The sequence below is a fragment of the Paenibacillus sp. FSL F4-0100 genome (genome assembly GCF_037993005.1).
Classification (GTDB): Bacteria; Bacillota; Bacilli; order Paenibacillales; family Paenibacillaceae; genus Paenibacillus_AQ.
Genome location: NZ_CP150303.1, coordinates 2,183,187 through 2,240,857 on the forward strand (window position 1 = coordinate 2,183,187; position 57,671 = coordinate 2,240,857).

Below are 57,671 nucleotides of genomic sequence, written 5' to 3' on the forward strand. Positions count from 1 at the left end.
CGCTTCGCGACAAACAGCTTCATGCCCTGTCCCTTTCGCTGGCCGCCGAGCTTCAGGCAGGAGCGCCTTGTCCGGTTTGCGGGAGCGAACATCATCCTCGCCCTGCTGCCTCATCAGGGCAGCCTGAAGATAATCTTGATGAGGGCATGGATCGGCTGACGCAGATCACGCATCAGATCCAGGAGGCCAGATTAACCCTGCGAGGGCAGCTTAACGAAGCGGAAGCGCTGGCTACACAGACGCGCTCGCAGATTGAGTCGTACGCAGATGACGAGCTGCTTGCCGTCAAACGCGACGGGCAAGAGCAGGAACGCGGATGGATGGAGGCGGCAGTGTCAGCCATACCTACCGCTGATAAACTGTACGATGTGGAAAGGCTTGCTTCGGATACAGCATGGCTCCTAAAAGCAGCCGAAACTCAGGCTGCTGCCATCGGACCATGCCGTACGGAAGCCTCCAAGGTACAGCAGAGTCTCTCCACATGCCAGCAGGAGCTTATGAAACAGAGCGCCGCGCTTGAGAATGGTCAAATGACATGGAACCAGCTGCGGGATCAGCTTGCAGGACTGGAAGCAGAAGCTGAGGGCATTCTGAATTCCTGGCAGGAAGTCAAGCCGGATTTCTCTCTGGAAGAGGCGGCCGGCCGTTTTAAGCTCATGCAAGAGAAGGATGCGGAATCCGAGTCGATCAAGGAAGGGCTTGAGCGCAGCGTTCCATTTATCGAGGAGAAGAAGCAGGCCGTCCTTCACTTGGAGCAGCAGCTTCGTGAGCTGGAGAAGCTGCTGATTCAATGGGATGCGCAGCGTGAAGGTAAGATGGAGGGGCTGAAGGATAAAGAAGAGCGTCTTCAGGCATGGATCGGCGACCGGTCGGCTGAGGAGCTGCTGGGCGAATGCCGGACCAGAATGACGATGCTGAATGAATCCGCTGAACAAGCCAGAAGCGAGTGCAGGAAGGCAGAGGAGAAGGCTCAGCATGCAGCCAAGGAAGCGGCTCTTGCAGAACAGGCTGAGGGAGCCGCGCAGGAGCAGCATCAAGCTGCCAAGCTTGCCTGGGAGAACCAGCTGGCAGGCTCACCGTTCGCTACGGAGCATGCCGTCATGGAAGCCTGTTTAACCCCGGAAGAAATTGAACGATGTGCACAATTAGTGAAAGCCCATCGGGAAGGACAGCGGGAATGGACGCTGAGACTTCGCGACGTCGAACAGAAGCTAGGCGTAAGCCCTTTTCATGAAGAGGAGTGGGAACGGTGCTCAGGCGAGCTTCAGGCGGCCCGTACAGCCGATGAGGAGGCCCTTCAAGCGAGAGCTCGAGCTGAGCGGGACTTGGAAGACCTGAACAAACGTCACATCCGTTTTATGGAATTGGAAGAGCAGCGTCTTAGCCTTCAACGAGAGAGCGAGCGCTTGTCCAAATTGCAGTCCTGCTTGCGCGGAAACGCGTTTGTGGAATACATTGCGGAGGAGCAGCTGATGCAGGTGAGTCAGTCGGCTTCCCAGCGCCTTCGCTATTTGACCAAGCAGCGCTACTCACTTGAGGTGGACTCCGGGGGAGGATTCGTCATTCGGGACGATGCCAACGGCGGCGTCCGGCGTCCGGTATCCACACTATCTGGCGGCGAGACATTCCTGACCTCATTGGCCTTGGCTTTGGCACTCTCGGCACAAATTCAACTGCGCGGGCAATATCCACTGCAGTTCTTTTTCCTCGACGAAGGGTTCGGCACACTGGATCCGGAGCTGCTGGAGACGGTCATTACCGCGCTTGAGCGTCTCCATACGGATAAGCTGACCGTTGGCATTATCAGTCATGTGCCCGAGCTTCGGGCGCGTCTGCCGCGCAAGCTGGTCGTACGGCCGGCGGAGCAAGCGGGAGCTGGATCGCAGCTTGCGATCGAATCGATGTAATAGCGAAACATGGATGATGTGATCTAGATCACGGAAACAGCAACATGGCACTGTTATAGTACAGATAAGCCGACATATGTAAGAAGCACCGGGCAGGCGCTTGATCATGAGAGATTCCTATCTTTTTCCTTGCTCTCATGATCAAGCGCCTCCTTACTGGACAGCTGCGTTCCAGGGGTGCTTCTCTTTTTTTTGTGAGTATGCCTTAATTGTCATCTATTGGACGCACTGCCTAATTTCTTATATGATAAAAGTATGTAAACGTAGGAAAGGGGTAACCGTAATGGATTGTCTTTTTTGTAAAATCGTAGAGGGTGAGCTTCCTTCCACGAAGGTACTCGAGAATGATAAGGTGCTTGTTTTTCAAAACATTAACCCGGAGGCACCGGTTCATGTCCTGATCATTCCCAAGAAGCATATCGCATCCATGAATGATATTCAGGATGAAGATTTGCTGCTGATTGGCGAGATGCACAAAGCGGCTAAAGAAGCCGCGGCGAAGCTGGGCATTGCGGAGAGCGGTTATCGATTAATTAACAACTGCGGGCCCGATGGGGAGCAATCGGTGTTTCATGTGCACTATCATCTGATGGGCGGTCGCCGTTTGGGCGCTTTAACAGGCATTTCACCTGCTCATACATAACATCAGGCCAAGGAAGAAATAGATCAGCCTCGCAGCGGAAGCGTCGCAGCGGGGTTGTTCTAATTCTTGCCACTATCGTAAAATAGACGTCTAAGGTTGACACCCTATTTCCGTTTGCCCTATAATGAAGTTTGATGAACCGTGTTAATGCTCTTGGACGGTCTGGTCGGAGGGAGGGAAAACTGGTGTCTGAAACTAAAGTTCGCAAAAACGAGACAATTGATGCTGCACTTCGTCGCTTCAAGCGTTCCATTGCTAAAGATGGCGTATTGGCTGAAGTGAAGAAACGCAAGCATTATGAAAAGCCAAGCGTAAAGCGCAAGAAAAAGTCCGAGGCTGCTCGTAAGAGAAAGTTTTAGGAGGATCTGAACTAGCATGAATCTTAGCGAACGATTGAACGAAGATATGAAGCAAGCGATGAGGAGTAAGGACAAGTTCAAACTCTCAACGATTCGAATGGTTCGTTCGACGATAAAAAATCTTGAAATAGATTTGAAACGAAGTTTGGATGACAACGAAGTGCTTGATATTTTTAGTCGTGAAATCAAACAGCGCAAAGATGCCCTCCAAGAATTTGAAAAAGCGGGACGCGACGATCTTGCCGCCGATGCAAAAGCAGAAATTGAGCTCCTTAGCGCCTACCTCCCGGAACAGCTTACTGAAGAAGAAATTAAAGTCATTGTACAGCAGACCATCCAGGAAACCGGTGCTTCTTCAAAAGCCGAGATGGGTAAAGTAATGAGCGCTCTCATGCCGAAAGTTAAAGGGCGTGCAGATGGGAAGCTTGTCAATCAAGTTGTTCAACAATTTCTGTAACAACATAAGTGAAACACCCCTTGTTTTCTCAAGGGGTGTTTTTTCTTTTTTTGTGGGTAATGCTTTCGAGGACCGCCTCTTCGCGATGTTTTTTAAAGAATGGGTATACTTTTTGAAACGAAATCGTTTCTGATTCGTAATAACTACCATATGAGTGCAAGTAGATACATATGCTTATGCAAAAGGCAGGTCGTTGAACCCTATTTGTCGAAGTAAGGGTACAGATGGCTTAATACGTCGAAAAGGAGGGGAACAGATTGAACAAACCGTTTTGGATCCGCAAATTCCTGACATTCACGGCAGCCGCCGTTCTGATGCTGATATCAGTCGGAATGTATGTTGGGCCAGTGAAATCCGCAATGGCGGCTAACATCGGCTCGGTTTACGTCATTCCGGTCAAGCAGCAGATCGAGCGCGGCTTAACAAGTTTTATGGAGCGCGGATTTAAGGAAGCCGAGGAGATGTCGGCGGGTCTTATTGTTCTGGAGATCGATACACCCGGCGGTCTTGTGGATCAAGCCGGCAAAATTGCCACCTTGATGAAGGACAGCAAGATTCCGATCGTGGCTTACATTACGGGCGATGCCGCATCAGCCGGCAGCTATATCGCGCTTAATGCAGATAAGATTGCTATGTCGCCTGGCAGCATGATCGGCGCAGCTTATATGGTCGATGCCAGAGGCAACCGGATTGAAGATGCTAAGCTGGTGTCCTGGTGGAAGAGCAAGATGGCTGGCGCTGCTGAAGCGAGCGGTCGAAACAAACAAATCGCGATGGGTATGGCTGATGTCAACCTAAAGGTCGATATGCCTGAAATCGGTTTGACCAAGCAGCCCGGCGAGGTGATATCTTTAACGGCTGATGAGGCACTCAAGACGGGGTACGCGGATACGATTGCAAGCAGCACCGACGAGGTGATAGCTTGGATGGAGTATTCCACCCAGGACGTATTTCGGATGGAGCCCACGTTCTCGGAGAAGCTGGCAACCTTTCTTACGCATCCGGGTGTGATGACACTTCTGTTGTTCATTGGTATTGCAGGCGTTATTATCGAGGTTATTGTTCCAGGATTTGGTGTGCCGGGAATCTTGGGTGTAGCGGCATTCGTACTGTATTTCTTTGGTAACCAGGTGGCCGGATTTGCCGGTTGGGAGACCTGGCTGCTGTTTGTGATCGGTATCGTGATGCTGGCTATGGAGCTGTTTGTGCCAAGCTTTGGCATACTGGGCATCATCGGCTCGGTAAGTTTGATTGCCGGCGTTGTGATGGCGGCCTACAGCACTTCTCATGTTGCCCTGTCCCTGGGCATTGCGGCAGCATCGGCTTTGGTGGCCATTATCGTGGTTGCCCTCGTATTCAAGGAACGAGGAGTATGGCGCAAATTCATTCTCAGTGACAGCTTATCGAGGGAGGAGGGCTATATTCCGAACGAAGACCGGGATGTGCTTATCGGTCTGGTCGGAACTTCGATTACGCCGCTTCGCCCGGCTGGAACGATGGAACTTGAGGGACGCCGACTCGATGTGGTTACGCTTGGAGGATTCATCGATTCCGGTCGACCGGTACGCGTCATTAAGACGGACGGTACAAGAATTGTTGTAGAGGAAGAAAAAGGGTGAACCCTACCACGGAATTGTGTAATATTAAAGAGCTAGTGTTTAAATGTTCCAAGTGATGAAAGCAAATACTCAATAATGGAGGGTAAACGAATATGGATGGTTCATTGGTACCGATTCTTCTGATCGGGGTTGTCGCGATCATCGTACTTAGCGTGTTTTTCAGTTTCTTCCCGTTAATGCTCTGGATCTCGGCGATCGCCTCCGGCGTTCGCGTCGGAATAATTACATTGGTGGCTATGCGCCTGCGGCGCGTAACACCAAGCCGAATCGTGAATCCGCTGATTAAAGCGACAAAAGCAGGCCTTGGTTTAAACATAAACCAGTTGGAAAGTCACTATCTCGCAGGCGGTAACGTAGACCGGGTGGTCAACGCCTTGATTGCAGCCCAACGTGCGAATATTCCGCTTGAATTCGAAAGAGCAGCCGCGATTGACCTTGCGGGACGCGATGTTCTGCAAGCTGTTCAGATGAGCGTTAACCCGCGTGTCATTGAGACACCAACCGTTGCCGCTGTAGCAAAAGATGGTATTGAAGTGAAAGTTAAAGCACGTGTAACCGTACGTGCCAACATTGACCGTTTGGTCGGGGGTGCAGGGGAAGAAACGATCATCGCCCGCGTCGGTGAAGGTATCGTTACCACGGTCGGTTCGAGTAATTCTCATAAAGACGTATTGGAAAATCCGGATTCGATCTCCAGAACGGTTCTCTCCAAGGGATTGGATGCCGGTACTGCATTTGAAATCCTGTCCATCGATATCGCGGACGTGGATGTAGGCAAAAACATCGGCGCATACTTGCAGACCGAACAGGCGGAAGCCGACAAGCGTATTGCCCAAGCGAAGGCGGAAGAACGCCGCGCGATGGCGGTAGCCCAAGAGCAAGAGATGAAGGCTCGCGTCGTAGAGATGAGAGCACGCGTTGTGGAATCGGAATCCCAAGTTCCGCTGGCTATGGCTGAAGCGCTTCGCAGCGGCCAACTGGGCGTGATGGATTATATGAACCTAAAGAATATCGAAGCCGACACGCAAATGAGGGGTTCCTTCGGTAAGATGGGTGAGAATAATGACAATCCCGGTGACAACAAAACCAAGTAACGATGAGGTGAGCCTATAGTGAGCTGGTTATTCGATAATATTTACATTGTAGCTGTTATAGGCTTCTTCATTATCTCCGCCCTCGGAAGACGCGGCAAGAACCCTGAGGAGGGGAAAAACCCCCGTATGCCGTCCTTTGGTGGCGAAGGGGACCGTCCTGCAAGACCGGGGCAGCAGCGGCCACAGCGGCCTGAAGCAAGACGGGTACAGACGACTCCGCAAGTCTCCCGTCCGGCACCTGTTCAGGAAAGCACCCGGATCGAGCGGATGGATGAAGAAGAAGCGGGTACCGGAAACGGATATTCTCTTGAGCATCAAGAAATAGACCGAATGAAACGTGAGCTTGAAATGAATTCTAGCCATGACAGTATGGATTACCGAATCGAGATGATGCAGAGGGATCTGGACCGGATCCACTCTCATTTGAATCGGATGACCCTCGATATACCGGAAACCGTTGTCGAAATCCACGACGAAGAGCGAGAACAGAACAAGAATGATCGATCGTTTCTTGCAGAACAAGCTCGAAATGGCATTGTTTGGGCCGAGATTCTGGGAACTCCGCGTGCCAAGCGCCCCATGAATCCTCGGCGTTAAATTGGATGCAGTTAATAGATTCATAGAAGCGGGAGACCGCCTCGTCAGATTTTTTGACGGGGCGGTCTTTTTACTTTTCATCTCATAAAACAGCTTCTTGGGGCATAAGGTGTACAGTACAGGAAGGGGGAAAGTCTCCATATGTCCCGCATCAGCCGCAAGCTGCAGAAATGGACCCAAGAAATGCTTGATTTGCCACAGGACCTGTTATTTGATTTGCCGCGGTTGACCCTGATTGGCAATAAAGAGCTGCATATCGAAAATCATCGCGGAGTCCGGCATTTTTCTGAGGAGCGACTTGTGTTGTCTTTAACGCAGGGTTCTTTGGAGATTTCGGGGACCGGACTTGCGATTCAGGCTATTCAAAGTCATGAAGTGACCATCATTGGCACCATTCATCATATTCAATACATAGGAACGGGGGAGAAACCGTGAAGATTCCGACGATGATCCATCTTCGAGGATATTTGAAGCTCGCTGTTCGCGGTGAGCATGTGGAAACATTCATCAATTCATTGGCGGAGGCGGGGATTCCGGTTTGGGATGTAAAACCGACAGGGGCTCACTCAGCAGAGCTTAAGCTGCTGCTGAAGGATTTCAGAGGGCTCCGTCCGCTGTTAAAACGGACAGGCTGCCGTACGCGCATTAAGGGGCGCTACGGATCCCCCTTCAAAGCTCACCGCCTGCTGAAACGCAAAGCGTTTGTTATCGGCGTTGTTGCGTTTTTTATGATCCTGCTGACACTTTCCTCGATGGTGTGGAACGTGGAAGTAGAGGGGAATGAAACCATCGCTTCAGAAGATGTGCTAGATGCGGCCAAGTTGGAAGGGATCTACCCGTTTCAATGGATATTCAAGCTGCAATCGCTGGACAAGCTGTCCGGGAATATGACGGCCCGCCTCCCGGGAACTTCATGGGTAGGGGTGGAACGCAACGGGACGCGCATACGTATACAGATCGTAGAGGCGGCTGTACCGGAGAAACCGCCGCTTCAGAGCCCAAGGCATCTGATCAGTACGCAGGACGCTGTCATCACCCATATTTACACCGAGAAGGGGGTTCCTAAAGTAGGGATTAACAACCGGGTAAAGAAGGGCGACGTTCTGATCTCCGGTGTCCTTGGCGATGAAGAAAACTCGGAACGAATTGTAGCCAAAGGGGAAGTGAAAGGCCTTGTATGGCATGAATACGATATCGAGATTCCATTGGTGAAGACTCATAAAGTTTATACGGGGGAAGGGAAGAAGCGCTCCTATATCGTATTTGGCGATCGGGCCGTCCAGTTGTGGGGCTACGGGGATATTCCGTTTTCGAAGCAGGAGACCTTGACTTTCTATGATCCGCTTACTTGGAGGACGCGCGTGCTGCCGCTCGGCTGGATGACGGAAAAGATCATGGAGGTTACCGAGGTCCAGCGGACCATAAGCGAGGCTGAAGCCAAGAAAGAAGGAATCGAGGGGGCACGCCGGGATATTTTGGCGAAATATGGGGCGGATTCCAAATTCGTGAGCCAAAAAATTTTGCATGATAAGAAAGAGAATGGTAAAGTTTATATGAAAGTGCTTTTTGAGGTGGAAGAGACCATCGCGAAAGAACTTCCCATAGTATATGATCAAGGAGAATGAGGCTATTTGTCACAGCAAACGACCAGCATTCAAATTTTACTTCAAAGCGCGTCAGAAGGTCTGTCCTTATTCGGACCACAAGATACATTTCTTAAATTAATCGAAAAAGAAATTCCTGCGACGATTGATTCACGGGAAGCGGTCATCACCATTCGGGGACAACATCGAAATGTGGAGAGTCTTCAGCAGCTGTTTGAAGTGCTGCTCCAGCTTGTGCGCAACGGCTACATTTTGACCGAGCGTGATATTCTTTATGCAGTAGAACTTGCCAAGGATCTGAGAGCGGATCAATTGCTGGATCTGTACAAGGGCGAAATCACGACAACCTTCAAGGGTAAGCCTATTCGTGTGAAAACCATCGGTCAAAAGCACTATGTGACCACCATCAAGAAACGGGATATTGTATTCGGTATCGGTCCTGCCGGAACAGGGAAAACCTACTTGGCCGTTGTTCTGGCTGTTGCCGCACTGAAGGAAGGATCCGTCAAACGGATCATTCTGACAAGGCCGGCAGTCGAGGCTGGAGAGAGCTTGGGCTTCTTGCCGGGAGATCTGCAGGAGAAGGTTGACCCTTATCTCAGACCGTTGTACGATGCCCTATACGACGTCATGGGCCCGGATCAAACGGCCAAGGCACTAGAGCGTGGGTTGATTGAAATCGCGCCGCTTGCTTATATGCGCGGGCGGACGCTGGATGATTCATTTATTATTTTGGATGAAGCACAGAATACCACACCGGAACAGATGAAGATGTTTCTGACACGGCTTGGATTCGGCTCGAAGATGGTCATAACAGGGGACGTAACCCAGATTGACCTGCCGCGGGGCAAGAAATCAGGACTTATCGAAGCTAAAAGGATATTAAGCGAAATTGAGGAAGTCGGATTCGTCTATTTTGCCGAACAGGATGTCGTACGTCACTCTTTAGTACAAAAAATCATCGTCGCTTATGATAAAGCAGCAGAAAACCAAGATTAAAGGGGATTGTCGCAATGGCCTCCAAAGAACCATCGACGGACAAGTCCATATGGGGTAAAAACAGCGGATGGAAATATAGCGTGGCAACACGCTATATTCTGTTTTTGCTGCTTGCTTTACTCTTTTATATCAGTCTAGCATCCAAGCTTTTACCGGAACGGTATGACATACAGGTCAATACGAAAAGCGAAAAAAATATCGTGGCGCCCGTGCAAATTGAGGATAGCAAGGCAACGCTGAAGGCACAGGAGGCGGCGGCGGAGAACGTACAGCCGATTTACCCTCTCGTTCCTCTGCGGAATGACGTTCTCGTTACACAAATCCTTGATCGCATTGAACGTGTGAATCAGGACGTGGATATAAGCTCCGCGGAAAAGGTGGAAGTTTATCGCAGAGAAATTCCGAGGATGGCCCGAGAATTCGTGCAAAACTTCGTGTCGGCCAACAGCACGAATGAAGCTTATTCCAAAGAGCTGCTTCAGGAAATGCAGCGGGTTATCGAAGAACAAACCTATCGGATCCCTGAGGAAACGTTCATTAAGATACCGAGGTTGAATTCGGAAGATATTATTCAGATGAAGCCTGTAGCTCGCGAGATTGTATCCAGGCTGATGCTGAACGAAATCGTGGATGCCGATACGGCCCGTACCCGCGTGGCGGAGAGAGTGAACACAAGCTCGTTGAATGATCGGACCGCCAGGGAAGTCGTTCAGGAATTGGCGAGTTTAACGATTACGGCCAACAAGTTCTATGATGAGGTTGCCACGAAGAATGCGAAGGTTGAGGCCAGAGAGAATACCCCGCCCGTATTTATCAAACAAGGGGATATCCTCGTAGCGAAGGGCCAGATGATCACACCGGAGCTTTACGAGCTGCTTGGTAAAAATGGCCTGCTGAAGGACGATATTAATTACTGGCCGGAGCTGGGCGTTCTGCTTCTGTCCGTCTTGCTGTCTCTTGGCATACTCAATTTCATCCGGCAGTCGGAACCCGGTAAATTCAAATATAACAACTCGCAGCTGCTAATGCTGGTCCTGGTGTATGTGATCACGCTGATCCCCATGCATTTGACCGCATTTCTGCAAAGCGATTCCCAGATGTATGTTGGATATCTTGCACCTGTCGCGATTGGCGCGATTCTGATTACCCTGCTGTTGGAAACCTCGCTGGCCTATTTCAGCGTCATCATTTTCAGCATCATGGCAAGTGTTATATTGAACGTCCAAGGCGAATTGTTTGACTTCAAGTTCGGGTTATTCGCAGCCGTGACTTCTTGCGTGGCGATCTTCTCGATTCACCGCGCGAGCCAGCGGTCGACGATGCTGAAGGGCGGTATTATGGCTTCTCTCTTCGGCTCATTGATCGTGTTTATCATGCTGCTGCTCAATAACGATACATGGACTACGAGCGAAACGCTGTATTCGATCGGTTTTGCCATCGCGGGCGGCTTGTTAACGGCCATCCTGGTTATCGGGTTAATGCCGTTCTTCGAAGTAACCTTCGGTATTCTGTCGGCGCTGAAGCTGGTGGAATTATCGAACCCGAACCATCCGCTGCTCCGCAAATTGTTGACGGAGACGCCGGGCACTTATCATCACAGTGTCATGGTCGGAAATTTGTCCGAAGCTGCGGCGGAAGCGATTGGCGCCAACGGACTGCTGTGCCGCGTCGGTTCCTATTATCATGATATCGGAAAAACTAAGCGTCCGATCTATTTCATCGAGAACCAGAACAATATGGAGAACCCGCATGATTCCATTGAACCGAAGCTGAGCAAATCCATTATCGTTGCTCACGCAAGGGATGGCGTAGAAATGCTCAAGGAGTACAAGCTGCCTAAACCGATACGGGATATCGCAGAGCAGCACCATGGCACAACGTTTTTACACTATTTTTATCATAAAGCGGTTCGTCAGGCTGAAGAGCAGGGCATCGAACCGGATTTCACCGAAGATGATTTCCGTTATCCAGGACCGAAGGCTCAATCCAAGGAGTCTGCGATTGTCGGCATAGCCGACAGCGTGGAAGCGGCTGTCCGTTCATTGCGTAAACCGACGGTGGAACAGGTTGAATCGATGATCGAGAAGATTATCAAAGGTCGTCTGGATGACCATCAGTTTAATGATTGTGATTTAACGATGAAGGAACTGGATATTATCGCCAAGACATTAAAGGAAACGGTGATGGGGATTTTCCATTCCCGGATCGAATATCCGGAAGATGTGAAGCGTCCCAAGCCGTCCGCACCAAATGGCGATATCTCGACTGCTTCCGAGACATCCGCAACGAGTGAGGAACAGAGAAGGAGCGTATAAGAATGAGCCTGCAGCTGGCATGGAATAATGAACAAGAGGATTTTCAGATTAGCGAGGAATTGATCGCCCTGCTTGAAGTGATTCTTCAGAAGGCCGGAGAGGCTGAAGGCGTAACCGATGGAGAGGTGGATCTGACTTTTGTCGATGATGAGCAGATCCATGAATTGAATCGGGAGTATCGTGGAATCGATCGTCCGACCGACGTTCTCTCCTTTGCAATGAATGAGATTACGAACGATGAGCTCGAGATCATTTATGAGATCGAAGAGGGAGAAGATCTGGAGAGCGTGCCGGATGTTCTGGGTGATATCATTATCTCGGTCCCTCGGGCGAAGCTGCAAAGCGAAGAATATGGTCATTCCTTGGAACGGGAGCTTGGTTTTCTGTTCGTTCATGGATTTCTGCATTTGCTCGGATATGATCATCAGGATGAGGCGAGCGAAGCGGAAATGATGGGCAAGCAGGAGGCTGTACTTGCAGAAGTAGGATTGACAAGATAGTGAAGCCGCACAGACAATCGTTATACAGGGCATTTGGGTGCGCGATACGCGGCATCTTGACGGCTGTACAAACGGAACGCAATATGAAAATCCACATTGCTGCTGCCTTGATTGTATTCATCGCAGCAGCTTTGCTGCAATTGGATCGAATGAGCTGGTTGTTTTTGTTATTGGCGATTGCTCTCGTATTTATCGCGGAGCTGGTGAATACTGCAGTAGAGGCCATTATCGATCTGATCTCGCCAGAAGAACATGTTTTAGCTCGGGTGGCTAAGGATACAGCAGCCGGTGCAGCGTTAGTTGCAGCGGTGTTTGCCGTCGTAATCGGCATTCTGGTCTTCTATGAACCGCTATGGGAATGGATACAATCAATGACAAGTTGAACAATAGGAGGAACTGGATATGGATGCAGGATTATTAATGCAGGAAGCGATTAAAGCACGTACGCGGGCGTACATACCCTATTCGGCATTTGGGGTGGGGGCAGCCCTGCTCGATTCGCACGGAGAGGTACATCTTGGCTGTAATGTAGAGAATGCCGCATATGGCCCTACCAATTGCGCTGAGCGTACAGCATTGTTCCGTGCGATTGCCGATGGTCATGAAGCAGGAAGCTTCCAGGCCATTGCCATCGTTGCCGATACGGAAGGCCCGTGCACGCCTTGCGGGGTATGCCGGCAAGTGCTGGTGGAGCTGTGCAAGCCGGATATGAAGGTGATCATGGGAAATATGAAGGGTGACATCAAGGAGACGACCGTCAGTGAACTGCTGCCGGGAGCGTTTGGTCCTTGGGATTTAAACAAGCAGTAAGTTTGCAAATGAACAAGGTTTACCCAACATGTAGATATAGGAACAGTAGCGGAGGAATGGTATGCAAAAAAAACAATTTAAGTCCGGGTTTGTGGCTATAATCGGAAGACCAAACGTAGGGAAATCAACGCTGATGAACCAGGTGATCGGTCAGAAGATTGCCATCATGTCGGACAAACCGCAAACAACACGGAATAAAATTCATGGCGTTTATACGACCAACGATTCCCAAGTGGTGTTTCTGGATACGCCGGGAATTCATAAACGTCAATCCAAGCTCGGGGATTACATGAATCAGACCGCTTTGAGCACGCTGGGCGAAGTTGAAGCCGCCTTGTTTCTGGTAGACGCTTCCGAGGGAATCGGTGGGGGAGACCGTTATATCGCCGAGCAGCTGCAGAAGATCAAGACTCCGATCATCCTGGTCATGAACAAAATCGACAAGATTGAGCCGCCCGCTCTGCTGCCTCTGATTGAGCAATATCGGAAGCTGCATGATTTTGCAGAGATCGTCCCGATTTCCGCGAAGCTCGGCAACAATGTCGATACGCTGCTTGAACAGATACAGAAATATTTGCCTCCTGGCCCGCAGTATTATCCTGAAGACCAGGTGACGGATCATCCGGAGCAGTTCGTGTGCGCAGAGCTAATTCGCGAGAAAATTTTGCATATGACAAGAGAGGAAATTCCTCATTCCATTGCGGTTACCATCGAGGATATGCGGGTGGAGGAGAACGGAACCGTATATATTTCAGCCGTGATTTTTGTAGAACGCGACTCCCAAAAGGGCATCATTATTGGCAAGCAGGGTGCTCTGCTAAAAGAAGTTGGCAGACAAGCTCGTCAGGATATTCAAAGGCTGCTCGGGTCCAAGATTTTCTTGGAACTCTGGGTGAAGGTTAAAAAAGATTGGCGCAACCAAGAACGCGTTCTTCGCGATCTCGGATTTCACCGCGGGGAATAAAGCCGTAGTGCAAATCGGAGCCAAATCATACACGGCGCCGCCTGCCAACAATTGCATTTCATAAATCTGCTCTAGGCGCACATCCTAATTTTCGTAGATGCGAAACGTCATTTCCGAAGAGAGGATGAATACGAATGCGAGATTTTTCGTGGAAGTATTTTGCGATGACTGGAGATGTCGATGCGTATTTGCTGTATAAGCAAACCGAGGGTGAGTCGGTTCTTACAGCTGCATCCGTTGAAGATGAGGCGGCCCCGCATGAAGAAGACGAGTAATTATTGGTTGTTCCAGGAATGGTTGGGGGAAAGCGCATGCTATATCGGGCGGAAGGGATTGTCATCCGCAGCATGGACTACGGTGAAGGGAACAAAATCATTACACTTTGCACCAAAGAATCGGGCAAGGTAGGCGTGCTGGTCAGAGGAGCAAAAAAGGTGAAAAGCCGACATGCTGCTCTGACACAGCTATTTACCTATGGAGAGTATGTTTTCTTCCGAAATGGTACGGGGCTCGGCAACTTGAATGCCGGTGAGATCATGGAGTCTCATCACGGGCTCAGGGAGGATCTTGTGAAAGCCGCCTATGCTTCTTATGCTTGCGAGCTCTTGGATCGGGTGCTGCAGGATGAGGAGACGGGCGCTTTTTGGTTTCATCAGCTCAAAGCTTGTCTGGAGGCTCTTCAGGAGGATAAGGATCCTCAAATTATCATCAATCTGTACGAGATGAAAATTCTGCAGGCCGCAGGGTACGGGCCGGAGCTGGATGTGTGCATCTCGTGCAATCAGCCGAGAAAAGACGAGGATATGCTGGTGAGCCCCCGTCTTGGCGGCGTCCTGTGCCGTTACTGCAAACATCTGGATCCGCCGGCGATGGCGATTTCGCCCAGAACGTTGAAGCTGCTCCGCCTGTTTGGACGGCTGGATTTAAGACGGCTCGGCAATGTGGATGTAAAGGACGAAACGAAGGCCGAGCTCAAAAAAATCATGCGGGCCTTGATGGATATGCAGCTTGGGCTGCGTCTGAAATCACAAAACTTTTTGGATCAAATGGACAAGTACAATATTTGACGTAAGATATAGAATGAGGTATTATATTTATCAGTTTATTAGTTTTTTGAATACTGACATGCATTGAACGGGAAAGTAGTGAATGATCGATCCGCGAAATAGCGAGCCGGGGGCGGTGGAAGCCTGGTGGGAGATATTCATGAACAGGGCACCCGGGAGCATGATGAAACGATAAAGTGGGTTTTGTTGATCGCTGAAGACCAAGATTCTGTAGGCGACGCGGCAGGGCCAAGTAGGGTGGAACCGCGGGAAGCTACAGCTCTCGTCCCTATGTCTGTACAACAGGCGTAGGGCGAGAGCTTTTTGTTGTACAGAGAATGGATACGTATGACGGAATGAATTAGAAAAAGAATGTAAAGGAGCTAAAATCATGAATTTTCAGCAGATGATTTTGACGCTGCAGCAATTTTGGGCAGAACAGAATTGCATCATCGTGCAGCCGTACGACACGGAAAAGGGTGCCGGTACGATGAACCCGATGACATATTTGCGTTCGATCGGACCCGAGCCTTGGAATGTGGCTTATGTAGAGCCTTCCCGTCGCCCTGCTGACGGCCGCTATGGAGAGAACCCGAACCGTCTGTATCAGCATCACCAATTTCAGGTCATTTTGAAACCTTCGCCGGACAATATTCAAGAGCTGTATTTGGAGAGCTTGAAGCGTCTTGGCATCAACCCGCTTGATCATGACATCCGTTTTGTTGAGGACAATTGGGAAGCGCCGACGCTTGGTGCATGGGGCCTTGGCTGGGAAGTATGGCTGGATGGTATGGAAATTACGCAGTTTACGTACTTCCAGCAGGTTGGCGGCATTGACGCTAGCCCAGTCGCTGTAGAGATTACCTATGGTATGGAGCGTCTTGCCTCCTACATCCAGGATAAAGAGAACGTGTTTGATCTGGAATGGGTAGACGGCATCACCTATGGAGACGTATTCCATCAGCCGGAATTCGAGCATTCGAAGTACACTTTTGAAGTATCCGACGTGAAGATGCTGTTTACGCTGTTTAACATGTATGAAGAAGAAGCGAACAAAGCAATGAACCAAAATTTAGTATTCCCGGCGTACGATTATGTTCTAAAATGCTCCCACACGTTTAACCTGCTGGATGCCAGAGGGGCGATCAGTGTAACGGAGAGAACGGGATACATTATGCGCGTGCGAAACCTGGCTCGTCAGGTTGCAGCCACATATTTGGAGGAGCGCGAGAAGCTGGGCTTCCCGCTGATTAAGAAAGGGGGCGCAGACCATGTCTAAGGATTTATTGTTTGAAATCGGTCTGGAAGAAGTCCCGGCGAGATTTCTGCGCGCCGCGATGGAACAGCTTCAAGACAAATTGGTCAAATGGCTGGATGCTTCCAGAATCGGACATGGCGAAGTAACGGCATATGCTACGCCGCGGCGTTTGGCGGTATGGGTACAGAACGTTGCGGACAAACAAGAGGACGTCAGCGAAGAAGTGAAAGGGCCTTCCCGTAAGATCGCATTGGATGATAGCGGACAGTGGAGCAAGGCAGCGCTTGGCTTTGCAAAAAGCCAGGGCGTAGATCCCGCGAGTTTTACGTTTAAGGAGCTCGGCGGGGTAGAGTATATCTATGTGACGAAGAACAGCGTCGGCGTGGATACGAAGTCGATCCTGTCCGAAGGACTTCTTGGCATTTTGACTTCGATGACATTTCCGAAAAATATGCGCTGGGGGGCGCACGAATTTAAATTCGTTCGTCCGATTAAGTGGATGGTCGCTTTGCTCGGCAGTGAGACGATTGATCTGGAAATTACGGGCGTGAAGGCGGGCAACGTGACCCGTGGTCACCGTTTCCTTGGCGGAGAAGCCGTTATTCCTGAGGCATCCGCTTACCGCGATGTATTGCGCGAGCAGCATGTCATCGTAGACGTGAATGAACGCCAAGAGATGATTGTGTCGCAGATTCAGGCATTGGCCAAAGAGAAGGATTGGAATATCGCCATCAAGGATGATTTGCTCGAAGAGGTATTGTTCCTGGTTGAGACTCCAACTGTGCTGTATGGATCATTCGACTCCTCATTTCTCCATATTCCGCAGGAAGTATTAATTACTTCAATGCGTGAGCATCAGCGGTATTTCCCTGTACTGGATAAGCAGGGACAATTGCTTCCGTTCTTCGTAACGGTGCGCAGCGGAGACAGCCGTTCCCTTGACGTTATCGCAAGAGGGAATGAGAAGGTGCTGCGGGCTCGTTTGTCGGACGCCAAATTCTTCTATGAGGAAGATCAGAAGCTTCAGATCAAAGATGCCTTATCGAAGCTGGAGAGCATCGTTTTCCATGAGGAGCTGGGGACCATCGGTGATAAAGTCCGCAGAATCCGCCGGATTTCCGATCAGTTGTCCGCGAAGCTTAGCATTTCGGCTGACGAAGCCGATTCTGTGAGCCGTGCAGCTGATATTTGCAAATTCGATCTGGTGAGCCAGATGGTTTATGAATTCCCTGAACTGCAGGGGGTTATGGGAGAGGATTATGCAAGAAAAGCCGGTGAGAAGGAGCAGGTCGCCAAAGCGGTGTTTGAGCATTACCAGCCTCGCTTCGCCGGTGACGCAGTGCCTTCCACCTCGGTGGGATCCATCGTAAGTATCGCGGATAAAATCGATACGATTGTGGGATGCTTCTCCATCGGCATCATTCCGACAGGCTCCCAGGATCCTTACGCACTGCGCCGTCAGGCTGCGGGCATCGTTCAGATCATCTTGGAGCACAAATTCCCGGTGACGTTATCGGACGTCTTCGGCGTGGCCCTGGAGGTTCATGAGAACATTCGCGTATTGAAGCGCTCGACGGATGAAATCCGTAAGGACCTTAAAGAGTTCTTCGGGCTTCGCGTGAAGAAGCTGCTGTCCGAAGATCAGCGTTATGATGTGGTGGATGCCGTGATTACCGCTGGATTTGATCATGTGGTGTCGGTTGTATCCCGCGGTCACGCGCTGATGAATGCTGTGGATCATGTCCAGGACTTCAAGGCGACGGTGGAATCCTTCAATAGGGTCAGCAATTTGGCTGCCAAGGCCGGCAAGGCTGCGGTCAATCCTGAACTGTTTACGGAAACGGAAGAAGGCAAGCTTTATGAAGCTTGGAGCGCGATCCGCGAAGATTACCATGAAGCGCTGCAAGCTGCTGACGGTGAACGTTCATTGTCCTTGCTGGGTGGACTCAAAGAACCGATTACCGGGTTCTTCGACTCCGTTATGGTCATGGCTGAGGACGAAGCCGTTCGGGCCAATCGTCTCGCACTGCTCTCCGGTATTGATGGAGATTTGAAGCGTTATGCCGATTTCACAAAATTAGTGTGGTAGTAGTGACAGCATGATTTTACTAATGTTATAATGCATTGTTCAGTGAAAGCGACAGCCCGTGATTATGCACGGGATGGCGCTTTCGCTATGAACGGACGAATCAAGCAAGTGAGGGTCATTGTTTATTTGAAGAGATAAGAAAGTATAAGCTTCAGAGGCTTACCATCCTTATCTCGCAAGAAAAACTTCCGCTATACGCGGTCTGTCTTCTGTGAAAGTACGTCGATAGACGTTTTTCTTAGAAGCAGGATTTTAATCGGCCAAAGACGTATATAATAATATACAGCATAAAGATGAATCCCAAGATTAACGATAAAAGCCGGTGATGCGAATGAACGAAAGCAACTCCATTTCGATCGTGGTTGACGGTGATGCATGTCCAGTCAAGAAGGAAATCGCAGAGACTGCTCGTACATTTCGTGTGCCGGTACTGCTTGTTTCTTCCTATGATCATCTGCAGCAGGCAGAAGAAGGGGTTACGACGGTCCAGGTGGATCGGAGTGATCAAAGTGCGGATCTATACATCGCTAACCACATATCCAGGGGGGATATCGTGGTGACGCAGGATTATGGACTGGCTGCACTTGCGCTTGCCAAATCATGCCATGTGATATCTTTTCGTGGTCGTATTTTCCATAATGCGGATATCGATTTCATGCTGGATTCCCGTCACCATCAGGCGAAGGCGAGGAAGCAAGGAAAGTATGGCAAAGGGCCCAAAAAACTGCTTGACGAAGACCGGAGTTTTTTTCAACATAAACTGACAAAACTTTTGCATGAATTGCAGGAGAATGTCCAACCGTAGCGAATACTATTTACGTGCCAAAAGAGATGAAGGTGGTTTGGATGAGTACCGGACAAGGTAATATTCCGGATGATGTCATTGAGGAAGTACTGGCCAAAAGCGATATTGTGGACACGGTCAGCAAATACGTGCATCTTACCAAACAAGGGAAATACCTGAAGGGCTTGTGCCCGTTTCACTCAGAGAAGACTCCTTCCTTTACGGTTACACCGGAACGCCAAATCTTTTACTGCTATGGCTGCGGTAAGGGCGGAAACGCCATTAAATTTAGAATGGAAATCGAAGGATTTTCTTTCCCCGAAGCCGTAAAGACAATGGCAGAAGAGAATGATATCTCGTTGCCGGAAGGTCAAGGAGTTCCCGTAATTCCTCGTAATCCGGAAAAAGAACGTTTGATTGAAGCCTATGAGCTTAGCGCCAAGCTGTACCATTTCCTATTGAAGAATACGGAGCATGGTACAGAAGCCATGAAGTATTTACGATCCCGTGGAATGAGCGACAAAATGATTGACCAGTTCCAAATCGGTTATGCGCCAGATCGTTGGGACACGCTCGTTCAGTTCCTGACGAAGCGAGCCTTTGACTTGAAAGAGATGGAAAAGGGCGGTTTATTATCCGCAAGAAATGAACAAGAAGGCTATCTCGACCGTTTTCGCGGACGAATCATGTTTCCGATACATGACCGCAGCGGCAAGGTCATTGCTTTTGCTGGCAGAATACTGGGGGACGGTCAACCGAAGTATCTGAATTCCCCGGAGACACTTCTATTTAATAAGAGCCGCACATTGTACAACCTGCACCAGGCAAAGACATCCATACGCAAATTGCGTCAAATTCTGTTATTCGAAGGTTACGGTGATGTCATTTCGTCATGGGAAGCAGGACTTCACAATGGTGTGGCAACGATGGGGACCTCTCTAACGGAAAACCAAGTAGCAATCATGAAATCGGTGGCTGAAGAAGTTGTTGTTGTCTATGACGGTGATAAAGCCGGTATGGCTGCTGCGTTAAAAGTCATTCCAATGCTGGAAGGCGTTGGTCTCAGAGTACGAATCGCTTTGGTGAACGAAGGAATGGATCCCGATGATTACATCCGCAAATTCGGTGCCGAGCGTTTCAGGCATGTAGTAGAAACAGCTGTTTCAACAACAAAATTTAGACTTATATATCTGAAGAAAAACCATATACTGCTAGAAGAAGATGGTAAGATTGCGTACGCCAAAGAGGCATTGCCCATTATCGCAGTACTGAATTCCTCAACTGAACGAGAAGTTTACTTGAGGGAATTGTCCTCCGAGCTTCATCTTTCCTACGAAAGTCTTAAGCAGGATTGCAATCTGCTACGGCAATCGATGCAAAAAAAGATGGGCGATGGGGATAATAAGGAAAAAAGGTGGAATAATGGTAGGCATAAAAAAGGGCGCCAGCCCGCCCCGGTACTTCTGCCTGCTTACCATGCTGCAGAGCGGCGGCTGCTGTCGCTGATGCTGCAGGATGCGGAAGCCGCGCGATACGTTGGCGATCGCCTGGGAGAAGCGTTTAATATTGAAGATCATGCGGCAATTGCTGCTTATCTATATGCTTTTTACGCACAGGGTAAATCTCCGGATATCAGCCGTTTCATGTCATCGCTCCACGACGATCGTTTGGAAATGACGGTCAGCTCGATCATGATGATGGAAGCACCAGCCGAGTGGAATGTTCAAGTGCTCGATGATTGCATACGTGAGGTGCTGAAATTTCCGCAGCAGAGAGAGATCGACCAGAAAAAAGAAGAGATGATAAAAGCGGAGCGCTCAGGTGATTTTTTGCGAGCCGCACAAATTGCAAGTGAGATTATCGCCCTAGAAAGACAATGAAGCCCCGCACATTGCTGTTTCTAGGGAGGAGGGAGTCGAATGATGGCGAATGATCAGCATACTGAACTAGAAACGGAATTTACGCTGGATCAAGTCAAGGATCAGTTGATTGAACAGGGTAAAAAGAGATCCGTATTGAGCTATAAAGATATTATGGAGAAATTATCGCCATTTGATCAGGACACGGAGCAGATGGAAGAGTTCTATGAGCAGCTGGCCGACCTGGGTATCGATGTAGTAAATGAGAATGATGAAGAGGGTACTCACCGGCAATCGGGAGATTCTGAATCCCATGATAATGAGGATTTTGGGTTTGACGACGATCTTTCACTGCCTCCCGGGATTAAGATTAACGATCCGGTGCGGATGTACCTGAAGGAAATTGGACGGGTTCCGCTGTTGTCAGCTGATGATGAGATTGAACTTGCCAACCGGATTGAACAGGGGGATGAGGAAGCCAAGCGCCGTCTGGCTGAAGCCAACCTGCGTCTTGTTGTAAGTATCGCGAAGCGTTATGTCGGACGAGGAATGCTGTTCCTGGATTTGATTCAGGAGGGCAACATGGGTTTGATCAAAGCCGTGGAGAAGTTCGATTACAAAAAGGGTTTCAAATTCAGTACGTATGCAACCTGGTGGATTCGCCAAGCGATCACCCGTGCTATTGCTGACCAGGCCCGTACCATCCGAATTCCTGTGCATATGGTGGAGACCATCAACAAACTGATTCGTGTATCCAGACAGCTTCTGCAGGAGCTCGGACGCGAGCCTTCGCCGGAGGAAATTGCTGCAGAGATGGAACTCAGTGTTGAGAAAGTTCGGGAGATTATGAAGATTGCCCAGGAGCCGGTTTCGCTGGAAACGCCAATCGGTGAAGAAGACGATTCCCATCTTGGCGATTTCATCGAGGATCAGGAAGCGCTCGCTCCTGCGGATGCGGCTGCTTACGAGCTTCTAAAGGAACAGCTCGAAGATGTGCTGGATACGCTGACAGAGCGCGAGGAGAATGTCCTTCGTCTTCGTTTCGGACTCGATGATGGGCGCACGAGAACACTGGAAGAGGTCGGCAAAGTGTTCGGTGTTACACGCGAACGGATTCGGCAGATCGAAGCGAAAGCGCTCCGTAAGCTTCGTCACCCAAGCCGCAGCAAGCGGTTAAAGGATTTTCTCGAATAGCTTAATCCACGGACCTTCTGCAGTAACGGCAGCAGGTCCTTTTTTTCGAATTCATGCATCGCATGTATAAGTTTCTTGGTTATGGAATTTCTTCCTGCATTTGTTTTATTGGTCTTTATTTTAGCTCTTTTTCAGACCCATTGCAAATGACCTGGCACAACTTATTTTCACCGGCTTTGCCGGTTTGCAGTTTGGTATCGTCTCTGTTAGGGTAAGGAATAGATCGTGATTTGGACGAAAATATGGAATGGTAAGGTGTGTCAACCGTGAAATTATCAAGAAGATTAACGCAAATACTGGAAAAGATTCCACGCGGCAGCCGACTTGCAGATATCGGTTCCGATCATGCCCTGCTGCCTGTGGCTGCCGTAGAGAGCGGAGCTGCAATTCAAGCGATCGCCGGTGAAGTTAATCCCGGCCCTTATGATGCTGCTGTCAAGCAGGTCATCGAATCAGGGATGACGGATGTCATCAGCGTGCGAAGAGGAGACGGTTTGAACGTACTCTCTGCCGGTGAGGCCGACGTCATTACGATTGCCGGTATGGGCGGCAGCTTAATTGCAGCGATTTTGGACCGCGGCATCGATAAGCTGGATGGCGTCCGCAGGCTGGTTCTGCAGCCAAATGTAGGAGAAGATATCTTGCGCAAATGGCTGTACTCCCATGGCTGGGTGCTGATCGAGGAATTGATCCTAGAGGAAGATGGCAAAATTTACGAAGTGCTGATCGCCGAGCCTTCGCATACAGCAGACATGACGAATGAGCAGGTTTACACGGAAAGAACGTTTGGAGACGGTGTCCAGCTATCCACGGACTGGCTTTTCCGTATGGGACCTTGGCTGACGAAGTCCCCGAGTCCGGTGTTCTACGATAAATGGAAGTCGGAGATGGAGAAGCTAGGGTATATTCTTCAATCGCTTTCCCGTTCAGATCTCACCACGGCAGCCGATAAGGCGAGTGAGATGCGATCGGATATCGAGTTTATTCAGGAGGTGCTGGTATGCTTGCCAAAGGACAAACGGTAATTCAATACATGGAGCAATTGGCCCCGAAGCACGTGGCCGAACCCGATGACCGAATCGGACTCCAGCTTGGAACATTGCAAAAGGACATTCTCACGGTGCTGATTGCACTGGATGTCAATGATGAAGTAGTGGATGAAGCCATCGAGCTTGGAGCTGACCTGATTATCGCGCATCATGCAATTATATACCGTCCGCTGAAACAACTGCAGACGGATACGCCAATGGGCAAGGTATACGAGAAGCTGATCAAACACGACATTGCGGTATATATAAGTCATACCAATTTGGACGTAACCGAAGGCGGGATGAACGATTGGATGGCGGAAGCCTTGGCAATCGAGAATACGTCGCCTATTCATGATATGCATAATGAACAGTTGTCCAAGCTGGTGGTATTTGTGCCGAAGAGCCATCATCAAGAGGTGCTGGATGCTGTGCTCGGCGCTGGTGCAGGCTGGATCGGAAATTACAGCCACTGCAGCTTCAACATCGAGGGCTTTGGCACCTATGTTCCGCGAGAAGGCAGTAATCCTTTTCTAGGTAAGGAAGGTAAGATGGAACGTGCAAATGAGGTTCGGATCGAGACGATTGTTCCTCATGCCATCCGAAATAAAGTGATCCAGGCCATGCTGAAGGCGCATCCTTATGAAGAGGTTGCCTATGATCTGTATGCGATGGATCTTAAGGGTAGATCCCTTGGTCTTGGCCGGGTCGGTAAGCTAAAGGAGCCTAAGACGTTGGCTGAGCTGGTAGACGTGGTAAAAGAGAAACTGGAGGTTCCTCATGTTCGTGTCGTAGGTGACCTCGAGCGAACCATCCGCAAGGCGGCCGTCATAGGGGGCTCCGGAGGACGCTACATGATGAAAGCACTGTTCCGAGGAGCTGATGTGCTGGTCACGGGAGATGTGGATTATCATACGGCACAGGATGCCCTTGCAGCGGGACTTACGATTATTGATCCGGGTCATAATGCCGAGAAGATCATGAAGGTCAAAGTGGCCGAGTGGATGGAGCAGAAACTGCAGGAGCATAAGTACGAAACCCGGGTTGTCGCTTCCCGCATCAATACAGAGCCGTTCCAGTTCGTTTAAAGAACAGCATTGTAAGACTTGGAAAAGGGTTCTCTTTTTAACACGTGACCATGAACATTACGTCGTCCAAGCTGGGAAATTAATCAGTTGTTGTTAATGTTTAATGGGTTGTGTACCGCTTCAAATCACTGTATAATATATAATGTTGTCCGGAAAGTTTGACAGACAATCGCTGGCGGCGTCAAAGCCGCGAGAGGAAAGTCCGGGCTCCATAGGGCAGGGTGCTGGATAACGTCCAGTCAGCGCGAGTTGAAGGATAGTGCCACAGAAATGGACCGCCGATGGCCGCCTTAGGGTGGCACAGGCAAGGATGGAACCGAGGTGTAAGAGACCCCGAGGAACGCTGGTGACTTCGTTCCTGGTAAACCCCACCTGGAGCAAGACCTAATGGGACGCAGTTTCCTTCGAGGAGACAGCCTTAGCCCGAGGCGCGTCCGGGTTGGTCGCTTGAGTCGATTAGTAATGATCGGCCTAGATAGATGATTGTCGCTCATGGTGGCAGGGTAGTTCCCGCTATGACCACGAAGAGCACAGAACCCGGCTTACGGAAAGCTTTCCCAACTGAACAACATATTGTTTTACGGATATCGCAATGGTACAAACGCGCATTTTCTTTACATTCCTCATCAGGTGTGTAAAGGAAATACGCGTTTTTTCAAGATTATAGAATGTATAAGTTTTCAGCGAAGCTGAACCATTCGATAATCGCAAGAAAAATATCCTCTAAACGCGATCTGTCTTCTGTGAAACGACATCGATAGACGTTTTTCTTATGGGCCAATGAAAATATTGGGAGTTCATCCGCCCTTTAAGGATAATCGTCCATACCAAATAGCCCTTTGGGTAATAAGCTATAATCATCAACGGAAAGGAGATGCAAAAAACATGTCTTGTTATAACGAAAATCCATGTCCTCCTGTGTCACCGATAGTGTGCGAACCGATCGTTGTCGTTAGAGACCACTATGTACCGCAAATTGTACCCGTTATTCATCCGATTAAAGTGGTGGATAAGATTCACTGTGTACCTGTAGAAAAACATCTATATACGTACAGCGAAGAAGAAGTCGTATCCGAGAAGGCAGGCTATGGGGGAGTTACCGTATCCGGCAAGCGTTCGAAGAAAGCTGCAGCACGTGCTAGCCGTTCCCGCCACAAGAAATAAATGTAACGGCGCTTTGCCTCTGAGTATGAATAAAGCAGCTAACGCTAGCGAGGCGGAAGCTGCTTTATTTCGATTATTTTATTCCTTTGAGCTGTTTAATTTGCGAAGCTCCCGCTCCAGATTCCGAAGCGTTTGACCTGGCCACATTTGGAGTGGGACTTCGGGCGCGCCAACCGATTTCAAGGATTGGAAAATATCAATCTGACCATGACCGTAATATTTATCTTTTCCTTTATCGCCAAGATCGACCGCTTGGTTTATCATGGCGTCCATGACTTCCTGATTGGTCAGGTCAGGGTTAAGGGAACGAATGAGACCGGCCATGGCAGCTGCGTGGGGGCTAGCCATGGAGGTTCCGGATAGAGCCGCGTATTGATTCCCTGGAAAGGTGCTTGCAATATTGGTCCCTGGAGCAGCCACGTCGATATAATCGCCGTAGTTGGAATATTCCGCCCGCTTCTGATTGGAATCCGTTGCGGCGACGGCCAGCACTTCCGGATAGGCGGCAGGATAACCAGGGCGCTCCGTGTTGTCATTGCCTGAGGCGGCAACAAGGACAACGTCACGGTCATAAGCATATTTCACGGCATCATGCAGGAACTGGGAGTCCGCATAGTTGCCTAAACTCATATTGATCACCTTGGCTCCGTGATCTGTCGCCCAAATAATCCCTTCTGCGACGGCATAGGTTGTTCCTGATCCGGATCCGTCAAGCGCTTTGACCGGCATGATTTTGTTGTACCAGCTTACCCCGGCAACACCTTCACCGTTATTGACCAGGGCGCCGATGATCCCGGCCACATGCGTTCCATGACCAACATCATCCAAGGGCTGCTTGTCCTTATCTACGATGTTGTACCCTTCCACCAACTGCCCATTCAAATCGGAATGCTGAAGATCCACTCCCGTATCAACGACTGCAATGATCACATCTTCACTGCCCCTGGACAAATCCCAGCCCCGGTTCGTCTCAATGACGGGCAAATTCCACTGATACTCAGAAAACAGCAAATCATTCGGGATATTGACCTGCGCGTTCGCTCCATCCGGTAAGGAATCCGAGCTTACCCTGGATTGATGGATGCGGTCATTGGTTAAATAGATGTAGTGAGGCTCGGTATATTTGGGTTTCCACTTCTGCTCGAAATAGGAGCGGAGTTTAAGGTAGTCCATATCCTTGGAACGGAAAACATAAGCATAGCCAAGTTTCCTCGGAGTTTCACACGATATTTCCTTAGAGATATCGAGGAGCTGCTGCTGTGACGGCTCATTTTGAAAGGACACCACAATTTCATTTTCGTAAAAGTGACTGGCCTTTTCATTATCATGTCCGGTTTTGACGGTGATGTCGGAGAGGGTATCCGCATGAATGGATTCGACCTTGAATTTTCCTTCCTTTGGGTACGGAATTAATCGCAGATTCCGCTTCTGGTGATTGCTTACTTCATGCAGTATGCCTTGATTAACCAAAGCAGCGGCGCCATATTTGCCATCCTTGGACGGCTCGGCAACAACAAAATAAGGCTGTCCCGCGACATTGAACTTGGGTGAATCATAAGTTTCTCCCCGTTTAAGTTTCTGCTGCGCGATTTGGAAATGATTAGTAATCAGTTTTTTATCTTTTTTGCTCATTTTGGGAAGCAGACCCTGTATATCTGTCATTGTGTTTTGCTTAAGGTTATACCACCGTACTTGCTGAAAATGCTTGTGAAACTTTTGTTCTTTTTGCGTATAGGCTTTTATTTGACCTGGGCTGCGCAAAGCGTTATTGTTCAGCATCCTGCGCAGATGACCTTTTGCATCAATACGGTTTAGTTGATCCGTTGCCTGGATATCGCTTTGCATAGTAAAGTGCTTGGCCTTGTTCTCCTCTTGGGGCCTTAAAGGCTGTGCCGGTTCAGCTGTTGGAGCAGGCTGTTTCGAACCGGGGATGAACAGTAAGATCAGAAGCGCGCCAAGAACTGACGCTGCACCTAGGATGCTCCATAGGGTACGAGATTTCACAAGTTTTCCTCCTCGCCGCATTTCATGATTTAAGTAGTCTTAGCGTGGGAAGAGTGAATCCTTTTTATGCGTTCCATTTCGTGATAAAACGGATGTGAGTTCGCAAAATGAAATGTACTAAAAATAACCGTGTAAGTGTATTCATGATAGGGATTTCGTTATCCCAAAATTTGTGTTAGGATAGTACATATTATAACGACCGCCAGGTTATATGACCTGTAGGGTCACGACCATTTAAGGGGGATCTATCGTAATGCCAGCAGACAATCTTCAGAAATTATGCTCAGAGTCCAGAGAAAAGTTGAAATCTGCTATTTCGATTATGGAAACGTTTTTGAACGAACATGCTTTATCCCAATTGGTAACGGAACAGGACGAGGAAACCGTTCATTTTTACAAAGGATTTCTGTCGGATGTTCGCCATTTGCTTGTGTTTTCTGAAGTTTCCTATGAGAAGCTAGGTGTTGTACAGCGTCGCCCTAATTTTGATATCGATTTTGCCGAGAAGGCTTTGTATAATTTGTATCACCGTTGTGTCAACAGTTTCTTCTATCCCAAAAATGAAAGCTATTCCGAAGATGGTCGTTACGCCTATACCGGACAGGATGCGATTCGTTTCCGGAAGAAGCCGGTTCGTCCTGCCCGTGATGTCATTATGAACATTACCAAGATTTATGAAGAGCTACGTGATGATCTTGCTTATTACGAAAGCGATTATTTGACGGAGCGCCGTATGCAATCAGAGAAAAGTCACGCTTAACATATTAAGGAATACTCATGAGATGCCAACCATTGGCATCTCTTTTTGCGTTTTGCTGCTTAGGCACCAACTGACAATCGTTCTTGTGCATACTGGCAGTAAACTAAGGAAAAAATGTTGACGAGGTGATGCTAAAATGGCCAACGAAGCCAAACCATTAGTGAAGTGCAGTGTCAGCAATTGCCATTACTGGGGAGAACAAAACTTATGTCATGCCGAGATGATTATGATTGAAATTGACCGTCATGCGAATGTGAAACTCAATGAAGAGTATGGAGCAGAGCCTTACGTAGACGACCATCAGGATGTTGCTGACAAGTCTTCCGAGACCTGCTGTTTGACCTTTAAGCCGAAGGGCTGACAGGAAAAAAGCCGGATAAAGTCCGGGTGCTGGGCACTTTAGGATGATGGAAATGGAGGAAGCACGTTTATGGATAAAAAACATCGCAATCACAAAATGAAGGTTGTTGAAGGCAAGCGAAACAGGGTAGACTTCCCGCGCAAAGATCATCGTGAAGAATATGCAACTGAGGTTGCTCCCCCTATGGATGCCTCAACACGAAGAGCAGACGAGGATAAAGCAGACGTTTCTACCGGACGTACTGTCGGATATGTGGGCTTGGTATTGGGCATCGCCTCCTTGTTCATGTGGTCGGTTATCCTGGGGCCCATCGCAGCGGTTGTTGGATATTACGCGTACAGCAAAGGCAGCAGAACGACAGGCGCGTGGTCGATCGGACTCGGCATATTGGCAACGCTCAGTTATTTTATCTTGATTCCTTTCAGTAGGTAATTCATTTTGTAATGATGTGAATATGGGCGGGTCAACCAGTGAGTGGTTGATTCGCTTATTTTTTTGCCGAATAGGTCTAGCAGATTGTTCCAGTTCCATGATAAAATAAAGGACAAGTTTGAAATTTTGCTGCAGAAAGTGAGTTAAACGATGCAAATAGATCCGATATCATGGAAGCAAATGACGGATATACCACAGATGAATACGAATTCCACCGAGTCGGCAACCGGATTTGTCAATGTGCTAAGCAGCTTGCTTGCCGAAGATTCCACCTCCAAGCCGGTTGAACGTTCGATGACACAGCTTGCGCCGGGAGTAACCTTTAAGGATGGACTGTTGTGGCAGCAGCTAGGAGCTGTAGATGAATCCGCCTCGTCTATACCAATGGAGGGGGTCGTGCATGACACGGGGGCAACAAAGCCAACAACCTTTGAGGATTTAATTACAGCGGCAGGGGAACGGTATGGAGTGCCGGTATCGCTGATTAAAGCGGTCATCGATGCGGAATCCTCCTTTAATCCGAATGCGGTGTCCTCTGCGGGGGCCAAGGGCCTGATGCAGCTGATGGACGGCACAGCAAGGGGACTTGGGGTAAGAAACCCATTTGATCCGGCTCAGAACATCGAAGGTGGTACTAAATATCTCTCCAATCTGATTCAGCGGTTTGGCGGAGAAAAGGCTATGGTACTTGCAGCGTATAATGCAGGTCCAACCCGTATCGCCAATATGGGTGTATCCAGTGATGAAGAGCTGATGTCTGTTGCTCATGAATTACCTGAGGAAACACAGGCATACATTAGTAAAGTCATGAACGCTCAATCAAAATACACTTTATAAACCCGCTTGGGGATAAATAGTAACCTGATAGAGGATCAAACGATTAGCGCCACTTTGTCCGATCTAAGATGGAGTGCGGCTTTACCGTTTGGTCTTTTTGTGTAAATATAAAGGTCTGGAATAATAAGTTCTACAACGTGCAATGCGTATGATGGAAAGGGGAATTTACCTTGATATATTGGGATCACGCTGCAACGACCCCTCCTTATGATGAAGTAGTGGACACAATGGCTGAAATCATGAAAATGCATTATGCTAATCCGTCAGCGCTTCATCGTTCAGGCGAGGCTGCCGCTAAACTGCTGAAGAAGGCAAGAGAGGTGTGTGCAGCCGCGCTGGACGTTCAGCCTACGGAGATCGTATTCACATCCGGGGCAACCGAAGGCAATAACATGGCGATTAAAGGGGCTGCGATGCAGTACAGCAGCCGGGGTCGGCATATCATCACGACCGGAACAGAGCATCCTTCCGTATTTGAATGCTGCAAACAGCTGGAAACGCTGGGATGGGAAGTGACCTATCTCCCGGTGGATGCCGCCGGCGTGGTGGATCTGGCTGCTTTGACGGAAGCTGTGCGCAAAGATACGGTGCTCGTCAGCATCATGCATGTCAATAATGAGACGGGGGCCGTCCAGCCGCTGGCTGAAGTGGGGCGTATCGTCAAGGAACGAAATTCACGAACGCTGCTGCATATCGATGGCGTACAGGGATTTGGCAAGCTGCCGGTTACTCTTTCCCAGTGGCAGGCCGATTTATACAGCCTGTCTGCACATAAATTCAATGGCCCGAGAGGAATGGGCGTGCTGTACATTAAGCAAGGCGTGCAGTTGTTCCCGTTGGTATCGGGCGGATCACAAGAGAATGGGCACCGGGCAGGAACGGAGAATGTTGCTGGAGCCGCAGCGATGTCGAAGGCCATGCGGTTATCCAGAGAACGCCAGCCCGAGTGTTATGCAAGGATGACGGAATTAAGGGAGCTTCTGCTCCAGGGCATCGACAAAATTCCGGGATTGGTGTTAAACAGCAGTGAGCAGAGTGCGCCACATATCCTTCATTTTTCGTATCCGGGATTAAAACCCGAGGTGATGGTCCATGCTCTGGAAGAGATGGGCATGCTCGTATCAACCAAATCCGCTTGCTCCTCTAAATTAAGCGAACCCAGCCGGGTCCTGTTAGCGATGGGGAAGGACATGGACGTTGCTTCCTCCGGAATTCGTATCAGTCTTGGCAAAGAGCATCAGTTGGGCGATGCAGCGCGACTAGTCGAAGTCTTGGCAAAAGTTTGCGGGAACCTGCGTCCCATTATAGAAAGAGAGGGTAACCGAAGATGACTTACGATAAACTGCTGCTTCGCTTTGGCGAATTTACCCTAAAAGGCAAAAACCGCAACCGATTCGAGAGATCGGTATTGAATCATATTCGAAGCGTGCTCAAACCGTTTCCGGGAGCAAAAATCGTAAAGGAATACGGCCGCTTGTACGTCGAGCTTAACGGGGAGTCACCCGAGGCTCTGATCCAAGTTCTAAAAAAAGTGTTTGGTCTTGTTTCCATCAGTCCGGTTCGCGTATGTCCTTCCGAGCTTGACCGCATTATCGAAACAGCGATTGATTTTGTGGGACAGAAGGAACTGGCTGACCCGTCAACCTTCAAAGTCAATGCGAGAAGGGTGTGGAAACAATTCCCCCACTCCTCGCAAGAGATGAACCATTTCGTCGGATCGCCTTTGCTGCGAACATATCCCCAGCTTAAAGTAAAGGTAAAGCAGCCCGATATGGAGCTTCGCGTGGAAATTCGGGAGAACGAGACGTATTTGTATTATGAAGTAATCCCTGGCGCCGGCGGGTACCCGATTGGTACGAATGGGAAGGCCATGCTGCTCCTCTCGGGGGGGATTGATAGCCCTGTAGCGGGCTGGTCGGCCATGCGCAGAGGCCTTGAAATTGAATGTGTACACTTCTACAGCTTCCCTTACACGAGCCAACTGGCGAAGGAAAAGGTAATGGAGCTAACCAGGCTGTTATCGGGCTTCACCGGCAAAATCAAGCTGCACCTGGTTCCGTTTACCGATGTACAGACTTCATTTGTCGGTATCGGCCAGGATAATCTGATCATTACGTTTATGCGCAGAGCGATGTTACGGATTGCTTCCTCGCTTGCGGAGCGGGAAGGGGCATTGGCTATCGTGACGGGAGACAGTCTCGGACAAGTTGCCAGTCAGACGCTGCCGAGTATGAATGTGATCGGCAGAGCCACCGAGCTGCCGCTGCTGCGGCCGCTCGTTATGATGGATAAGAACGATATCATCAATATCGCGATGGACATCGGCACATTCAAGACATCGATTTTGCCGTATGAGGATTGCTGTACGTTGTTTGTGCCTAAATCACCCACCACCAATCCGAACTTGAAGATCATCGAGAAGGTGGAGGCTTCCATTACCGAGCTACCTGCACGGATCCAAGCAGCGATTGAAGGAACGGAGACTGTGATCATAACCCCGGATAGCAAAATCGGCGAGCTAGGCGAGAAGCATGCGGAGCCCGTGGTAAACGAAGACTGGTTCTAATCGAGGTTCAAGCGAAGGTCAACATAAACAACACCCCAAAGCTTCTTGGAAGCTTTGGGGTGTTGTTTTTATCGCGCGTATGGAGTTTCAATTATGACTGGGTAGATGACTTGCGGCGCCCGGCAGATCTCTTTCTCAGATGTCCTGCAGTCAGGACACCGATAATGATGGCAGCTATGAAGAGATATTTTATAAGCTGATGCGCTTCGAAATATCCCAGAAAATGCTTCTCTTCGGTAATCATGGAGGACGCCGTGTATGCAAGCACCGCAGAGCCTACATAGATAATCCATGGGAAACGGTTGATCAGTTTGATAAACAATGTGCTGCCCCATACCACGATGGGTACACTGATGAGCAGGCCTAGCGTTACAAGGATCACATTGTGTTTGGCTGCGCCTGCAACGGCAATGACATTGTCAAGACCCATAGCAGCGTCGGCTACAATGATGGTACGAATGGCAGCACCAAGGCTTTTGCCGGCTTTTATATTGTCGTGGTCATTATTGTCGTCGGTCATCAGCTTGTAGGCAATGCCAATCAGGAGTACACCTCCCACAAGCAGCAACCAAGGGATGTTAAGCAGCCAGACAACGAGGATGGTGGCAATGATACGAAGAATAACAGCTCCGGCAGTGCCGTAGATAATTGCTTTTTTCTGGGTTTCCTTCGGAAGATTACGTGCTGCAAGACCGATCACAATGGCATTGTCCCCGGCCAAGATAAGATCCAAAAAGACAATGTTGATTAATGCAAGAAAAAATTCAGCGGCTGTAGTTTCCATGAATGTCACTCCTCTTAGAATACGGTTCCACCATTAAACAAAGTGGATTAATTATAGGCCTATTTTTCCCGTTGTGCAAGCATAGCCTGGACCATTACCACATATGTGTAGAGTGGGGGTGTTGTTCTAGTGGAGACGATTTTTTTATTGGGACAGATATTGATGATCAACCTTGTACTCAGTGGCGACAATGCCCTGGTTATCGCGATGGCCAGCAAAGACCTTCCCGAAATACATCGCAGACGGGCGGTCTGGATCGGGACTGCAGGGGCTGTTCTCTTACGGTGTATTCTGACTTTTTTGGCGGTGTTGCTGCTGAAAATCCCATTTTTGCAGGCTGGCGGCGCATTGCTGTTGATCTGGATCGCAGTCAAACTCATGATGCAAAAGGAACATGACCATGCAAGCTTGGCCAGAGCTTCAACGATATGGGCCGCTGTCAATACAATTTTGGTTGCCGATTTCGTGATGAGCCTGGATAATGTCTTGGCCATTGCGGGGCTTGCAAAAGGCGATCTTTCCTTGATTGTCATCGGAATATTATTAAGCATTCCCATCGTTGTATGGGGAAGCGGGATGATCTCAAACCTGCTTCACAAGTTTCCTGTGCTGCTTTACATAGGTGCCGGCATTCTAGCTTTTACAGCAGGCGAAATGCTCATACAGGATTCTCGCGTAGGGCTGATTCTGGCTTACTGGATGCCTTATGCCCACAATCTGCTGCCAATTGTTGTTGCAGGTGCTGTCGTACTCATTGGCGGATTACAGACAGTAAGACGGCCAGGTATGTAACGGGATTTTACTTCAACAGCCTATTCGCGTAAACGGGAGTGTTCAATCCAAAAATGGACGACTGTCTTGTGCAGTCGTCCATTTTTTGTTAGCTTCATGCAGGTATATGAGGCGGGCCTAGGTTATTTCAAGTGGAACAAGCTCGGGATATGGTTTTTTTTGTCGGTTTGGGCTAAAATTAACGTAACTGCTTCTTTTAGAAACCGCTATTTTTGGTGATACATATATTGAAGAGAGGGTGATCAAATGTCCTCCAGAAAAGATTTGGCATTGGGTATATTCATCGTTGTTGCTGGAGTCGTTATTTTGCTCGGTAAGCTTGGTGTGTTTGGATTTCTGGGAAGAACGTTATGGCCGCTCGTCCTGCTGCTGCCGGGTATTTTTTTGCACATCATGTTTTTTGGTCGCCGTGCCTCTGCCGCAATTCTTATTCCAGGCGGTATTCTGACAGTATATGGCCTTCTGTTCTTCATATGTAATATCGGGGGATGGGGACTGATGGCTTCATTATGGCCTGTGTTAATTCTCGGTGTGGCTGTCGGCTTGTATGAATATTATCTGTACGAGAGCCCGCGACCTGGCGCAGCGCTGCCGGTTGCGCTTGGACTGACGGTGCTTTCCGTTTTGATTTTCATCTTCACCTGGCTTGAGACAGGGGCGTTCTACATTATTGCCCTGATCTTAATCGCAGCGGGCATTTGGATGATCTTTGGCCGCAATCGTTCCGGGCGCAATAATAAATGGAGCAGAGGTTGGTAATTAGTAAGAGGTAAAAGTTGCTGGAAGTTTTCTGAAAAGACTTGATTTTCCCGCTCGTTTACCTATATTATAGGATGTATGTTGAAGCGTCGGCATGTCGTCCGGCGCTTTCTTTGTGGCTCATTCGAACAGAAGGGATTTGAGATATATTTATGCAATCAAGAGATCAGATTCGCAACATTGCCATTATTGCTCACGTTGACCATGGCAAAACAACACTTGTAGACCAACTGCTGCAGCAGTCCGGTATTTTCCGGGAGCATGAGACGCTGCAGGAACGCGCGATGGACTCCAATGATTTGGAGCGCGAACGCGGAATTACCATCCTAGCCAAGAATACGGCTATTACGTATAAAGATTTCTTGATTAACATTGTGGATACACCTGGACACGCCGATTTCGGTGGTGAAGTTGAGCGTATTATGAAAATGGTTGACGGCGTTCTGCTCGTTGTTGACGCTTATGAAGGATGTATGCCTCAGACCAAGTTTGTGCTAGGTAAAGCTCTTGCACATAACTTGACTCCAATCGTCGTTGTGAACAAGATTGACCGTCCGGCCGCCCGCCCAGCAGAAGTGATCGATGAAGTGCTTGATCTGTTCATTGAGCTTGGTGCGAATGACGACCAACTGGACTTCCCCGTTGTATATGCATCAGCCCTAAACGGTACTTCAAGTCTGGATCCGGAGAAGCAAGATGATAACATGCTTGCTCTTTACGAGACCATTATTGACCATATCCCATCCCCTACTGAGAAAGTGGACGAGCCTCTTCAGTTCCTCGTTACCTTGATGGATTACAATGAATATCTGGGCCGTATTGCCGTCGGCCGTGTGAACCGCGGTATCATTAAGCAAGGCCAACCGGTTACCGTTATGCTTCGTGATGGTTCCACCAAGAGTGCCCGTATCGAGAAGCTGTTCGGCTTCCAAGGATTGAAGCGGATCGAGGTTGCTGAAGCAGGTGGTGGCGACATCGTGGCGATCGCAGGTATCAAAGACATTAACATTGGAGAGACCATTGCGGATCCACAGAATCCTGAGGCATTGCCTGTCCTTAAAATTGATGAACCAACCCTGCAAATGACGTTCCTCGTTAACAACAGTCCTTTTGCTGGACGCGAAGGCAAATGGGTAACATCCCGTAAGCTGCGTGACCGCCTCTTCAAAGAACTGGAAACGGACGTAAGTTTGAGAGTGGATGAGACGGAGAGCCCTGATGCCTATATCGTATCGGGACGCGGTGAGCTTCACCTCAGTATTTTGATTGAGAATATGCGTCGTGAAGGTTATGAGCTTCAAGTATCCAAACCAGAAGTTATCGTTAGGGAAATTGATGGCGTCAAAATGGAGCCGATCGAACGTCTTATGATCGATGTACCAGAAGAAAGCATGGGTTCTGTTATGGAAAGTCTCGGAACACGCAAGGCTGAAATGGTGAACATGGTGAATAACGGAAATGGTCAAGTGCGTTTGGAATTCCTGATTCCCGCTCGTGGACTTATCGGTTACCGTACCCATTTCCTGACCTTGACACGCGGTTATGGTATTATGAACCACGCATTCGACAGCTACGGTCCGCTTATTGGCGGTCAAGTGGGCGGACGTCACCAAGGCGTGCTGGTTTCCACGGAGAACGGATCTTCAACGTTCTATGGCATGATGTCAGTGGAAGACCGGGGTACCCTGTTCCTGGAACCGGGAACTGAGATTTATGAAGGTATGATTGTCGGGGAGCATACCCGCGATAACGATATCGTCGTAAATATTTGTAAAGAGAAGCAATTGACCAACGTTCGTTCGGCAACGAAGGACGACACGGTTAAATTGAAAACACCGATTATTTTCTCACTGGAACAAGCGCTTGAATACTTGAACGATGACGAGTATTGCGAGATTACGCCGAAGTCCGTTCGTCTTCGTAAGAAGATCTTGAACAAGAGTGAGCGCGAACGTGCAGAAAAGCATCGTAAAATGGCGCAAGCAAATCTATAATAGATAGAGATCTACTTGTCCAAAAGGAGTGAACCTATCATGCAAGAATGGTTTGCCTCGCACCCACTCATCTCTTATATCGTGATTTTTGTGCTGATCACCTACGTTTACAACAAGGTATTCCGGGTGAAGCAGAAGCTCCCTCTGTTGAAGGAGATTCTCCTGTATATCTTGATGGCCTTGGGTTCGGCGATACTGCTTGTGTTTCAGATTGATAAGCTGCCGATTATCCAGTGCTTGTTAGTAGCTGTGGCATTGATGCTGATGGTGCGTATTCGATATTTTGTTGAAGATCGTCAGAAGAAGAAGGCTCAAACCGAGCCGAAGTCATAAGCTTTGTAGAAATTTAGCAACTCAGGTAACAACCATACGGCAACTTTTTGTCAGTCCCCATCGTTTATAAGAGAGAGAAGTCAACCAAGGTCCGGTAAATGCTTCGAAATTTGAAGCGTTTATCGGACATTCATCTAATTTGAATGAAATAAGGTGTTATGATATGAAACCTACTCATACCAATCTCCCTCCGAGAGCCAAAAATGGGGGGAAGGGCAAGAAACAGCCAGTTCCAAAAAAGAAAAAAAGCGCATGGAAATCATTTTTTAAATTCATTCTTATCGTCTTGTTAATCGCAGTAATCTCTGCAGCAGGTTATGCCGGGTACTTGCTCTTGAAGGGTAATGAGATCATTGAGAAAAGCGGGATTGATAAACCTGTAGCTCCAGGACAATCTGCAAAAGAAAAACCGATTACGGTGCTTCTCTTGGGAACGGATCATCGCCCGGAGACGGGAACTTACTTGACGGATGTGGTCATGGTTGCCACCATGCATCCAGAAACTAATACGTCGACGCTGGTTTCCCTGCCGCGGGACACACTGATTGAACTCGAAGGATACAAAGCGAGTAAATTGAACGCTTATTACCCAAGGTTTAAAGCGGCCTACAATGCTGCGGAGAAAAAGGAACCGGGCAGCGGCATACCAGCTGAAGAAGAAATGAAAGTTATGATGAGCAAGTATCTTGGCGTTAATATCGACTATGTAACGGTTATCGATTTCCAGGGATTCCGTGATGTGGTGGACACATTTGGTGGCGTAGATGTTAACGTTCAATACAACATGTGTTACCGCGATACTGCCGACGGGACCGACATTAACCTCACTGTGGGTCCTCAGAAACTGGATGGCAAGAAGGCGCTGGATTATGTTCGTTACCGTAAATCGAGTAAAAGCTGTTCGCCGAAAACGAAGGAGTCAAGTGATTTTGAACGTAATGCTCGCCAAAGCGAAGTATTGCATTCCCTGCTCGATAAGATGAAGACGCTTGGAGGCGTTGCGAAGGTGGGCAATGCTCTAGATGCGGTCAGCGATAACATGACCACTGATTTCGAGCAGGAGCAGATTCGAAATTTGATTGCGACTTATTATGATATCGGAAAAGATGATGTGAAATTCATGCCGGTTACAGGCAATTGGAAGAGCCCTTATGTATATATAAGCAGCAGCGAGCTGGATGCAGCTAGACAAGCGCTGAAAGACGAGCTTGCTGGCAAGCATAACGCCGGCGAGCAGGGGACAGAAGCGGATTCTGCAACAACTCCGTGACAATTGAAGGCAAGTTTTATTGTATGCTATAATACAATGTATCAGATGGAGATCATTGTACAGGAGGCCGAAGGCATGTCCTACCTTATGATGCATACGACACACCCATTGATCTGTAATCGGCAGACGGATAAACCTGCCCATGCATTTGTTCGAGCAGATTCCATTTGGGGATGGGAGCCTTTCAGATGTCATCCTTCTGATTCCATGTCTTCTCAGGCGTGTTCATTCGACATGGGTGTCAATTTCACACCAAACAGGCTACAGAACTCCGAATATGATACGGGTCATGTCACTGGCGAAGCAGAAATGCTCGTTAGTCGCGTTGTTATGACCTTAAAAAAAAGCCCAGTGAGCTTCACTGGGCTTTTTTGTATGAAATTTGGGGTTAGGTGACGGGCAAACTCGGGTTATGACAGGATTTGTCTTATGCTGATTGGTGAGTTTACCTTCAAGAAGGTCTATTTATTATGGTGCGGGTTGGCTGGTGCATTCCCTCGGTTATTCGGTTTAACCGATGGAGTACCGTTTTGCTGTACATTCCCGTCTCGCGGCGTTACATCTTTAGGCAGCTGAGGAATGATGCGACCTACGATGTCAGCAAGTTCACTGGCAAGTCCTGAAACAGGATGCCCCTCCTGAATATGCCGACCAAGATCGGCAATCCGGTTTGTAACGTCCAAATCGGCCGTAACAAGTGCATTGGCACCTGCCGGATCGGCTTGAAGGGCTTCCGCGACTGTGTATTTTATGGTTCCGACTTCCGCACGATCTAAATTTCCATCTACATTAAGTCCAACAACAGCCGTTTTTCCCATGACAACACAGTTCGCGTTTTTAACGCCGGGCACCCTCTCGGCAAGTGATTTCAGGTGATTCGCGGTTGTAGCGTCGACTCGTCCGTTGTTATCATTTACGTTGCCAACTCGTCCCGTATTCGTGTTATTCGGAGTCCGGCCGTCTACATTGTTAGTGGTATAACCTCTGTTCCCGCTCATGTTGTGAACACTGTTAGCAGTAGTACCATTGGTTTTACCACGAGGAGAGGGTGATGCATTGTGATTGGCGGTCCCGCAGCCTGCGAGCAACAACACCGTTAGCATTATGGATAGAGCAGCTCTCATGGATTGATCTGTCCTTTCGTAGTAGAGTTCACTAAATGACTTCAGTCGCTACGCTTATTATGTCCGGGACAGAAAGGTTTATGTGTGTACCTGATGAAGAAGCAGTGGAGGGATAAGATGAAAAAAATATTTGTGCTGGATACGAACGTATTACTTCATGATCCTCAGTCGATTTATGCATTCGATGAGCATGAAGTCATCATTCCTGCGGTGGTTCTTGAAGAGATTGACTCGAAGAAACGAAATGCTGATGAAATCGGCCGCAACGCCCGAACGGTCTCCCGATTACTTGATGGTATAAGAGAACAAGGCCATCTTCATGACGGAGTTCTTCTGGAGAACGGCGGGACGTTGAAGGTCGAGCTGAATCATCGCAGCTTCGTCAAGGTACAGGAGTTATTTAGCGAAGCATCCAACGACAACCGGATTTTGGCTGTCGCGTTAAATTATAAATTGGAGGAGGAGCCGAAGGAGGGCGGAAGACCTGTCGTTCTGGTCAGCAAGGATGTGCTTGTTCGAATTAAGGCCGATGTGCTCGGATTAACGGCACAGGATTATCTATCGGACCGTACAGCCGATCCCAGTGAATTATATCCTGGATTCTCTACCTTAAAGGTTCACCCTTCGGTGATTGACGAATTCTACAGCTATCGTTATTTGCCGATTAAACCTCTTCAATTGTCTTATCCACTTTATCCCCATGAATTTGTTATCCTGAAGGATGAGATGGGGTCAGGAAAGTCTGCCCTCCTTCATGTAAATGAGGATGCAACTAGATTGGAGCCCCTTCATTTAAGCAATGAACCTGTTTGGGGCATCAGCGCCCGTAACGCCCAACAGCGTATGGCAATTGAGCTTCTTCTGAATGACGAGATTCCGCTAGTCACCATTACCGGGAAGGCCGGAACGGGAAAAACCTTGTTGGCTTTGGCAGCAGGCCTTTCCAAGGTGGAGGATGAGCATAAATACAAAAAACTGCTGATTGCGCGTCCGGTCGTTCCAATGGGGAAGGATATCGGTTATTTGCCTGGCGAAAAGGAAGAGAAATTACGACCATGGATGCAGCCGATATATGACAATCTGGAATATTTGTTCGACACCAAAAAATCGGGTGATATCGATAAAATATTGATGGGGCTTGGCAGCATCCAGGTGGAGGCTCTGACTTATATCCGGGGCCGCTCGATACCAGGTCAGTTCATCATTGTGGATGAGGCCCAGAACTTATCCCGTCATGAGGTCAAGACGATTGTTTCCCGGGCGGGAGAAGGGAGTAAGGTGATCCTGATGGGAGATCCGGAGCAGATTGATCATCCTTACCTGGATGCTGTGAGTAATGGGCTGACCTATGTGGTTGAACGCTTCAAGCAAGAAAATCTGAGCGGGCATATTACGTTGACAAAAGGGGAACGATCCAAGCTGGCTCAGTTGGCTGCCGACTTGTTGTAATATATATTTCCCGAGAAATGATAACGCAAAGTAAATTGTATGATAAAGACTGTTCAAGACTCATAGGACAGTCTTTTTTCCTTCCCATCGTTAATTAGTAAAATCTGGACTAGATAATTAACAAAAAAGATAGGACAAGAGCACTAGAAGTTTGGTAAAATAAGGGCGTGCGACTATTGAAGGAGTGAAGATGGGATATGAAGCGGAAGAAATATTGGTTCTTATTTGCCATTTTACTGTTGTCTTTATCCAGTTTATCTCCCAGCTTTGACTTCACTCACCATACTAGACGAGAGCCCCCGGGGGATGAACCGAAACCTCCGCAGCAAAGACCGGAGGTACCGGAGACTGATCTGGGCCCGATCAAGGTCGGTGTTCAGTTAAACCCGGATGAACTGAGACAACTTAAAGCTCTTAATGAGCGTTTTATGGAAGAGACCGGTGCTGAGATTGAAATCACGCCTCTGGAAACGAGTGAAACACAGAAAGAGTCGTTTCTGCTCGAGATGTCCCTTGGTGAAGGACCTGATATTGTATTAACGGATTCACACCTTATTAAAGCGCTTGCAATGAGTGGCTGCTTACTGCCTGTTGATGCTTCTCAAGGCACAATGCCAGGCGAAGATATCTTGAATGGTCTTCTGCCGCCGCTGCAGTGGAACGGGTATCAATGGGGAATGCCGTTTGATATAGACCCCTATATTATGACTTGGCAGACCAAGGGAAAGGGCGGCGAACCATTTAAAGTGCCAGAGAGCCGTCAGGCGTGGCAGGAATATTTGGAGCGGCATAAGGTAAGCCCTGTCCTCTCATTTGACTGGAATGATCCTTATGCGTTCGGTGCGGCGGTTCATTTGCTCGAAGGTGATCCCTCCAAGCCGGATCAAGAGGTGCTCGATATGCTGATTCGCAATCATGGAAGAGTGACAGAATCAGCGCAAGGATCGACAGAGGCAGACGTTAATGGCCAAGAGTCGACCATCTCCGGTAAGGTGGAAGCAGCCGTGGTCATTGGGCCGTATTCGAGCTTTTCAGATCAAGAGGACGATGGAGTGTCACTTGCATTGGCAATGGGGAAGGCGCATCTGGATACGCCGGTTGTCCGAACTCGAAGTTTTGCGGTTGCCGCACACACGGAATCATCGGCGCTTGCCATGAAATGGATTACGTATATGACTGGCAAAGCGATGCAGCGTGAATGGAGCAGAGCGGCAGGAACGCTGCCCGTTATTTCCGAGTTGTATGTCATGGGTACAAACCTAAGTGATCGGGGCATTTGGCAAAAAGCGGCCGTTCCAGCCCAGGTGCTGCTCTCTCGAAATGAGCCGGCCGCTTTGAATTTTGGTGATGCGGAAGGTTTTCAAACATATAGCCAAGCAGCAAATCGATTGCTGCTTGGCGAAATCACGATCCAACAATATATGGAATTGTACTCGTCTCCTCAACCTTAAAAAAGCTGCCCAAGTGAAGGGCAGCTTTTTTCTATAAATCCAGCTCCATTTTGACCACTAATCTTTGATCTTGGCTGGATACCTGTGTTGCTTTTAAGAAAGACACCAACTGTTTAGGATAAAAATTCATGTCGAATTCGTCCTGCAGGGCTTTGCGCGTGGTGTCAGGCAATTCCAGTCGATTGAATACAAGTTTGTCGACTTGAAACATGATGGCATTCTCCGGTTCGTTGATCACGGTGTATTTTCCTTCAATCAGCAGCGACAGATTTCCGCTCTCACCCGAAGCTATAACTTTTCCATCGTCAAAGTGGAAAGCAAAACTGTTAAAGATTTCATCTTCGGATCTTAAAAATGCGTTGAGATCGTCTTCATGGATATCGATGGTGTACTCCTTGCCGTTTGTTTTCAGCATATTCTTACTTCCTTGGACGAATTGCGGCAAGTTTTCCATGGCGTTAGCCAGAGCCTGGAAATGGCGCTTTACTTCGTAAAGCCCCACGTTCTCCCAATAAAGGGTGAACTCCTCAATCAACTTTTTCATGGCATCCGGGTTGCCGCTGGCTGTCAGTGCTCCGTCAACCTGCTGTTCAAGCGCCAGCACTCGTTCACGCTGCTCGACAAGGCTGTCCTTTACTTCGGCGAGCTGAGCAGTATTGCGTGCCGCTTCAGCCTGAGCGGAGGCAAGGGAGCGATACTGATTGTTATATACTGCAAGTGTATCCCGGTCATTTTGAATGATCATATCGTAAAAGTCCATGATCCGGAATAAACCGGCTAAGTCTTTTGCAGACAACAGCATAAAGAATAAATGATCACGTTCACCCATGTAATAAGACCGAAGAACAGCTCCAGCCCGATCGCGCCGGTCTTCGATACGCAAGCCCATATCCTGAATTTTGATTTGCAATTCGCTCTGAAGTAGCTGCAATTCGGCGATGCGTTTGGTTATCCGTTCGATTTCATGGTCGATCTCCACGATGGAGAGACTGTCCTCCAGAAGTTTGCGTGCCTCTTCCGAATCAGGCATAACCGGGCTTACATCCTGCTCGGAATATACCAGAGCGGGAGTCCCTATGAAGCAGAATAACAGGGTTATACACAGCATGACCGGGAGGAGAGTTTTTTTTACTCGTACATTCAAACGGGAGTCCTCCTTGAATGGTTGTTAGTCGAAAGGAATCCAACCACTGTCTGTCCCTTCATTTTAACCAATATATGACGTATACGACTTAATTATCAACCTTCAGGCACTAAAAAAGCGATCCGGCCGCTAAAGCACCTGATCGCTCTTTTAAGTACTCTCGTTCTCTAATTGCAAGGAAAATCCACCAGCGGGCCTCTGTTTGTCCAGGTTGAGCGCCGGTGGATTTCAAGCATCGCTTGCATCATTTACCTATTAGAGTGGTTTGCCCATAATGAAGACCGTCCAATAGCTAAAGCCTGTGAAGGTCACGATCATATAAGCCCAGAAGAGAAGAATATAGGTTCTCTCCGTGAATTTCAAATATCCCAGGATCACGAAAAATGCAGTCTGCAGGAAGAAAAGCAGTGCCATTTCAATATGATCTCCGGCAAAGGCCATCAACCCGATAGTCAGGGTGAAAAAGCCAAGGACTCGAAACATCCGTGCCACGATTATATCCTCCTCTCGTATGTACGCACATAATGCTGCTATCAACATTATAGCGTTATGGCAAAAACGTGTAAACGCCTAACTCAAGAAAACCCTTTATTTTTTATTATTAACCAGAAGTAAGACATTGAATTCGTGAATAATTTGGACGAATCTCCCCCTTTTCCCTTCGTAAGAGTATGATCTGTATTCAAAATGGAAATACATTTTAGTATCAAATAGATTCTATGAACTCTATGAGAGGCATAGAAATGAATTAAGCAGTTTTTATACCCTATTCAGCAGCCGATTTACGGTATTGAAGACGGTTATTTTAGGATGTCGTTAGGAGGGTTTTGTGGTATGTCAGCAGTGAGACAGGATGCATGGAGTGCAGAGGACGACCTAATATTGGCGGAGGTGACTCTTCGTCATATTCGTGAGGGCAGCACCCAATTGGCTGCCTTTGAGGAAGTGGGAGAAAGAATCGGCCGGACATCGGCAGCTTGTGGATTTCGTTGGAATAGCTGCGTTCGCAAGAAATATGAGGATGCTATTAGCTTGGCGAAATCTCAGCGTCAAAAGAGAAGTTATTATAAAAAACAGCCTTCGGTAAGTGGACCGCAGGTTGCCGGCTTGGCTGCTCCGGAACTGGAGCACGATGTCTATAAGAATGATGGTGCAAGTGAAGAAACACTGTCCATCGATGCCGTTATCCGTTTCCTTCGTCAGTGGAAGGGCGGGCTTCAGGAAAGTTCACGTCAGTATAAATTGCTTGAGAAGAATTTGCGTGAAAAAGAGGATGAGCTTTCAAGACTCCGCAGTGAGAATCAAAGGTTATTGAAGGAAGTCAGCGAAGTGAAAACGGACTATCATGTGGTCAATGACGATTATAAGGCACTGATTCAGATCATGGATCGGGCACGCAGACTTGCTTTCTTAAATGAAGAAGACGAGGAGCTTAAAACACGCTTCAAAATGGACGCAAACGGTAATCTGGAACGAATCGAATAGGTAAAGGTTATCTTGCTCTAGCCGTAACCCGCATTAGTGCATTCCATGCGCTTTGGCGGGTTATTTGTGCGTATCGAGGATTATTCTGATATATACTAGGACTAGTACTTCGTGGTTGATTACAATAATGGGGGATTATGATGAATATCCATATTATCGGAGCTGGCTCATTGGGGCTATTATATGCGGGTAAACTTGCGAATTCAGGGTGCCGTGTCACGTTATGGTGCCGAAGCGAGGAGCAGGCGGACAAGCTTCGGGCTTCCGGCATAACCATCGAGGAGAAGGGGCAGCACCAGGTCGTTGACGCCCATGCGTTCTCGGTCTGTTCATGGTCAACCTTTGCGCAGTCGGGTGGCGCTGGCGATGCGGATTATCTTTTCCTCATGTTGAAGCAGCAAGGGATCGAAGAGATGGCAACGGAGATGCTGGCTCAATATGGTCAAGAACATCGGAGACTAATATGTTTTCAGAACGGTACAGGCCATTTGGAGCGGCTTCAAGACCTGCTGCCGGTATGGACGATCTACGCTGCCATTACTACGGAAGGGGCCAAGCGTTCAAGCAGCGTCTCTGTTTTGCATGCCGGTCATGGAACGACGACAATCGGCAAAATGATGCCCGCTGGGAGCCCATTAGATCCTTTCTCTCAAGAAAATCATGAAATTGAACTGGTTAAACAGCTGAATAGAGCAGGATTTGAAGCTTTTTTGTCGAATCAAATGGATGAGATGATTTATCGCAAGCTGCTGATGAACGCAGTCATTAATCCATTGACTGCATTGTGGCGGATTCCTAACGGAGCGCTGTTATCTTCCCCTGAACGAGTCAGGCTCATGAAGCAGTTATATCATGAAGGCATCGCCGTATATGAAGCGGGGGGAATTCCTTACGGAAGCGGGCTGTGGGAATGGATTATATCCGTCTGCCAATCGACTTCAGGTAACACGTCCTCCATGCTTAAGGATGTAATGGACGGCAGAACGACGGAAGTTGCCTGGATTAACGGAAGTATTGTCCGTTTGGGCCAAAAATATGGCATTTCTGTTCCAACACACGAGCTGGTCACGCAGCTCATCGAGGGGATGAATACATAGGGGGTCTTAGCATGGGTTTCTTGCAGGGGCTGTTTCAAACATTAAGTTCTTTTCCGTTCATTCCGTTTTTACTGGTTTATTTCATTGTCTTGCAAAGAAATAAAAATCGAAAGCAAGCGCTGGAGCTGGCCATGGATGTCACCACATTTTTTATGCTGTTTTCGGTCTCCGCCTTGTTTAATAATATATTCCAGTCCAAATTCGGTTTCTATCTCATACTCCTCATGCTGCTCATTGCAGCGGGGCTGATCGGCAGTGCGCAGAACCGCTGGAAAGGCAAGGTTAATGGTAAAAGGCTGCTGCGCGCCGTGTGGCGTCTCGGGTTTGTCAGCATGAGTTTCGGGTATATCATATTCACATTTTTTGGTGTCCTCTCCTACATAATTAAGATGATGTAAGAACAATCTAATAACTAGAATTTTATGATAAATCTGTTTGATCCTTGGGTCAGGCAGATTTTTCAATTTATTGATTTCTGGATTTTTTTGACCACTGGTTGTATAATCGATAAGCATATACCTAAAATCTATGAGGGGGATACCGCAAGATGAAGAAACAAAAGAAATTAATGCTTCTCATGACGTTAATTCTTGCTTTCAGCTCAGTTTTAGCAGCATGTGGAGCTGACAAGAACGATGGCGCCAATAAAGGCGGAACGGCGGACAAGCCTAAAGAGCAAGTCTTCCGTATGAACCTTGCTTCCGACCCTCCTACATTGGATCCGGGCTTGGCTCAGGATAACACGTCGAATACAGTAATCAGTGCTGTGTTTGAAGGTTTGGTTCGGAAGGGTGCAGACGGCTCAGAAGAGCCTGGCGTAGCCGAAAAATGGGATGTTTCTGAAGATGGATTGAAATATGTCTTCACCCTTCGCAAAGATGCCAAATGGAGTAACGGCGATGCAGTAACGGCAAAAGATTTTGAGTATGCATGGAAACGCGTACTTGATCCGAACTTTACTCCAGCATCACCATATGCGTATCAGCTCTATTACATTAAGAACGCTGAAGCTTACAATCTTGGAAAGATCAAAGACGCCAATGAAGTCGGCGTAAAAGCAACCGATGATTATACGCTCGAAGTAACGCTGGCAAACCCAACGCCATACTTCCTCAGCTTGATGTCATTCCAAACCTACTTCCCGATTCACAACTCCGTTGAAGGTAATGCTTCTTGGGCAACTAAACCGGAAACATTGATTGGTAATGGTCCGTTCAAAGTTTCACAAATGACCAAAGGTCAAAAGATCGAGCTTGTGAAGAACGACCAATATTGGGACAAGGATGCAATCAAACTTGAAAAAGTTCAAATGAGTATCGTGAACAGCTCTGCAACTGAACTTTCAAGCTATCGTAACGATGAATTGGACTATGCAGGACATCCAACAGGGAATATTCCGACGGATCAGCTGAATGCGATCAAGAAGGAATTGGGCGATGAACTGATGATTAAAGGTATTTCATCGACGTATTTCTATATCTTTAACACAACAGAAGAACCATTTGACAATGTGAACATCCGTAAAGCTTTCGCAATGGCGATTGATCGTCAGGCGATCGTAGAGAAAATCACGCAAGGTGGACAACTTCCTGCACATGGTTTTGTTCCTCCTGGTATCAAGGGTGAGTCCGACGAGTACCGTAAAGAGGTACCGGATACTTACTTCGATGAAAATCTTGAAGAAGCTAAGAAACTGCTCGAGCAAGGTATGAAGGAAAAAGGCTATACCACATTACCGGAAGTTACTTTAATCCATAACTCCGATGACAACCATAAGAAAATTGCGCTTGCTATTGCAGATATGTGGAAGAACAATCTCGGCGTTAGTGTGAAGGTACAAAACCAAGAGTGGGGCGTATTCCTGAAGAACCGTGATGCTTTGAACTATCAAGTGGCACGATCCGGTTGGGGAGCAGACTATAACGACCCGATGACTTATATCGATATGTGGACATCCAACGGCGGCAACAATGACACTGGCTTCAAGAGCGAAGAATATGACCAGCTTGTGAAGGATGCTTATGCAACTAGCGATAACGCTAAACGCATGGAGCTGATGTCCAAAGCTGAGAAAATTCTCGTTGAAGACAACCAAGTTGTTATGCCGATCTACTACTACTCCAGTGTGTCCCTGGTTAAACCATGGGTGAAGAATCTTCATCTGGATTATAAGGGTGATATCGATTTCACACGTGCATATATCGAGTAGTCTTTTGTAAACCATTTATAAAAGACTACGGTTCGGGATATATATGTGGGGCACTTCAAACCTCATATATATCCCGATTTTTTTGTATGAGCACAAGGTTTCCAAATCTTGTGTCCGTTGGTGAAAGTTAAGGGATGCCAGGTCCGTTCTAGAATAATACAATTATATAGACGGCTTGGTTTAGAACAACTGATCAGGAGGCTAGCGAAATGCTGAGGTATGTGGCGAGTAAGTTTTTTTATATGCTTGTATCGTTGTTCATACTGATCTCAGCCACTTTTTTTCTTATGAAAGCCATACCGGGCGATCCGTTTATGGGAGAGAAAAAGCCATCGCCTGAAATTTTGGCGAGGCTGATGGAGCAGTATGATTTAGATAAACCGGTATTTCAACAATATACGAAATACTTGGGCAATATCGTTCAGGGTGACTTTGGTTTGTCTATGAAAAAACAGGGGCAATCCGTCACTGATATTATTGTTGATACATTTGGCCCTTCACTTCGATTGGGTCTTGTCGCGATCGTAGTATCTGTTATTGTGGGTGTCCTGCTGGGGATGCTTGCAGCTCTGTATCACCGCAAGCTGATTGACAACATCGCCATGATTATCTCGGTTCTCGGGATCGCGGTACCGAGTTTTGTACTCGCGTCATTGTTGCAATTCGTTCTCGCAGAGAAAGCGGGCATTTTCAATGTTATGGGCTTTGAAGGACCGCTCGACTACGTGCTTCCTGTTATGGCTCTATCTGCTCAGCCGATTGCATTTATCGCGCGATTAACGCGATCCAGCATGCTGGAAGTACTGCATTCGGATTATATCAAGACGGCGAAGGCCAAGGGTCTTAACTGGTTCGCTATTATGTTCCGCCACGTGATCCGAAACGGGATATTGCCAGTCGTAACTTATGTCGGCCCAATGACAGCGAACATCATTACCGGTTCGGTCGTTATTGAACAGATCTTCGGTATTGGCGGCATTGGCAAGCAGTTTGTGGAAAGTATCACAAACCGCGATTATACAGTCATTATGGGGATTACCATATTCTACGGCATCTTGCTGATGCTGGCGCGTTTCATTACAGATATCGTATATGTATTTGTGGATCCACGCATTAAATTGACCGGCGGGAAGGAGAGGTAGACATGGAGAAAGAACAAAGTATGCCTCATCCTGCGGCACTAAACTTGAAGCCTGAAGATTTTCAGAAGATTGGTCCTGATGAGAAACAATCCGAGGTAATACAGCGTGAAAGTTTGTCCTCCTGGAGAGATTCCTGGGAAAGATTGCGCAAGAACAAGCTTGCTATGTCCGGCTTGATTATTATGATCCTGATTGTCATCATGGCCATTATCGGCCCGATGATCTCTAACTATGATTATGAAACGAATGATTTGATGAATACGAATATGCCGCCTTCATCAGAACATTGGTTTGGAACCGACGATCTGGGCCGCGACGTTTTTGTTCGTACTTGGATGGGTGCTCGGATTTCCTTGACCGTTGGTCTTGCAGCAGCTGCGATTGACTTGATGATTGGTGTAATATATGGCGGCATCATGGGTTATTTCGGTGGCCGTATCGATGAGTTCATGAATAAGTTTGCCGAAATTTTGTATTCCATTCCGTACCTGCTCGTTACGATTTTGCTGTTGGTTGTATTTGAACCAAGTTTAGGAACGATCATACTCGCCTTAACCATCACCGGTTGGATTAACATGTCCTGGATTGTGCGGGGCGAGATTATGCAGCTTAAGAGCAGAGAATATGTCCTCGCTTCACGTTCGATGGGTGCGGGAACCGGGCGCCTGTTGTTCCGGCATTTGATTCCGAATGCGATGGGTCCGATTATCGTTACCTTGACCCTGTCGGTTCCAAGTGCGATCTTTTCCGAGGCTTTCCTGAGCTTCCTTGGTCTTGGAGTTCAAGCACCAATTGCTTCATGGGGCTCCATGATTAATGATGCTCTGTCCGGATGGATGTACTATCCATGGCGGATGTTGTTCCCTGCTCTATTTATCAGCTTGACGATGTTAGCATTTAACATTTTCGGTGATGGATTGCGTGATGCGCTGGATCCGAAATTGAAAAAATAGGAGGTGGGAAGGTATGGAACCGATCTTGCAGGTAAAGGACCTCAACGTATCGTTTCGTGTTCGCGGCGGTGAAGTGAAAGCAGTCCGCGGCATGAATTTTGAAGTCGGCAAGGGGGAGACGGTTGCCATCGTCGGTGAGTCCGGAAGCGGTAAAAGTGTTACCGCCCAGACCATTATGCGATTGATTCCGTCCCCGCCCTCAGAAATAAAAAAGGGTGAGGTCATTTTCCAAGGACAAGACCTTCTCAAAAAAACAAATAAACAGATGGAAGCGATTCGCGGCAAGGATATCGGGATGATCTTCCAGGATCCGATGACGTCGCTAAACCCGACCATTCGAATAGGTAAGCAAATTACGGAGGTGCTGATCAAGCACCAGGGGATGTCTTTCTCCGAAGCCAAAAAACACGCCATAGAAATGCTGAAGCTGGTGGGTATCAAAAATGCGGAGGAGCGCTTCAATCAGTATCCGCATGAGTTCTCCGGCGGTATGCGGCAGCGTGCGATGATCGCCATTGCGCTTGCATGTAAGCCGACGCTGCTGATTGCGGACGAACCGACGACGGCACTCGACGTGACCATTCAGGCACAGATTATGGACGTTATGAAGGAAATGCAGGAACGCTTGGGCACATCGATCATTCTGATCACGCATGACCTCGGCGTTGTTGCCGGCATGTGTGACCGTGTCATCGTAATGTATGCAGGTGAAGTGGTGGAAACAGGAACGAAATGGGAGATTTTCAAAAATCCGCAGCATCCTTACACCAAAGGTTTGCTTCGCTCCATGCCTCGTCTGGATCAGAAGAAAGACGAACCGCTTATTCCGATTATCGGAACACCACCGGATCTGATCAAACCTCCTGTAGGCTGTCCGTTCGCCGCTCGCTGTGATGAAGCTATGCGAATTTGTGAACGGGTGGATCCGGGCGCAACGGAATTTAGCGACACGCATATGGCCCGCTGCTGGAATCTGCATCCGATGGCGAAGGAGGCGCAGGGTTCATGAAGGATAACCAATTGATTGAGGTAAAAGGCTTGAAGAAGTATTTTAACGTGGGCAAAGGCCAGATTCTTAAAGCGGTTGACGACCTGAACTTCTATATCCGTGAAGGCGAAACGCTTGGCATGGTGGGAGAGTCGGGTTGTGGTAAATCAACAGCAGGACGGACGATTCTTCGTCTCTATGAACCTACGGCCGGCAGCGTTAATTTTAACGGAACGGATATTTACAAGCTGTCTCCGGGCAAGATGAAGGCGATGCGCCGCGATATGCAGATGATCTTCCAGGATCCGTATGCCTCGCTGAATCCAAGATTCACGGTGTCGGATATTATCGGAGAAGCTTTGGATATTCACGGTATGGCCGGCAGCCGCGCCGAACGCAAGAAGCGGATTGAGGAGCTCCTGGATATGGTCGGCTTGAATAGTGACCACTCGACGCGTTACCCTCATGAATTCTCCGGCGGTCAACGCCAACGGATCGGGATTGCTCGTGCTCTTGCGGTAAACCCTAAATTCATCATATGCGACGAGCCGATCTCGGCGCTTGACGTTTCGATTCAGGCGCAGGTTGTCAACCTGCTCAAAGATTTGCAGGACCGTTTGGGCTTGACCTATCTCTTCATTGCGCATGACCTGTCCATGGTTAAGCATATCAGTGACCGGGTAGCGGTTATGTATTTGGGTAAAATGGTGGAGCTAGCAGACAGTGAAGAGCTGTATGCAAATCCGATCCATCCTTATACCAAGACCTTGTTGTCCGCAATTCCGATTCCGGATCCAGAAATTGAGGCAAACAAAAAGCGTCTCAAGCTGGAAGACGATATGCAGGGGCCGATTTCAGCTGCCAAAGGCGAAGACGGAACGGTTCAACTGGATGTGAAGGATTCGGAATTGGTCGAAGTGTCCAAAGGACACTGGGTTGCAAAAGCCTACGCTTGAACAAGCGGACCTGAATATGAGAAAGCTGCTTCAAGAATAGCCGCTGGCATCGTGCCGGCGGCTATTCTTTTCCTTTGACGCAGAATGCCAACATTCGGTACAATCAAGAAAGGCAAAATGTTATAGAATAAATTAAATTTCATGCACAATCTAGATTTGGTTGCGACGTAGAATAGGAGGAATACCTCATGAATATCGTTCCGGAACCATTATCCCTCGCTTCGCGTCTCGCTCAGGATTATATTCATCACTTCGACCGGGTAAGCGGGTTCTACGGTGAAGATTACCGCGGCGAGCACAGCTATGCAGAGCGGGTACAATGGCTGGATCTTTCGGAAGACAAACGAATTCAGCGTAAAGCGCTGGCAGATTGTCTTCGGACGTATAATCAGAAACACAATGATCATCCCGCTGTACATAAATCACTCCAACTTCTGGAGCAGCCAGGAACGGTTACCATGGTTGGTGGACAACAAAGCGGTTTGTTCACCGGACCTCTGCTTGTCATATATAAAGCAATTACCGTCATTCAAGCGGCCCGCGAAGCGGAAGAGCGCTTGAATCGTCCTGTCGTGCCTGTATTTTGGATCGCCGGGGAGGATCATGATTGGGATGAAGTGAATCATACGTACTTCCTGAGTCAGGATCAGCAGCTTTCCAAGATCAAGCTTGATGCCAAGGACGGACTCAGGACGTCGGTTAGTTATACTGACGTTGCTGAGGAAGATTGGAATGCAATGCTGGCAGAGCTCCAGATTCAACTGGCAGACAGCGAATATAAGGCGGATCTGCTGAAGATGGCTAGGGAATCGTTTGACGGTTCGGCTGGACTCAGCGAGGCATTTGCTAAACTCATCAGCTGTATGTTCGGCAAATATGGGCTAATACTCCTGGATTCTGCCGATCCGGGACTGCGGGCGTTGGAAGTGCCCGTATTCGAATCTTTGATTACCCGCAACGAAACAATGGGACTTTCGTACCAGCAGGCAGCAAGGGATATCGCAGGTTTGGGTTATGAAGTGCAGGCTGATGTATCCGAGAATGGGGCCAACTTGTTCTACTTGCATGAAGGCAGACGCTTGCTGCTTTACCGAGAAGGACGTGTATTCTCAGACCGGAAAGGCATCATTACGCTCACGGAGGAAGAACTGCTTCGGGATTTGCATCAGCATCCTGAACGCTTCAGCAACAATGTGCTGACCCGTCCAATTATGCAGGATTCGCTGCTGCCCGTGCTCGGAACGATACTCGGTCCAGGCGAGATTTCTTATTGGGCGATTACGCGCTATGCATTTTCCGACTTAGGTTTGCAGATGCCACTGATCATCCCGAGAATGTCATTCTCCATCGTTGATGGAACCGTCCATAAGCTTATGGAGAAATATGGATTGTCCTTCGAGGATGTTCACCTCCGTTTGTCTGAGAAGCGTGAGGCTTGGCTTGCCAGCAAGGATGAGTTGAATCTTGAGGAACGATTCAGTCAAACCCGGGAACAATTTGAAGCATTATATCAGCCTTTAATAGAAGATCTTGGCAAAATGCAAAGTGGACTGTTAAAATTAGGTCTAACCAATAAAGAAAAAATATTGGAGCAGATGGATTACCTGTTAAGTAAATCCCGGAATGCCTTGGAACAGCAGCATGAGGCCGCACTGGCACAGTGGAAACGCATTGAACAGACACTGATGCCGGAAGGGAAACCTCAGGAGAGGGTGTATAATATCCTGGAATACATGAATCGTTATGGATTGAATCTGGTGGATCGCCTGATGGAAATCCCATACGTTGCTTCGGGCATTCACAGGGTCGTTTACGTATAATGATCAGGAATTCAATCATCAGATCATAGGAGGCCGTTAAATGAGCTCATCATCAATACAAACCAGCAATATTACCGACTTGAAACTGGCACCGGAAGGTCATTTGAAAATTGATTGGGTGAAGGCGCATATGCCGGTATTGAACCGGGTGCGTGAACAATTCGAGAAAGAACAGCCATTCAAAGGGTTGAAAGTCGCCATCTCCTTGCATCTGGAAGCCAAGACCGCTTATCTGGCGAAAGTCGTTCAGGCTGGCGGAGCTGAAGTGACAATTACGGGCAGTAATCCGTTGTCTACTCAAGATGATGTGTGTGCCGCATTGGTAGAAGACGGGATCACGGTGTTTGCCAAGTATAACCCGGATCCTGCAGAATACAAGCAGCACCTCATTTCAACACTCGAGACCAGACCCGATCTGATCATTGACGATGGCGGGGATCTCGTAACGATCCTTCACTCGGAACGTACGGATCTGCTTGAAGGAATTCGAGGCGGTGCGGAAGAGACAACGACAGGCATCCTGCGCCTGAAATCTTTGGAGAAGGAAGGCTCTCTGAATTTCCCGATGGTTGCCGTGAATGATGCATACTGCAAATACTTATTCGATAACCGTTATGGTACTGGACAATCGGTCTGGGACGGAATTAACCGGACGACCAACCTGGTGGTTGCAGGCAAGACCGTCGTTGTCGTAGGGTATGGCTGGTGCGGGAAGGGCGTCGCCATGCGTGCCAAAGGTCTTGGTGCCAACGTCATTGTGACCGAGATTGATGCAATTAAGGCCGTTGAAGCTTATATGGACGGCTTCCGCGTCATGCCAATGCACGAAGCAGCCAAATTGGGAGACTTCTTTGTCACCGTCACGGGTAACCGCGATGTCATTAGCGGGGAAGACTTTGATGTCATGAAGGACGGTGCCATTTTATCCAATGCCGGTCACTTCGATGTGGAAGTCAATAAACCGGATTTGTCAGAACGGTCTCAATCGGTTCGAACGGTTCGGCGGAATATTGAAGAATATCATCTGAAAGATGGTCGTAAGATTTATTTGCTTGCCGAAGGCCGTTTGGTGAATCTGGCCGCAGGTGACGGACATCCGGCAGAAATTATGGATATGACGTTTGCGCTTCAAGCTTTGTCTCTCAAACACGTGAATGATCAGTACAAGAACATCGGTAACCACGTAGTAAATGTTCCTTACGAATTGGATGAACAGGTTGCCTTATATAAACTGGAAAGTCTAGGTATTACAATCGACAGTCTGAGCGCTGAGCAAAAGTCTTACTTGGACAGCTGGGCTCAGCACTAAACAGCAGCAGCTTTAGATCATTTGCAGACCTCCTTTCCATCCCCGAGTGGGATGAAAGGAGGTTTTTTGTGCGAATGTCCTGAGAGAAAATTCCAAAAAAACAAATGCTCGTTAGAAGGTATTTGATTCTTGACGCCGAATCTATTATCCTAAAGTGGTGGAAAGTGGTGCAAAGTGGGGAATCGGGGTTAAGGGGTGGAGTGCCTGATGTTCATGGGGGAGTTTCAACATAGCATCGACGATAAGGGGAGAATAATCATCCCTGCTAAATTTCGTGACCTCCTGGGCACCTCGTTTATCGTAACCCGCGGATTGGACAATTGCCTCTTTGTATACCCCAAAGATGAATGGGCCATCATGGAGCAGAAGCTCAAATCCCTGCCACTCATGAAGTCGGATGCACGCGCATTCACCCGGTTTTTTTTCTCCGGGGCGACGGAATGTGAATGGGATAAACAGGGAAGGGTAAATTTGCCGGGCAATTTGCGCGAGTTCGCCAAGCTCGAGAAGGAATGCGTTGTCATCGGCGTATCGAGCCGAGTGGAGATCTGGAGCAAGGAGCAGTGGCAGAATTACTATCAGCAGTCGGAGGAAGCATTCAACGACATTGCTGAGAAGCTGGTAGACTTTGATTTTGATTTATAACCAGCTAGGAACATCGTATTGAAATGGACAAGTTACACTTAAAAATCATGAATGAGACACAATGGAGGGCTGCAGCTTTGTTCCATCACATCACAGTGCTTAAGCAAGAAGCAACAGAAGGGCTGCGCATCAAACCAGACGGTATATATGTTGACTGTACGCTCGGGGGAGCAGGGCACAGCTCGCTTATTGCTTCCCAACTAAGTTCGAAGGGCCGGTTAATCTCACTGGATCAGGACGACTGGGCATTGAATAATGCCCGGGAAGTCATGAAGCCTTATGTGGACCGGATCACTCTTGTCAAAACCAATTTTCGTGATTTGGAGGAGGTGCTCCGAAACGAAGTGGAGGTTGACGAGAACGGGCAGCCGCAAGTTGACGGTATACTGTTCGATTTGGGCGTATCCTCTCCGCAGTTCGATGAAGGGGAGAGAGGCTTTAGTTACAACCATGATGCCCCGCTTGATATGCGGATGGATCAGTCCGCTGAGCTTACCGCAGCCAAGATTGTAAACGAATGGCCAGAACAGGAAATCGCACGAATATTGTATGAATACGGCGAAGAGAAATTTTCAAGACGAATTGCCAAGGTCATTGTTGAAAGAAGGGCACAGAGTCCTATTCAAACAACGGGTGAGCTTGTCGAAATGATTAAGGAAGGGATTCCGGCCGCAGCTCGGAGAACGGGCGGCCATCCAGCGAAACGAAGCTTTCAAGCGTTTCGGATTGCGGTAAATGATGAGCTTGGCGCATTCAAAGATGCGCTTCACCAAGCCGTGAGATGTCTTGCACCAGGAGGAAGAGTTTCAGTAATCACTTTTCACTCGCTCGAAGACCGGATATGCAAACAGATTTTTAACAGCTACATTCCCAAGTGTACGTGCCCTCCAGACTTTCCGATGTGTGTGTGCGGAGGCGGCCAAGGTGATCTGAAACTGGTGAACCGCAAACCGCTTATGCCCTCTGCGGAAGAGATTGAGAGTAATCCAAGGGCACGATCGGCGAAGCTGCGGATTGCGGAGAAACTGTAGAAACATAAAATCCCTGAAGAAGGAGAATCAGCCATGGCCTATACACGCGGCAATTTAGCCGTACAGGAGAGACAGAAGGAAACGCAGCAGTCCGCTTATCTCGAGAAGACAAAAGTCGTCAAACGTCGTTCCCAGCTTCCGCAAAAAGAAAAGCTGCTATATATGTTGTCCGTGGTGTTTGTGGTTGCCGTCATGGGCGTCATTGGCATGAGTCATGTTCATTCCTATGACTTAAACCGGCAAATTCATGATACCGACAATAATATACTCAAAGCGAAACGAGATATTGATCAGCTTCAGGTTGAAAAGCAAACACTGGAGACGCAAATATTGGACAAGGCAAAAGAGTTGGGTTATGTGCCTATTGAGGATAAAAATACGATCCATCTATCACCCGTCTCGGGTTCATCCGGGACACAGAATTCGGACTCGGGACAAAATGATTGAAGTGTGAGGTTTTGACCGATGATAAAAAAAATCAAACTGCGTACCGTGCTAATAGGGGGATGTATAACCCTCTTTTTTGCTTTATTGATTGGTCGGGTCTTTTGGCTGCAGGTAATCGATAACGACTTCTGGAAGGAACAAGCTTTATCGA

The 57,671-nt window shown here is 48.3% G+C and carries 57 protein-coding genes and 1 other RNA gene (2 of these 58 cut by a window edge); 53 read left to right on the plus strand and 5 right to left on the minus strand.

Annotated elements, in window-relative coordinates:
- The 26 genes from MHH48_RS09515 to MHH48_RS09640 form a co-directional block, all read left to right on the plus strand.
- Positions 1-1,907 carry the 3' portion of an AAA family ATPase gene (locus tag MHH48_RS09515; RefSeq protein ID WP_076320584.1) on the plus strand. It extends 1,546 nt beyond the left edge of the window, so only the last 1,907 of its 3,453 coding nucleotides appear in the window; its start codon lies beyond the left edge, outside the window; the stop codon is at positions 1,905-1,907.
- A 283-nt stretch (positions 1,908-2,190) separates the two neighbouring features.
- Positions 2,191-2,550, plus strand: a complete 360-nt coding sequence (locus MHH48_RS09520; protein ID WP_071222932.1) for a histidine triad nucleotide-binding protein — start codon at positions 2,191-2,193, stop codon at positions 2,548-2,550.
- A 185-nt stretch (positions 2,551-2,735) separates the two neighbouring features.
- Complete coding sequence (gene rpsU, locus MHH48_RS09525; RefSeq protein ID WP_005547957.1) at positions 2,736-2,909, plus strand: 30S ribosomal protein S21; 174 nt, start codon at positions 2,736-2,738, stop codon at positions 2,907-2,909.
- A 16-nt stretch (positions 2,910-2,925) separates the two neighbouring features.
- Complete coding sequence (locus tag MHH48_RS09530) at positions 2,926-3,366, plus strand: GatB/YqeY domain-containing protein (RefSeq protein ID WP_053489149.1); 441 nt, start codon at positions 2,926-2,928, stop codon at positions 3,364-3,366.
- Between the two features lie 314 nt (positions 3,367-3,680).
- Positions 3,681-4,985, plus strand: coding sequence for a nodulation protein NfeD (locus tag MHH48_RS09535; RefSeq protein WP_083659561.1), 1,305 nt, complete (start codon positions 3,681-3,683; stop codon positions 4,983-4,985).
- Between the two features lie 92 nt (positions 4,986-5,077).
- On the plus strand, positions 5,078-6,079 hold the full coding sequence (gene floA / locus MHH48_RS09540) for a flotillin-like protein FloA (protein ID WP_076320586.1): 1,002 nt from the start codon (positions 5,078-5,080) through the stop codon (positions 6,077-6,079).
- 18 nt (positions 6,080-6,097) lie between these two features.
- Positions 6,098-6,676, plus strand: coding sequence for a hypothetical protein (locus tag MHH48_RS09545; RefSeq protein ID WP_076320587.1), 579 nt, complete (start codon positions 6,098-6,100; stop codon positions 6,674-6,676).
- 141 nt (positions 6,677-6,817) lie between these two features.
- Positions 6,818-7,111: a sporulation protein YqfC gene (gene yqfC / locus MHH48_RS09550; RefSeq protein ID WP_071222936.1), complete on the plus strand. Its 294-nt coding sequence runs from the start codon at positions 6,818-6,820 to the stop codon at positions 7,109-7,111.
- On the plus strand, positions 7,108-8,301 hold the full coding sequence (yqfD, locus tag MHH48_RS09555) for a sporulation protein YqfD (RefSeq protein ID WP_076320588.1): 1,194 nt from the start codon (positions 7,108-7,110) through the stop codon (positions 8,299-8,301). The genes yqfC and yqfD overlap by 4 nt, the downstream gene beginning before the upstream one ends.
- 6 nt (positions 8,302-8,307) lie before the next feature.
- On the plus strand, positions 8,308-9,279 hold the full coding sequence (locus MHH48_RS09560) for a PhoH family protein (protein ID WP_076320589.1): 972 nt from the start codon (positions 8,308-8,310) through the stop codon (positions 9,277-9,279).
- A gap of 14 nt (positions 9,280-9,293) precedes the next feature.
- Positions 9,294-11,594, plus strand: a complete 2,301-nt coding sequence (locus tag MHH48_RS09565; RefSeq protein WP_076320590.1) for an HDIG domain-containing metalloprotein — start codon at positions 9,294-9,296, stop codon at positions 11,592-11,594.
- 2 nt (positions 11,595-11,596) lie between these two features.
- The gene (gene ybeY, locus MHH48_RS09570) at positions 11,597-12,094 is read left to right on the plus strand and encodes an rRNA maturation RNase YbeY (protein ID WP_076320591.1); all 498 of its coding nucleotides are present in this window, start codon (positions 11,597-11,599) and stop codon (positions 12,092-12,094) included.
- Complete coding sequence (locus MHH48_RS09575; protein WP_076320592.1) at positions 12,094-12,477, plus strand: diacylglycerol kinase family protein; 384 nt, start codon at positions 12,094-12,096, stop codon at positions 12,475-12,477. The genes ybeY and MHH48_RS09575 overlap by 1 nt, the downstream gene beginning before the upstream one ends.
- A 19-nt stretch (positions 12,478-12,496) precedes the next feature.
- Complete coding sequence (cdd, locus tag MHH48_RS09580; RefSeq protein WP_076320593.1) at positions 12,497-12,904, plus strand: cytidine deaminase; 408 nt, start codon at positions 12,497-12,499, stop codon at positions 12,902-12,904.
- Between the two features lie 61 nt (positions 12,905-12,965).
- Positions 12,966-13,868, plus strand: coding sequence for a GTPase Era (gene era / locus MHH48_RS09585; RefSeq protein ID WP_076320594.1), 903 nt, complete (start codon positions 12,966-12,968; stop codon positions 13,866-13,868).
- A gap of 134 nt (positions 13,869-14,002) precedes the next feature.
- Positions 14,003-14,143 (plus strand): YqzL family protein, encoded by a 141-nt coding sequence (locus tag MHH48_RS09590; protein WP_076320595.1) that lies wholly within the window; start codon positions 14,003-14,005, stop codon positions 14,141-14,143.
- A gap of 36 nt (positions 14,144-14,179) precedes the next feature.
- Complete coding sequence (recO, locus tag MHH48_RS09595) at positions 14,180-14,935, plus strand: DNA repair protein RecO (RefSeq protein WP_076320596.1); 756 nt, start codon at positions 14,180-14,182, stop codon at positions 14,933-14,935.
- 370 nt (positions 14,936-15,305) lie between these two features.
- Positions 15,306-16,193: a glycine--tRNA ligase subunit alpha gene (gene glyQ / locus MHH48_RS09600; RefSeq protein WP_071223067.1), complete on the plus strand. Its 888-nt coding sequence runs from the start codon at positions 15,306-15,308 to the stop codon at positions 16,191-16,193.
- Entirely contained in the window at positions 16,186-18,261 is a 2,076-nt protein-coding gene (gene glyS / locus MHH48_RS09605; RefSeq protein WP_076320597.1) for a glycine--tRNA ligase subunit beta, read from the plus strand. Before glyQ ends, glyS begins: the two co-directional genes overlap by 8 nt.
- A 325-nt stretch (positions 18,262-18,586) precedes the next feature.
- Positions 18,587-19,066, plus strand: coding sequence for a YaiI/YqxD family protein (locus tag MHH48_RS09610; RefSeq protein WP_076320598.1), 480 nt, complete (start codon positions 18,587-18,589; stop codon positions 19,064-19,066).
- A 41-nt stretch (positions 19,067-19,107) separates the two neighbouring features.
- The gene (gene dnaG / locus MHH48_RS09615) at positions 19,108-20,925 is read left to right on the plus strand and encodes a DNA primase (RefSeq protein WP_076320599.1); all 1,818 of its coding nucleotides are present in this window, start codon (positions 19,108-19,110) and stop codon (positions 20,923-20,925) included.
- 42 nt (positions 20,926-20,967) lie between these two features.
- The gene (rpoD, locus tag MHH48_RS09620; protein ID WP_076321292.1) at positions 20,968-22,098 is read left to right on the plus strand and encodes an RNA polymerase sigma factor RpoD; all 1,131 of its coding nucleotides are present in this window, start codon (positions 20,968-20,970) and stop codon (positions 22,096-22,098) included.
- Positions 22,099-22,364: 266 nt separating this feature from the next.
- Positions 22,365-23,123 carry a tRNA (adenine(22)-N(1))-methyltransferase TrmK gene (locus tag MHH48_RS09625; protein ID WP_076320600.1) on the plus strand — a complete coding sequence of 253 codons (759 nt, stop codon included), beginning with the start codon at positions 22,365-22,367 and terminating at the stop codon, positions 23,121-23,123.
- A complete protein-coding gene (locus MHH48_RS09630) occupies positions 23,099-24,214 on the plus strand; it encodes a Nif3-like dinuclear metal center hexameric protein (RefSeq protein WP_076320601.1) in 1,116 nt (371 codons plus the stop codon). The genes MHH48_RS09625 and MHH48_RS09630 overlap by 25 nt, the downstream gene beginning before the upstream one ends.
- Before the next feature lie 153 nt (positions 24,215-24,367).
- An RNA gene (gene rnpB, locus MHH48_RS09635) (RNase P RNA component class A) lies at positions 24,368-24,774 on the plus strand.
- 325 nt (positions 24,775-25,099) lie between these two features.
- Complete coding sequence (locus tag MHH48_RS09640; protein ID WP_076320602.1) at positions 25,100-25,378, plus strand: hypothetical protein; 279 nt, start codon at positions 25,100-25,102, stop codon at positions 25,376-25,378.
- Positions 25,379-25,456: 78 nt separating this feature from the next.
- Here MHH48_RS09640 and MHH48_RS09645 read toward each other — a convergent pair whose 3' ends face one another.
- Positions 25,457-27,382 (minus strand): S8 family peptidase, encoded by a 1,926-nt coding sequence (locus MHH48_RS09645; RefSeq protein ID WP_083659535.1) that lies wholly within the window; start codon positions 27,380-27,382, stop codon positions 25,457-25,459.
- Positions 27,383-27,635: 253 nt separating this feature from the next.
- Between MHH48_RS09645 and MHH48_RS09650 the strand changes: the two genes are divergently transcribed.
- The 6 genes from MHH48_RS09650 to thiI all read left to right on the plus strand — a co-directional run bounded on the left by MHH48_RS09650 (position 27,636) and on the right by thiI (position 32,338).
- Positions 27,636-28,142, plus strand: coding sequence for a YpuI family protein (locus MHH48_RS09650; RefSeq protein WP_006209041.1), 507 nt, complete (start codon positions 27,636-27,638; stop codon positions 28,140-28,142).
- Between the two features lie 136 nt (positions 28,143-28,278).
- Positions 28,279-28,503, plus strand: coding sequence for a DUF1540 domain-containing protein (locus tag MHH48_RS09655; RefSeq protein ID WP_006209042.1), 225 nt, complete (start codon positions 28,279-28,281; stop codon positions 28,501-28,503).
- Positions 28,504-28,572: 69 nt separating this feature from the next.
- A complete protein-coding gene (locus tag MHH48_RS09660; protein WP_076320604.1) occupies positions 28,573-28,935 on the plus strand; it encodes a hypothetical protein in 363 nt (120 codons plus the stop codon).
- A 150-nt stretch (positions 28,936-29,085) separates the two neighbouring features.
- Positions 29,086-29,772, plus strand: coding sequence for a lytic transglycosylase domain-containing protein (locus tag MHH48_RS09665; protein ID WP_076320605.1), 687 nt, complete (start codon positions 29,086-29,088; stop codon positions 29,770-29,772).
- A 170-nt stretch (positions 29,773-29,942) separates the two neighbouring features.
- The gene (locus MHH48_RS09670; RefSeq protein ID WP_076320606.1) at positions 29,943-31,103 is read left to right on the plus strand and encodes a cysteine desulfurase family protein; all 1,161 of its coding nucleotides are present in this window, start codon (positions 29,943-29,945) and stop codon (positions 31,101-31,103) included.
- Positions 31,100-32,338 (plus strand): tRNA uracil 4-sulfurtransferase ThiI, encoded by a 1,239-nt coding sequence (gene thiI, locus MHH48_RS09675; RefSeq protein WP_076320607.1) that lies wholly within the window; start codon positions 31,100-31,102, stop codon positions 32,336-32,338. Before MHH48_RS09670 ends, thiI begins: the two co-directional genes overlap by 4 nt.
- A 91-nt stretch (positions 32,339-32,429) precedes the next feature.
- Here thiI and MHH48_RS09680 read toward each other — a convergent pair whose 3' ends face one another.
- Positions 32,430-33,122 (minus strand): TerC family protein, encoded by a 693-nt coding sequence (locus tag MHH48_RS09680; protein WP_076320608.1) that lies wholly within the window; start codon positions 33,120-33,122, stop codon positions 32,430-32,432.
- A 129-nt stretch (positions 33,123-33,251) separates the two neighbouring features.
- On the opposite strand from MHH48_RS09680, the gene MHH48_RS09685 reads away from it, so the two are divergent.
- The 5 genes from MHH48_RS09685 to MHH48_RS09705 all read left to right on the plus strand — a co-directional run bounded on the left by MHH48_RS09685 (position 33,252) and on the right by MHH48_RS09705 (position 38,270).
- On the plus strand, positions 33,252-33,914 hold the full coding sequence (locus MHH48_RS09685) for a TerC family protein (protein WP_076320609.1): 663 nt from the start codon (positions 33,252-33,254) through the stop codon (positions 33,912-33,914).
- Positions 33,915-34,160: 246 nt separating this feature from the next.
- Positions 34,161-34,673 carry a hypothetical protein gene (locus tag MHH48_RS09690; RefSeq protein ID WP_076320610.1) on the plus strand — a complete coding sequence of 171 codons (513 nt, stop codon included), beginning with the start codon at positions 34,161-34,163 and terminating at the stop codon, positions 34,671-34,673.
- Between the two features lie 152 nt (positions 34,674-34,825).
- Positions 34,826-36,667, plus strand: coding sequence for a translational GTPase TypA (gene typA / locus MHH48_RS09695; RefSeq protein ID WP_076320611.1), 1,842 nt, complete (start codon positions 34,826-34,828; stop codon positions 36,665-36,667).
- Between the two features lie 39 nt (positions 36,668-36,706).
- Positions 36,707-37,000 carry a YlaH-like family protein gene (locus MHH48_RS09700; RefSeq protein WP_076320612.1) on the plus strand — a complete coding sequence of 98 codons (294 nt, stop codon included), beginning with the start codon at positions 36,707-36,709 and terminating at the stop codon, positions 36,998-37,000.
- A gap of 163 nt (positions 37,001-37,163) precedes the next feature.
- On the plus strand, positions 37,164-38,270 hold the full coding sequence (locus MHH48_RS09705; RefSeq protein ID WP_076320613.1) for an LCP family protein: 1,107 nt from the start codon (positions 37,164-37,166) through the stop codon (positions 38,268-38,270).
- Positions 38,271-38,731: 461 nt separating this feature from the next.
- On the opposite strand, the gene MHH48_RS09710 is transcribed toward MHH48_RS09705, so the two are convergent.
- On the minus strand, positions 38,732-39,394 hold the full coding sequence (locus MHH48_RS09710) for a YhcN/YlaJ family sporulation lipoprotein (protein ID WP_076320615.1): 663 nt from the start codon (positions 39,392-39,394) through the stop codon (positions 38,732-38,734).
- A gap of 117 nt (positions 39,395-39,511) precedes the next feature.
- Between MHH48_RS09710 and MHH48_RS09715 the strand changes: the two genes are divergently transcribed.
- Both MHH48_RS09715 and MHH48_RS09720 read left to right on the plus strand, forming a co-directional pair.
- The gene (locus MHH48_RS09715) at positions 39,512-40,843 is read left to right on the plus strand and encodes a PhoH family protein (RefSeq protein ID WP_076320616.1); all 1,332 of its coding nucleotides are present in this window, start codon (positions 39,512-39,514) and stop codon (positions 40,841-40,843) included.
- A gap of 197 nt (positions 40,844-41,040) precedes the next feature.
- The gene (locus MHH48_RS09720) at positions 41,041-42,294 is read left to right on the plus strand and encodes an extracellular solute-binding protein (RefSeq protein ID WP_076320617.1); all 1,254 of its coding nucleotides are present in this window, start codon (positions 41,041-41,043) and stop codon (positions 42,292-42,294) included.
- Positions 42,295-42,325: 31 nt separating this feature from the next.
- On the opposite strand, the gene MHH48_RS09725 is transcribed toward MHH48_RS09720, so the two are convergent.
- Both MHH48_RS09725 and MHH48_RS09730 read right to left on the minus strand, forming a co-directional pair.
- Positions 42,326-43,438, minus strand: a complete 1,113-nt coding sequence (locus tag MHH48_RS09725; RefSeq protein ID WP_076320618.1) for a hypothetical protein — start codon at positions 43,436-43,438, stop codon at positions 42,326-42,328.
- Between the two features lie 255 nt (positions 43,439-43,693).
- Positions 43,694-43,930, minus strand: coding sequence for a DUF2626 domain-containing protein (locus MHH48_RS09730; RefSeq protein ID WP_006209059.1), 237 nt, complete (start codon positions 43,928-43,930; stop codon positions 43,694-43,696).
- Positions 43,931-44,272: 342 nt separating this feature from the next.
- Here MHH48_RS09730 and MHH48_RS09735 point away from each other — a divergent pair, with 342 nt between their 5' ends.
- From MHH48_RS09735 to MHH48_RS09800, 14 genes are all read left to right on the plus strand, one after another.
- On the plus strand, positions 44,273-44,923 hold the full coding sequence (locus MHH48_RS09735) for an RsfA family transcriptional regulator (RefSeq protein WP_076320619.1): 651 nt from the start codon (positions 44,273-44,275) through the stop codon (positions 44,921-44,923).
- A gap of 137 nt (positions 44,924-45,060) precedes the next feature.
- Entirely contained in the window at positions 45,061-46,020 is a 960-nt protein-coding gene (locus MHH48_RS09740; protein ID WP_340390670.1) for a 2-dehydropantoate 2-reductase, read from the plus strand.
- Positions 46,021-46,031: 11 nt separating this feature from the next.
- Positions 46,032-46,418 carry a DUF3397 domain-containing protein gene (locus MHH48_RS09745; protein ID WP_076320621.1) on the plus strand — a complete coding sequence of 129 codons (387 nt, stop codon included), beginning with the start codon at positions 46,032-46,034 and terminating at the stop codon, positions 46,416-46,418.
- A gap of 149 nt (positions 46,419-46,567) precedes the next feature.
- On the plus strand, positions 46,568-48,229 hold the full coding sequence (locus MHH48_RS09750) for a peptide ABC transporter substrate-binding protein (RefSeq protein WP_076320622.1): 1,662 nt from the start codon (positions 46,568-46,570) through the stop codon (positions 48,227-48,229).
- A gap of 209 nt (positions 48,230-48,438) precedes the next feature.
- Complete coding sequence (locus MHH48_RS09755) at positions 48,439-49,371, plus strand: ABC transporter permease (RefSeq protein ID WP_076320623.1); 933 nt, start codon at positions 48,439-48,441, stop codon at positions 49,369-49,371.
- Between the two features lie 2 nt (positions 49,372-49,373).
- Positions 49,374-50,324, plus strand: a complete 951-nt coding sequence (locus MHH48_RS09760) for an ABC transporter permease (RefSeq protein ID WP_076320624.1) — start codon at positions 49,374-49,376, stop codon at positions 50,322-50,324.
- A gap of 13 nt (positions 50,325-50,337) precedes the next feature.
- Positions 50,338-51,333, plus strand: coding sequence for an ABC transporter ATP-binding protein (locus tag MHH48_RS09765; RefSeq protein ID WP_076320625.1), 996 nt, complete (start codon positions 50,338-50,340; stop codon positions 51,331-51,333).
- Positions 51,330-52,268 (plus strand): ATP-binding cassette domain-containing protein, encoded by a 939-nt coding sequence (locus MHH48_RS09770; protein ID WP_076320626.1) that lies wholly within the window; start codon positions 51,330-51,332, stop codon positions 52,266-52,268. The genes MHH48_RS09765 and MHH48_RS09770 overlap by 4 nt, the downstream gene beginning before the upstream one ends.
- A gap of 188 nt (positions 52,269-52,456) precedes the next feature.
- The gene (gene bshC / locus MHH48_RS09775; RefSeq protein ID WP_076320627.1) at positions 52,457-54,088 is read left to right on the plus strand and encodes a bacillithiol biosynthesis cysteine-adding enzyme BshC; all 1,632 of its coding nucleotides are present in this window, start codon (positions 52,457-52,459) and stop codon (positions 54,086-54,088) included.
- A 40-nt stretch (positions 54,089-54,128) separates the two neighbouring features.
- A complete protein-coding gene (locus MHH48_RS09780; protein WP_076320628.1) occupies positions 54,129-55,397 on the plus strand; it encodes an adenosylhomocysteinase in 1,269 nt (422 codons plus the stop codon).
- 207 nt (positions 55,398-55,604) lie between these two features.
- On the plus strand, positions 55,605-56,042 hold the full coding sequence (mraZ, locus tag MHH48_RS09785; protein ID WP_009590832.1) for a division/cell wall cluster transcriptional repressor MraZ: 438 nt from the start codon (positions 55,605-55,607) through the stop codon (positions 56,040-56,042).
- A 77-nt stretch (positions 56,043-56,119) separates the two neighbouring features.
- Positions 56,120-57,073 carry a 16S rRNA (cytosine(1402)-N(4))-methyltransferase RsmH gene (gene rsmH / locus MHH48_RS09790; protein WP_076320629.1) on the plus strand — a complete coding sequence of 318 codons (954 nt, stop codon included), beginning with the start codon at positions 56,120-56,122 and terminating at the stop codon, positions 57,071-57,073.
- Positions 57,074-57,106: 33 nt separating this feature from the next.
- The gene (locus MHH48_RS09795; protein WP_076320630.1) at positions 57,107-57,520 is read left to right on the plus strand and encodes a cell division protein FtsL; all 414 of its coding nucleotides are present in this window, start codon (positions 57,107-57,109) and stop codon (positions 57,518-57,520) included.
- 18 nt (positions 57,521-57,538) lie between these two features.
- Positions 57,539-57,671, plus strand: partial view of a penicillin-binding transpeptidase domain-containing protein gene (locus MHH48_RS09800; protein ID WP_076320631.1) — the beginning only. The gene runs 2,138 nt beyond the window's last position; only the first 133 of its 2,271 coding nucleotides appear in the window; it begins with the start codon at positions 57,539-57,541; its stop codon lies beyond the right edge, outside the window.

Bases quoted from the DNA above. Each gene is read 5' to 3' on its own strand.
- MHH48_RS09520 (WP_071222932.1), top strand. From the start codon at position 2,191: ATGGATTGTCTTTTTTGTAAAATCGTAGAGGGTGAGCTTCCTTCCACG.
- MHH48_RS09530 (WP_053489149.1), top strand. From the start codon at position 2,926: ATGAATCTTAGCGAACGATTGAACGAAGATATGAAGCAAGCGATGAGG.
- MHH48_RS09535 (WP_083659561.1), top strand. From the start codon at position 3,681: ATGCTGATATCAGTCGGAATGTATGTTGGGCCAGTGAAATCCGCAATG.
- floA (WP_076320586.1), top strand. From the start codon at position 5,078: ATGGATGGTTCATTGGTACCGATTCTTCTGATCGGGGTTGTCGCGATC.
- yqfC (WP_071222936.1), top strand. From the start codon at position 6,818: ATGTCCCGCATCAGCCGCAAGCTGCAGAAATGGACCCAAGAAATGCTT.
- MHH48_RS09565 (WP_076320590.1), top strand. From the start codon at position 9,294: ATGGCCTCCAAAGAACCATCGACGGACAAGTCCATATGGGGTAAAAAC.
- ybeY (WP_076320591.1), top strand. From the start codon at position 11,597: ATGAGCCTGCAGCTGGCATGGAATAATGAACAAGAGGATTTTCAGATT.
- cdd (WP_076320593.1), top strand. From the start codon at position 12,497: ATGGATGCAGGATTATTAATGCAGGAAGCGATTAAAGCACGTACGCGG.
- era (WP_076320594.1), top strand. From the start codon at position 12,966: ATGCAAAAAAAACAATTTAAGTCCGGGTTTGTGGCTATAATCGGAAGA.
- MHH48_RS09590 (WP_076320595.1), top strand. From the start codon at position 14,003: ATGCGAGATTTTTCGTGGAAGTATTTTGCGATGACTGGAGATGTCGAT.
- recO (WP_076320596.1), top strand. From the start codon at position 14,180: ATGCTATATCGGGCGGAAGGGATTGTCATCCGCAGCATGGACTACGGT.
- glyQ (WP_071223067.1), top strand. From the start codon at position 15,306: ATGAATTTTCAGCAGATGATTTTGACGCTGCAGCAATTTTGGGCAGAA.
- glyS (WP_076320597.1), top strand. From the start codon at position 16,186: ATGTCTAAGGATTTATTGTTTGAAATCGGTCTGGAAGAAGTCCCGGCG.
- MHH48_RS09610 (WP_076320598.1), top strand. From the start codon at position 18,587: ATGCGAATGAACGAAAGCAACTCCATTTCGATCGTGGTTGACGGTGAT.
- dnaG (WP_076320599.1), top strand. From the start codon at position 19,108: ATGAGTACCGGACAAGGTAATATTCCGGATGATGTCATTGAGGAAGTA.
- rpoD (WP_076321292.1), top strand. From the start codon at position 20,968: ATGGCGAATGATCAGCATACTGAACTAGAAACGGAATTTACGCTGGAT.
- MHH48_RS09630 (WP_076320601.1), top strand. From the start codon at position 23,099: ATGCTTGCCAAAGGACAAACGGTAATTCAATACATGGAGCAATTGGCC.
- MHH48_RS09640 (WP_076320602.1), top strand. From the start codon at position 25,100: ATGTCTTGTTATAACGAAAATCCATGTCCTCCTGTGTCACCGATAGTG.
- MHH48_RS09650 (WP_006209041.1), top strand. From the start codon at position 27,636: ATGCCAGCAGACAATCTTCAGAAATTATGCTCAGAGTCCAGAGAAAAG.
- MHH48_RS09655 (WP_006209042.1), top strand. From the start codon at position 28,279: ATGGCCAACGAAGCCAAACCATTAGTGAAGTGCAGTGTCAGCAATTGC.
- MHH48_RS09660 (WP_076320604.1), top strand. From the start codon at position 28,573: ATGGATAAAAAACATCGCAATCACAAAATGAAGGTTGTTGAAGGCAAG.
- MHH48_RS09665 (WP_076320605.1), top strand. From the start codon at position 29,086: ATGCAAATAGATCCGATATCATGGAAGCAAATGACGGATATACCACAG.
- thiI (WP_076320607.1), top strand. From the start codon at position 31,100: ATGACTTACGATAAACTGCTGCTTCGCTTTGGCGAATTTACCCTAAAA.
- MHH48_RS09680 (WP_076320608.1), bottom strand. From the start codon at position 33,122: ATGGAAACTACAGCCGCTGAATTTTTTCTTGCATTAATCAACATTGTC.
- MHH48_RS09690 (WP_076320610.1), top strand. From the start codon at position 34,161: ATGTCCTCCAGAAAAGATTTGGCATTGGGTATATTCATCGTTGTTGCT.
- typA (WP_076320611.1), top strand. From the start codon at position 34,826: ATGCAATCAAGAGATCAGATTCGCAACATTGCCATTATTGCTCACGTT.
- MHH48_RS09700 (WP_076320612.1), top strand. From the start codon at position 36,707: ATGCAAGAATGGTTTGCCTCGCACCCACTCATCTCTTATATCGTGATT.
- MHH48_RS09705 (WP_076320613.1), top strand. From the start codon at position 37,164: ATGAAACCTACTCATACCAATCTCCCTCCGAGAGCCAAAAATGGGGGG.
- MHH48_RS09710 (WP_076320615.1), bottom strand. From the start codon at position 39,394: ATGAGAGCTGCTCTATCCATAATGCTAACGGTGTTGTTGCTCGCAGGC.
- MHH48_RS09715 (WP_076320616.1), top strand. From the start codon at position 39,512: ATGAAAAAAATATTTGTGCTGGATACGAACGTATTACTTCATGATCCT.
- MHH48_RS09720 (WP_076320617.1), top strand. From the start codon at position 41,041: ATGAAGCGGAAGAAATATTGGTTCTTATTTGCCATTTTACTGTTGTCT.
- MHH48_RS09735 (WP_076320619.1), top strand. From the start codon at position 44,273: ATGTCAGCAGTGAGACAGGATGCATGGAGTGCAGAGGACGACCTAATA.
- MHH48_RS09740 (WP_340390670.1), top strand. From the start codon at position 45,061: ATGATGAATATCCATATTATCGGAGCTGGCTCATTGGGGCTATTATAT.
- MHH48_RS09745 (WP_076320621.1), top strand. From the start codon at position 46,032: ATGGGTTTCTTGCAGGGGCTGTTTCAAACATTAAGTTCTTTTCCGTTC.
- MHH48_RS09750 (WP_076320622.1), top strand. From the start codon at position 46,568: ATGAAGAAACAAAAGAAATTAATGCTTCTCATGACGTTAATTCTTGCT.
- MHH48_RS09755 (WP_076320623.1), top strand. From the start codon at position 48,439: ATGCTGAGGTATGTGGCGAGTAAGTTTTTTTATATGCTTGTATCGTTG.
- MHH48_RS09760 (WP_076320624.1), top strand. From the start codon at position 49,374: ATGGAGAAAGAACAAAGTATGCCTCATCCTGCGGCACTAAACTTGAAG.
- MHH48_RS09765 (WP_076320625.1), top strand. From the start codon at position 50,338: ATGGAACCGATCTTGCAGGTAAAGGACCTCAACGTATCGTTTCGTGTT.
- MHH48_RS09770 (WP_076320626.1), top strand. From the start codon at position 51,330: ATGAAGGATAACCAATTGATTGAGGTAAAAGGCTTGAAGAAGTATTTT.
- bshC (WP_076320627.1), top strand. From the start codon at position 52,457: ATGAATATCGTTCCGGAACCATTATCCCTCGCTTCGCGTCTCGCTCAG.
- MHH48_RS09780 (WP_076320628.1), top strand. From the start codon at position 54,129: ATGAGCTCATCATCAATACAAACCAGCAATATTACCGACTTGAAACTG.
- mraZ (WP_009590832.1), top strand. From the start codon at position 55,605: ATGTTCATGGGGGAGTTTCAACATAGCATCGACGATAAGGGGAGAATA.
- MHH48_RS09795 (WP_076320630.1), top strand. From the start codon at position 57,107: ATGGCCTATACACGCGGCAATTTAGCCGTACAGGAGAGACAGAAGGAA.